We start from the raw sequence: 55,804 nt of genomic DNA on the forward strand, positions 1-55,804 counted from the left end.
GCACGGCCTTGACGGCGGCGGCGACCATGTTCTCGGCCCAGCCGAAGGCGAAGGCCAGGCAGCCGTCGTGCACCGTGGCGCCCGCGCGACTGGCGGCGAAGGCGAAGGCGACGGGATAGCTCGCATCCATGCCGGCGAAGACTTCCGCCGTGTCGGCATGGTGCAGCTTCAGCCATTCGACGAAGGAGCGGCCCATCTGCTCGGTCTGCAGCAGGAACTCGGCCGATTCGCGGGTGGCCATCACCCAGCGGTTGAGCTCGCTGATGCGCGGCAGGTCGCCGGCGCTCCAGGCCGCGATGGCCTGGGCGAAGACGGCGAGGTCGCCGCGGGCGAAGCTCAGGTGCAGCTGGTCGGAAAGCCACTCGGCCGCACGCGCTTCGGAATCGATGCCGGCCCACTCGACGGCGGCTTCGACGCCCTCGGAGTAGGAGAAGCCGCCGACCGGCAGCGCGGGAGACGCGAGCCAGATCAGCTGCAGCAGGCTTTGGGCGGACACGTCGGTAGGAGCGGTGGCGTCAGTGGGAATGGCCGTGGTGTCCGTGGTCGTGATCGTGACCGTGCGAATGGCCGTGGTCGTCCAGCAGCTCCGGCGCGAGCACCAAAGGCTTCGGGCCGCTGCCGTGGTCGTGCGAGTGGCCGTGGTCGTGTGAATGCCCGTGGTCGTGGCTGTGACCGCCGCCGTGCGAATGCTCGTGCGACCCGTACGCGCCGCCCTCGGGTTCGAAGGCTTCCTCCGCCGCCACGACGATCAGGTGCATCGAGCGCAGCATGTCGGCCAGCACGTGGTCGGGCTCGATCTTCAGGTGGTCGGGCTTCAGCTCGATCGGCACGTGCCGGTTGCCCAGGTGGTAGGCCGCACGCGTCAGGTCGAAGGGCGTGCCGTGGGCGGTGCAGTGCGTGATGCGAAGCACGGGCTGCGGCGCGGCGATCACGCGCACCAGAGAGCCGTCTTCGGCCACCAGCACGTCGCCGCCGCGCACCAGCGTGCCGCGCGGCAGGAACACGCCGATCTGTCGGCCCTGCGAGTCGGTGGCGTCGAAGCGGCTCTTCTGGCGGATGTCCCAGTCGAGTTCGATGGTGGCGGCACGCTTGAGCAGCACGGGCGCAAGGCCACGGCCCTGGGGCATGAGTTTGTTGGCGGTGAGCATGGTGCAAATGGAGCGCCCCGGAGGGCGCCCGCTGGCTGGATGAATACCTTCGAGGATACGCAGCCTGTCAAGCAGCCGCGTTCCCCAGGGCTTCAGAACAGGAAATACCGCTGCGCCATCGGCAGCAGCTTCGCCGGCTCGCAGGTCAGCAGGTTGCCGTCGGCGCGCACCGCGTAGGTCTGGGCGTCGATCTCCATCTTCGGCGCGTAGCCGTTGTGGATCAGGTCCTTCTTGCGCACGCCGCGCACATTCTTCACCGCGCTGAGCTGCTTCTTCAGGCCATAGCGCTCGCCCACGCCCGCGGCCAGGCCGGCCTGCGAGACGAAGGTGAGCGAGCTATTCGCGAGCGAGCCGCCGTAGGCGCCGAACATCTGGCGGTAGTGCACCGGCTGCGGCGTGGGGATCGATGCGTTCGGGTCGCCCATGGCGGCCAGCGCGATGCTGCCGCCCTTCAGGATGGTGAATGGCTTCACGCCGAAGAAGGCCGGCTTCCAGATCACGATGTCGGCCCACTTGCCGACTTCGAGCGAGCCCACCTCGTGCGCGATGCCGTGCGCGATGGCGGGGTTGATCGTGTACTTGGCGACGTAGCGCTTCGCGCGGAAGTTGTCGTTGCGCGCGCTGTCCTCGGGCAGCGTGCCGCGCTGCAGCTTCATCTTGTGCGCGGTCTGCCAGGTGCGGATGACCACCTCGCCGACGCGGCCCATGGCCTGGCTGTCGGAGCTGAACATGCTGATCGCGCCCAGGTCGTGCAGCACGTCTTCGGCCGCGATGGTCTCCTTGCGGATGCGCGACTCGGCGAAGGCCAGGTCTTCGGCGATGCCGGCGTCGAGGTGGTGGCACACCATGAGCATGTCGACGTGCTCGTCGAGCGTGTTCACGGTGTAGGGCATCGTCGGGTTGGTCGACGACGGCAGGAAATTCTCCTCGCCCACCACGCGCAGGATGTCGGGCGCATGGCCGCCGCCCGCGCCTTCGGTGTGGAAGGCGCAGATGCCGCGCCCGCCCACGGCGGCGATGGTGTTCTCGACAAAGCCCGATTCGTTGAGCGTGTCGCTGTGGATGGCAACCTGCGTGTCGGTGGCGTCGGCCACGTCCATGCAGTTGCTGATGGCCGCGGGCGTGGTGCCCCAGTCTTCATGCAGCTTCAGGCCGATGACGCCGGCGTCGATCTGCTCGTGCAGCGCGTGCGGCAGGCTGGCGTTGCCCTTGCCGAGGAAGCCCAGGTTCATCGGGAAGGCATCGGCCGCCTGCAGCATGCGCTCGATGTGCCAGGGTCCGGGCGTGGAGGTGGTGGCGAAGGTGCCGGTGGCGGGGCCGGTGCCGCCGCCGAGCATGGTGGTCACGCCGGAGGAGAGCGCCTCCTCGATCTGCTGCGGGCAGATGAAGTGGATGTGGCTGTCGATGCCGCCCGCGGTGACGATGTTGCCCTCGCAGCTGATGATCTCGGTACCCGGGCCGATGACGATGTCCACGCCCGGTTGCACGTCGGGGTTGCCGGCCTTGCCGATGGCGGCGATGCGGCCGTCCTTCAGGCCGATGTCGGCCTTCACGATGCCCCAGTGGTCGAGGATGAGGGCGTTGGTCAGCACCGTGTCGACCGCGCCTTGCGCCCTGGTGCGCTGCGATTGCGCCATGCCGTCGCGGATCGTCTTGCCGCCGCCGAACTTCACCTCTTCGCCGTAGCCGCCGGCGCGAAGGGTGTAGTCGGCCTCGACCTCGATGACGAGCTCGGTGTCTGCAAGACGAACGCGGTCGCCCACGGTGGGGCCGAAGATTTCTGCGTAGGCGCGTCTGCCGATGGTCGCCATCAGAGTTTTCCTTGGATGAGGCCGCGAAAGCCGTAGACGATGCGATCGCCCGAAAAGTCGACCAGCTCGACCGTGCGCTGCTGGCCCGGCTCGAAGCGCACCGCGGCGCCCGAGGCGATGTTCAGCCGCATGCCGCGCGCGGCCTCGCGGTCGAAGCCGAGCGCGCCGTTGGTCTCGGCGAAGTGATAGTGCGAGCCGACCTGGATCGGCCGGTCGGCGGTGTTCTGCACCACCAGCGTGAGGGTGCGGCGGCCGGGGTTGAGCGTGTGCTCGCCCTCGTCGGTGAAGAGTTCTCCGGGGATCATGCTGGCCGCCTCAGATGGCCTGCGCCAGCAGCGTTGCGCCCAGGCCGACGACCGCGGCGCCGGCCACGCGCGGCAGCCACGCGTTGGCATGGCGCAGCGCCCAGCCGATCGCGATGCCCGCAGCGTGCAGCAGCACCGTCGCGCAGACCATGCCGGCCAGCGTGAGGGCGGCGCCTTGCTCGCTCGCCAGCTCGTAGCCGTGCGCCACGCCGTGGAAGACGGCGAACACGCCCACCACCACCATCGCCGCCACGGCCGGCAGGTGCACGCGCGTGACCACCAGCAGGCCCAGCACCAGCAGCGAGGCCGCGATCATCGGCTCGACCGCCGGCAGCTGCACGCCCGCCAGGCCCGCCAGCGCGCCCGCGAGCAGCATTCCGGCGAAGGCCAGCGGCGCCCAGAGCAGGTCGGGCCAGGCACGGCGCGCGGCCAGCGCGCTCCACAGGCCGACCGCGACCATCGCGGCCAGGTGGTCGGCGCCGGTCAGCGGGTGCATGAAGCCGGTGACGAAGCCGTGGTGCATGCCGCCGTCGACGCCGGTGTGGGCGCTGGCGGCGAAGGGCAGCAGGAGGGCGGCGAGCAGGGCAAGGGTACGGGAGGCGTTGTGACGCATGAGGGCTCCTGTTGTTCTTCGAGTGGAATTCAGACGATGGGCTGATGGACGGTCACGAGCTTGGTGCCGTCCGGAAAAGTGGCTTCGACCTGGATGTCGGGAATCATCTCGGCGATGCCCTCCATCACGTCGGCGCGGGTCAGCACGCTGCGGCCGTCGCTCATGAGCTCGGCGACGCTCTTGCCGTCGCGCGCGCCTTCCATGACGGCGGCGGAGATCAGGGCGACCGCTTCGGGATAGTTGAGCTTGAGGCCGCGGGCCTTGCGGCGTTCGGCCAGGAGTGCCGCGGTGAAGATCAGCAGCTTGTCTTTTTCGCGCGGGGTCAGTTCCATGGGGTCGGGGTCGGGTGGCAGGAAGAGGCGGCCATTATGGGCAAGCCGGCTTCTTTGCAACAGTCGTGCCGTTGAACGTCCCAGGGGCCGCCGCGCACGGCCGCCCGAAGCGGCCGGCCCGCCCCCCCCGGTTGCGGGTTGGCGCAGCGACACGAAGCGCGCGCGGCCTGGGGGCGAGCAACAGTTCAGGCATGAAAGATGCACCGAAACGGTGTGAACCCTGAAGCCACGACCGCCACCCCCGACGACGCCCCGCAGCGCATCGTCAAGGTGCGGCGCGACTACAACAGCTGGGTGGCCAGCGAGACGCTGGAAGACTACGCCCTGCGCTACACGCCGCAGCGCTTCCGCAAGTGGTCCGAATGGCGGGTGGCCAACACGGCGTTCGGGGCGGCATCGTTCCTGATCCTGGAGGCGGTGGGCGCGACGCTGCTGGTGCAGTACGGCTTCGCCAACGCCTTCTGGGCGATCCTGGCGACGGGGCTCATCATCTTCCTGGCCGGTGTGCCGATCAGCGTGTACGCGGCGCGCTACGGCGTGGACATGGACCTGCTCACGCGCGGCGCCGGCTTCGGCTACATCGGCTCCACGCTCACCTCGCTGATCTACGCGAGCTTCACCTTCATCTTCTTCGCGCTCGAGGCGGCGGTGATGGCCTACGCGCTGGAACTGGCGCTGGGCATTCCGCCGGTCTGGGGCTACCTGGTGTGCGCGCTGGTGGTGATTCCGCTGGTCACGCACGGGGTGTCGGCCATCAGCCGGCTGCAGCTGTGGACCCAGCCGCTGTGGCTGCTGATGCTGGTGGTGCCCTTCGCCTATGTGCTCGTGCGCGATCCTGGTGCGTTTGCGGGCATAGCGCACTACAACGGCGTGCGCTCGGGCACGAAGGGCTTCGATCTGCACCTGTTTGGCGCAGCACTCACGGTCGGCATCGCGCTCATCACCCAGATGGGCGAGCAGGCCGACTACCTGCGCTTCATGCCCGCGCGCACGGCGGCCACGGCGCGCCGCTGGTGGGCCGGGGTGCTGGCCGGCGGGCCGGGCTGGGTGGTGCTGGGGGTGCTCAAGATGCTGGGCGGCGCGCTGCTGGCCTACCTCGCGATCACGCACATGGTGCCGGCCGACCGGGCGGTCGATCCGAACCAGATGTACCTGGCGGCCTACGAGTACGTGTTCCCGCACTACGGCTGGGCGGTGGCGGCCACGGCATTGTTCGTGGTGATCTCTCAGCTCAAGATCAACGTGACCAACGCCTACGCCGGCTCGCTGGCCTGGAGCAACTTCTTCTCGCGCGTCGCGCACAGCCACCCGGGGCGGGTGGTGTGGGTGGTGTTCAACGCGCTCATCGCCTTCATGCTGATGGAGATGAACGTGTTCGAGGCGCTGGGCGACGTGCTGGGCCTGTTCGCCAACATCGCCATCGCCTGGATGATGGCCGTGGTGGCCGACCTGGTCATCAACAAGCCGCTGGGCCTGTCGCCGCCGGGCATCGAGTTCAAGCGCGCGCACCTGTGGGACATCAATCCGGTGGGCGTGGGCGCGATGGCGCTGGCCTCGGGGCTGTCGATCACCGCGCACCTGGGCGTTTTCGGTCCGCTGGCGCAGGCCTTCTCGGCGCTGATCGCGCTGGGCACGGCGCTGGTGGCCTCGCCGCTGCTGGCCTGGGCCACCGGCGGCAAGTACTACCTGGCGCGCGGCGTGCCTTCTTCCGGTGCCGGCGCGGTGCGCTGGGCCAGGGTCGAGCACGAGGGCAGCTACCAGCGGCTGAAGGTGCAGCACTGCGTGATCTGCGAGCGCGAGTACGAGGGGCCCGACATGGCCCATTGCCCCGCCTACCAGGGCCCGATCTGCTCGCTGTGCTGCACGCTGGACGCGCGCTGCGGCGACCTGTGCAAGCCGCACGCGAGCCTGTCGTCCCAGTGGTCGGCGGTGCTGCGCTGGCTGCTGCCGCGGCGCAGCTGGCGCTACCTCGACACCGGGCTGGGACACTTCCTGCTGCTGATGCTGGTGATCGTGCCGCTGCTGGCGGTGGTGTTCGGCGTGCTCTACCAGCAGGAGCTGCGCGCCTTCGCCGAAGGCGCGCTGGAGCTTGCGACCGAGCCCGACGCGGCGGCCGCGCTCGCGGGCGTGCAGAAGCTTTCGCTGCGCTCGGGCTTCCTCAAGGCGTACATGGCGCTGCTGGTCATCGCGGGCATCGTCGCGTGGTGGCTGGTGCTCGCGCACCAGAGCCGCAAGGTGGCGCAGGAGGAGTCGAACCGGCAGACCCACCTGCTGGTGCGAGAGATCGAGCTGCACCGCGAGACCGACCGCGCGCTGCAGGCCGCCAAGCAGTCGGCCGACGAGGCGCGCGAGATCGCGGAGCAGGCCAAGCTCGCGGCCGAGCTCGCCAAGCAGGCCGCCGACCAGGCCAACCAGGCCAAGAGCCGCTACATCAGCGCCATCAGCCACGAGCTGCGCACGCCGCTCAACAGCATCCTGGGCTACGCGCAGCTCATGGGCGAAGACCATTCCGTGCCGCCGCACCGGCAGCAGGCGGTGGCCGTCATCAAGCGCGGCGGGGAGCACCTGCTGTCGCTCATCGAGGGCACGCTGGCCATCGCGCACATCGAGGCGGGAAAGCTCACGCTGCATGCGCGGCCGATGCGCTTTGCCGACACGCTGCGCGAGCTGGCCGACATGTTCGAGCTGCAGGCGGCCGAGAAGGGCCTGCAGTTCCGCTTCGAGGCCGCGGGGCAGCTGCCCGAGGTGGTGCGCGCCGACGAGAAGCGCGTCTGCCAGATCCTCATCAACCTGCTGGGCAACGCGATCAAGTTCACGGCGGCGGGGCAGGTCACGCTGCGGCTGGCCTACGCGCGCGAGTTCGCCTCCATCGAGATCGAGGACACGGGCCCCGGCATGCCTGCAGAGGACATCGAGCGCATCTTCGAGCCCTTCGCGCGCGGCAACGCCACGGGCATGGCCGCCGCGCCGGGGGCGGGGCTGGGCCTGACCATCGCGAAGATGCTCACCGACCTGATGGGCGGCGAGATGAAGGTGAGCAGCACGCCGGGCGTGGGTTCGCTCTTCTGCGTGCGCCTGTTCCTGCCGCGCGTGCACGACACCGTGGCCGGTGCCGGGCGCGCGCTGCCCGTCGCCCGCGCGCGGCGCGGCTACGAGGGTCCGCGCCGGCGCCTGCTGGTGGTCGACAACGAGGAGGCCGACCGCGACCTGCTCGGCCACCTGCTCGCACCGCTGGGCTTCGAGCTGCGAAGCGCCGCCAGCGGCCACGACGCGCTCGACCTCGTCGCCGCCGGCTACCGGCCCGATGCGATGTTCGTCGACCTCGCGATGCCCGGCATCGACGGCTGGGAGACCATCCGCCGTGCGCGCAAGCTGGGCCTGACCGAGGCTGCCGTGGCCATCGTCTCGGCCAACGCCTTCGACAAGGGGCTGGACAACGACGTGGGCATCGCGCCCGAGGACTTCTTCGTCAAGCCGGTGCGCCACACCGAGCTGCTCGACTGGCTCGAGCGCAGGCTCGGCCTGCGCTGGACCGAGACCGCCGCGAAGCCCGCTGCCGTGGCCGAGCCGCGTGCGATGCTGGCGCCCTCGCTGGCCCGGCTGCGCGCGCTGGAGGAGGCGGTGGGCCTGGGTTACTTCCGGGGCATCATGAACCAGCTCGACGACATCGACGCCGCGCAGCCCGAGTGCGCGGCATGGACCGAAGCGCAGCGCGTGCTGGCCCGCCAGTTCCAGTTCGAAGCCATGAGCCGCGCGCTGGCCGAGGCCGTCGAAAGCGCAGCATGACCACGAAGCCATCTGCAGCCATGGAAACCTCATCGCTCGCCAGGACCCTGCGCGAACAGCAGGGCGCCAACAGCGACCTCGTGCTCATCGTCGACGACGTGCCCGACAACCTCGCGGTGCTGCACGACGCGCTCGACGAGTCGGGCTACACCGTGCTCATCGCCACCAACGGCGAGCAGGCGCTGCAGCGCGCGGTGCAGGCCAAGCCCGACATCGTGCTGCTCGACGCGATGATGCCGGGCATCGACGGCTTCGAGGTCGCACGGCGGCTCAAGGCCGATGCTGCGACGGCGCACATCCCGATCGTGTTCATGACGGGGCTCACCGAGACCGAGCACCTGGTGGCCGCGCTGGAGGCCGGCGGCGTCGACTACGTCACCAAGCCCATCAAGCCGAAGGAGGTGCTCGCGCGCATGAACGTGCACCTGCAGGGCGCGCGCCGCGCGCGGCAGGACGCGCGGCAGGCCGGCCAGGCGCGCAATGCGCTCGACGCCTTCGGCTACGCGAGCATCACGGTGCGACTGCCCGAAGGGAAGCTGATCTGGCAGACGGCGCTCGCGCGCGACCTGCTGCAGCGCTACTGCGAGACCCGCGCGCCCGAGACGCCGCCGGCGGTGCTCGAATGGCTGCGCAGCCACACGCCCGATGCGCGCGAGCGCGGCATCGAGCCGCCGCCGCTGTCCATCGTGCAGGGCGCCGGCAGCCTCACGCTGCGGCTGCACCAGCAGACCGGCGGCGACGACGACGGCGACGAGTGGATGATCATCATGCGCGAGGTGTCCGACACCGCGGTGATCGAGGCCATGAGCCTGAGCCTGAAGCTCACCGCGCGCGAGGCCGAGGTGCTGTACTGGGTGGTCAAGGGCAAGACCAACAAGGACATCGGCGAGATTCTCGGCAGCAGCCCGGCCACGGCCAAGAAGCACCTGGAGCGGGTGTACGTGAAGCTGGGCGTGGAGACGCGCACGGCGGCGGCGGGCGTGGCCATCAAGCGCATCCGCGAGCTGCAGCCGCAGTTCGAGATCTGAAGGGTACCCATCGCGCGGCGCCGCGTCACGGCGCCTACTTTCCGCGTCCCTAGAATGGTTCGAGGCCCCGGGGACGCGAGCGATGAAGAACACCAGGCACAGCACAACAAGAACCCGACCGCCGTCGCGCGGCCGGATGCTGGCGGCTTCCTGCTTGAAGGCGGGAATGTTCGCAGGACTGCTCGCGGGGCCGGTCGCCCACGCGGCGGGCCATTTCGACGTGGACGACGCCAGCACCCTCGACCCCGGCCAGTGCCAGTACGAGACCTGGTGGGGCCGCACTGGCGTCGAGCCCGTCACGGGCTTCCACTTCGGGCCGGCCTGCCGCGTGGGGCCCTTCGAGCTGGGCCTGAACCTCGACCGCAGCTCGGTGGGCGGCGTCCATTCGGTCACCGGCGGCCCGCAGCTCAAGTGGAACTTCTACGGCCAGGCGGCCGACGCGCCCTTCAGCGCTGCGGTGTCGATGGGCGCGGTGTTCGACTTCAAGCGCGGCGGCCGCGCGGGCGGGCAGTTCGTCGTTCCCGTCACCTGGCGGCCGCTCGGCAGCCTGCAGGTCCACGCGAACGTCGGCGCCGACTGGGCGACCGGGACCGGCGTGCGCACGCCACGCGGCGGCGTCGGCGTGGAGTGGGCGTTGAACGACACGGTGTCGCTCATCGCCGAGCGCAACCGCGCATCGAACGTCTGGACCTCGCGCGTGGGCGGGCGTTTCAGCATCACGCCGCTGATCAGCGTCGATGTGAGCGCATCGCGCACCGGCCCGCAGGGCGTGCGCGGTTTCGTGATCGGGCTGAACCACGAGTTCAGCTGGAAGTGAATGTCGATTCATCCTAGCGCAGGTGGCGCTGGATGCGCTTCTCGTCCTCGGCCAGCTGCTGGCGCATGAGCGAGATGAAGTCGCGCGCGGTGGCCGAAAGAACCTTGCCCGCGGGCAACGCGAGAAGGCAGGTGAAGTACACGTCGACCGAGAACCGCCGCGCCACCAGGCCGCGCTCCACGTAGTCGAGCGCGGTGATCGGGTTGACCAGGCCCACGCCCAGGCCGCGCAGCGCCATCTCGCACACGCTGGCCGCGTAGGGCGTCTGCACCAGCACACGCAGCGCCACGCCATGGGGCGCCAGCGCGGCCTCGAGCCGCTGGTGCGAGGGGTCTTCGGGGTTCAGCGAGATGAAGGGCGCCTCGGCAAGCTGCTCGGGCTTGATCGTCTTGAAGCGCGCCAGCGCGTGGCCCTGCGGCATCACCACCACGCCGGGAAAGCGCGAGAAGGTGGAATGGTCGATGCCCTCGAGGGATAGCTCGTCGGCCATCAGCCCGAAGTCGGAGATGCCCATGGCCACGCGGTCGCGCACGTCCTTGGAGCTCAGCACCTGCAGCGACACCTGCGGCCAGGGGCTCGCGCCGCGGTGGGCCTTCAGCCGTGCCAGCGCGCGCGGCATGAAACCCAGGCCGTAGGCCGGAAAGCAGCTGAGCTCGAGCTGGCTCACGCCGAAGTCGCGCAGGCTGCGCATCCGGTGCTCGATGGCGTCCATGCCGATGAAGACCCGTTCCACCTCCACCCACAGCGCGCGGGCCTCGGGCGTCGGCACCAGCCGCCCGCCGGTGCGCTGGAACAGCAGCATGCCGGCCTGAGCCTCCAGCCGCTTGAGCGACTGGCTGATGGCGGGCTGCGTCACGTGCAGCAGGGCCGCGGCCTTGCGGGTGGAGCTGCTGCGCATGAGCGCCCGGAACGTTTCGATTTCGCCGAATCGCATCGATAAGTTTTGTTATCGGTTGAGTATCTGGGGCTGCATAATTTTATTTCCGATTGAATAAGATTTAGTCACAACTTCATCAGATGCTGACCCCCGTGACGACATCGCCCGTTCTGGACTTCAAGTTCGCCGCTCTCCCGCAGGATCCGCCCGGCCATTCCGCAGCGCTGGGCCACCCCCTCGGGCTGGTTCGCGACCGCACCCCCAAGCCCGTGCGCAATCCGAACCTGCGCGGCCTGCAGTGCCTGCGCTGCGATGCGCTCTACCCGGTCACGCTGACGCACGACGGCTGCCCGGCATGCAGGCGCGAAGGCATCCACGTGGCCCTGCGCGCCAGCTACCTGCCCGACAGCGCCGAGCTGATGCCCATGCCCTACACCTCCAGCTTCGCGCTGGGCGAAGGGCAGACGCCGCTGCAGGACATGCCCGAGCTGGCCAGCCAGTTCGGCGTGGCGCGACTGGCCATCAAGGACGAGTCGTGCAACCCCACCGGCTCGCACAAGGACCGCATGACCGCGGTGGGCGTGGCGCAGGCGCTCGACTTCGACGCCCACACGCTCGTGCTGGCCTCCTCGGGCAACGCGGCCGTCTCCGCCGCGCACTACGCCTGGGCGGCCGGGCTGGGCTGCGAGGTAGCGACCTACGAGGGCATGCCGGCCACCTACGCGCGGCAGCTCGACGCGCTGGGCGCGCGTCGCTACGTGTTCTCCGACAACGCCGGCCGCTGGGCCTTCGTGCGCGAGCGCTCGCAGCACCCCGGCTATTTCGCGCTCACCAACTACCGCCTGCCCGCACTGGGCAGCGCCCCGCTGGCGATCGAGGGCTACAAGCCGATCGCGCTGGAGTGCGTGAACGAGGGCGGCCTGCCCGACCACGTCGTGATCCCGACCGCGCGCGGCGACCTCGCCTGGGGCATCTACGCAGGCTTTCGCGACCTGCTGGCGGCCGGGCGCATCGCGCGCCTGCCGAAGCTCTGGCTGGTGGAGCCGTTCCCGCGCCTGGCGCGCGTGTTCGCGGGCGGCGCCATCAACGGCAGCTACCCGGGCCACACGGCGCAGTTCTCCACCGCGGGTGCCACCGTCACCTACCTGCAGTGGCAGGCGGCCACCGCCACCGGCGGCGGCGCCGTGGTGGTGAACGACGACGAGGCCCGCGCCGCACGGCGCGTGCTCACGGCAGCCGGCGTGAGCGCCGAGCTGTGCGCCGCAGGCGGCCTCGCCGCATTGCGCCAACTGCGGGAAAGCAACTCCATCGCTGCGGACGCGCATGTGGTGCTGATGCTGACGGCCAATGCGACCGGCGACCCGAGCTGGCCCGATCGCGCGTAAACCCTTCCAGGAACTGAACATGCCGACGATGAATCGCCGGGCCTTCGCGGCCTCCGGCTCTGCAGCCCTGCTCGCTTCTTTTCTCAGCCCTGCTTGGGCGGCCTATCCCGACAGGCCGGTGAAGCTCGTCGTGCCGTGGGCGGCCGGCGGCAGCACCGACGCGATTGCCCGCGCCATGGCGCAGCGCATGAGCCAGACCATCGGCAGCCCGGTGATCGTGGACAACCGGCCCGGCGCCGCCGGCATGATCGGCACCGACGCGGTGGCCAAGGCCGCGCCCGACGGCTACACGCTTGCCATCGTCGAGCTGCCGCACGCCATCGCGCCGGCGGTGACGGCGAAGCTGCCCTACGACCTGCTGCGCGACTTCACGCCGGTGACCATGATCGGCACCTCGCCGCTGGTGTTCTTCTCGGGCATGGACGAGGGCAGCAAGGACTTCAAGACCTTCCTGAAGACAGCGGCTGCGGCCGCGGCGAAGGGCGCGCCGCCGGCCATCGCGCACAGTGGCGCCGGCACCGTGAGCCACCTGGCGGCCGAGCTGCTGGCGAGCCGCACGAAGATCAGGTTCAACATGGTTCCGTACCGCGGCTCGGCGCCCGCGCTCACCGACGTGGCGGCCGGCACGGTGGCAGGCCACTTCGCGACCCTGGCGAGCGGCTCGAGCCTGCTGGGAGGCAACCGCATCCGCCCGCTGCTGGTGACGAGCACGCAGCGCGTGAACCTGCCGGGCCTGCAGAACGTGCCGGCCCTCGCGGAGAGCGGACTCAGGGGCCTGGAGATCGACCAGTGGTGGGCCCTGGTGGCGCCGGCCACCACGCCGCTGGACGTGATCGAGAAGCTGCGCCGCGAGGCCGTCGCCGCGCTGGAGCATCCCTCGGTGAAGGAGCGGCTGTCGGTGCTCGGCGTGCAGATGAAGGGATCGACGCCGACCGAGCTGCGCGCCTTCCTGCGCTCGGAGGCCGAGCGCTGGCAGAAGGCCGCGCAGGAGATCGGGCTGCAGCCGCAGTAGGCGGTCGGCTGCCGGGCTACTTCGCGTCGCTGTAGACGGTGGCGCGCGACACGCCCATGTGCGCCGCCGCGATCTCGGCGCCGCGGCGCACTTCCAGCATTCCCGCCTTCTTCAGCTCCTGCACCAGCTGCTTGCGGTCGGCGGGCTTCAGCGAGCGCGGCGTGGTCGCGCGTGCGGCCGCGAACTCGTCGATGCGCGCGTGGATGCGGTCGGAGTGGCTGCCGCTCCCGGCTTCCAGATGCTCGTGCACTTCCTGGTCGTCGATGCGCATGAACTGCGAGATCGCGCCCTGGAAGCTCTGGAACAGCGTCAGGTCGACGTTCAGGCACAGCGCGGCCACGTACTCCCCGCTCTCGTCCTTGATGCCGATGGAGGTGCTCTTGACCTTGCGCCCGTCGGGAAAGGTGTTGGCGTAGTTCGCGATCACCGCCGGGAACTCCGGGTCGCGGATGCGCGCGAGGCCCAGCTCGGTGACCGAATCGCCGACCTCGCGGCCGCTCAGGCCGTTCTCGATCGCGTGGATCGCGTTCTTCGGATTGCTCAGGTCGTGCACCACCACCTCGCAGAAGGGCGCGAAGGTCTGGCCCAGGCCCTCGGCGATGTTGCTGAGCATGTCGAGCATCTGCTTGTTCGGCTTCTTCTTCATACCGGGGAATGTATCGGGTACGTATCCAGCTCTGGACGAACAATCTGATTTGTACAAAAAGTACAGTATTGGATGTATTATCCAATTCTGTTCGCTTTGATGATCCAGGAGCCACGAATGACAGAACGCGCACGCTACGTCGACCCTCGCACCGGCAGGCACCATGAGCTGTCGGAGCGCCGTTGGCGTTCGGACGACGGTAACCCGATGCTGGTCACGCCGCTGCCTGGCATCGGGCGAGACGACATCGATTCGCGCACGCGTTCGCTGTGGCGCTATCGCGCGGCGCTGCCGGTGGCCATCGACCGTCCCGCGAGCATGGGTGAGGGCTGTACGCCGCTGGTGCAGAAGCGCTGGGGCGGCTTCGAGCCGTACTTCAAGCTCGAGTGGTTCAACCCGACCTGCAGCTTCAAGGACCGCGGCGCGGCGGTGATGATGTCCTTCCTTCGCCAGATCGGCGTCGACGCGGTGCTGGAGGACAGCTCGGGCAACGGTGGCGCGGCCATCGCGGCTGCGGGCGCGGCGGCCGGCATGCGGGTGAAGGTGCTTGCGCCGAGCTACACGCCCGCGCCGAAGGTGGCACAGATCCGCGCCTTCGGCGCCGAGGTGCAGCTGGTGCCCGGGCCGCGCGAGGAGTCCGAGTACGAGGCGGTGCGGCAGTCGGAGTCGATCTTCTACGCGAGCCACAACTGGCATCCGTTCTTCCTGCAGGGCACGAAGACGCTGGCGTACGAGCTCTGGGAAGACCTGGGCTTCGAGGCGCCGGACAACGTCGTGATCCCGACCGGCGCGGGCAGCAACGTGCTCGGCTGCTGGATCGGCTTCAAGGAGCTGCTGGCGGCGGGGCAGATCGCGAAGCTGCCGCGCATCTTCGTCGCCCAGCCGCTGAACTGCTCGCCGATCGACGCAAGCTTCACCGCGGGCGTCGACACCCTGGTGGAGCGCGCCGTGCAGCCGACGATCGCCGAAGGCACGGCGATCAAGCGGCCCGTGCGGCTGCCGGAAATCATGCAGGCCCTGCACGAGACCAACGGCAGGACCGTCGCGCTGACCGAGGAGCAGATCGCGGCGGCGGTGCGCCGGCTCGCAGCCTGCGGCCTCTATGCCGAGCCCACTTCCGCATCCGCCGCGGCGGCCATCGACGTGCTGGCGCAGCGCGGCGACATCGAAGGCACGGAGACGACGGTGGCGCTGCTGACGGGCACCGGGCTCAAGTCGACGCAGTTCATGACCGGGCTCTTCGCGGACGCTGCAGCCGGGTAGGGTCGCTTAAAAAAATGGCCCCCATGCCACTCGGCATGGGGGCCATCCTCTTGCTTGCCGATTCGTTGCCGGCTCGCTCCCTGATTGGCTCTATTTCCTCCGAGCCCTCATTTCCATTTCCAGCCCACGCCGGCGTTCAAACCCCATTCCTTGCCGGTGGTCGAAATGCCCGCGCCCCAGGACGTCCTTCCGTCGCCGGCCAGCGCCTTGAAGGTGAGCGCCACGGCGCTGTAGCCCTTGTAGCTGCCCACCCCGACGCCCACCGTCTTCTCGCCCGGGGCGAGCGTGGGCAGGTAGGTGCCCGACATGGCCATGGCCATTGCCGTGCCCGTGTAGGCGATGCGCGCGACGTCGGCGACCTGGCTGCGCAGTTGGTTGAGCTGGTTCACGTTGACCGCGTCGGTGGGAAGCACGCCCGGCGCCACATTGGAGATTCGCGTGCCGCCCGGTGCCTGACCGTTGCCCAGCACGAGCTGGCTGTGGTCGACCGAGCCATCGGGGTTGGTCGCGTACTGCGCGCTGCTGGCCCGCGAGGCGGCTTCGGATGCCTTGAGCTGTGCCACGTTCGCCGCATCGCTGTCCGCCGTGCCGGCAGCCACGCCGGTGATCTGGCGGAGCCGGCCGCCGGACGCGTCGCCGACCGAGACCGCCGCCTGCGTGCTGGTCGTCGCCTTCACGGCAGCCTGATGCTGCGCCGATGCATTGCGAGACACGTATCCGGCCACGCCGGCACCGGTGGCGGCCACCGAGCCGGCGCCCAGCGCCACGCCCTCGCTCTGCTGCACCACCGCGCCGAAGCCGATGGCAGTGCCCCTGGCGATCCGCGGTGCCTGGCTCAGCGAGGTTCCACCGGCATCGGCACCATCGCCCAGAGCGGTGCCGCCGCCCCCTGCGCGCGAATCCGCGCCGATGGCCTGCGAGCCCGCGGCCAGCGCGCCGGTGCCGATGGCGATCGCGTTCGCGCCCGTCGCGAGGGCGTGGGAGCCCACGGCCACCGCGCTGTTGGCTGCTGCCTTGGCACCCGTGCCGGCCGCAAGGGAGTTGGAACCGCTGGCTTCCGACTGCGGGCCGATCGCCACGGAACTGTCGCCGCTAGCCATCGAGTCGCCCGCCGTCGACCTGGTGTGGAAGTACCTGGTGCCCGTGTTGTAGATGGTGCTGACCGAGGTGCTCAGGCTGCGCAGGTTGCCGTTGGTGGTGGACAGGCCGGTGGAGAGGCTTCCGATGCCGGCCATCGTGGACGTCGACAGGCTTGCGAGGGCGCCGTTGGTCGTGTTCAGGCTGGTCGAGAGGCTGCCGATGCTGCCTGCCGTGGATGTGGACAGGCTCGCGATGGTCCCGTTGGTCGTGTCCAGGCTGGTCGACAGCGAAGCGGTGGCGGTCGAGAGCTGGCTGACGTTGACCGCGTCGGTCGGGGCGCCGCCGGCCGCGACATTGGTGACCCTGCGCTCGCTGCCGCTGCTGCCTACCGACAGCTCGCCGGCCGGCGTCGCGGCTGCGACCGCGGTTCCTGCGGTTGGCGCGTAGGTGGGTGATCCCTGCAGGCTCGCCAGCGAGTTGGAGGTGGTGCTGCCGGCGCCGATGGCGGCGGAGTTGTCGTACTTCGCGGAGGCGCCGCTGCCCAGGGCCACGGCACCTTGGCCGTTTGCAGTGGACGCCGCGCCGATCGCGGCCGAGTTCAGCCCCTGCGCCTGCGCGTCGTAGCCGAAGGCGGCGCTCCCGGTTCCCGAGGCGTTGCTCGAGAGCCCGGTCGCGGTGGCCCATTTGCCCGCGGTGCCGGAGAAGCCGATGGCGGTGGACCCGTCTCCCGTGCCCTGCGAATAGCTGCCATACACCGTCACGCCTTCGAGGTTGTTGCCGCTCGAGTTGCAGCCGGTGATGTTGGACCAGGGGCCGGTCCCGTCGACCGGCATGCTGTTCGTGCCGGTGACGGTCACGCGCCCGATGGTCGCGGTGCCCGTGCTGTTGCAATTGGCAGGGGCATAGGTCGAGGCGTTGGCTGCGAGCGGCGAGAACTGCAGCCCGCTGGCGAGAACTGCCGCGGTGACGGCTGACAGCCTGAAGCCCATGCGGCCGGCGCGTGTGTTTCTGTAGGAATTGCTCATGGCTTTTTCTTTGAATTGATCTTCCAAAAAGGAAATTCGGACTCGATGCGCGTGACGAGACGGCCTGATTCCAGTGCCGGAATCGGGCGTAATTCGGTTTGCGGGTGAAAGATGGATTTCCCGGCTTCGGGAAATCGGCCTCGCCGACGGCTGCTTGCCGGCGCCGTTCAGCGGGCGAGTGGCGAGGCGTGAGCTAGCTGCAGGGCTCGAGTGAAATCATTCCAACCTCTCTGTGTTTATTCGGCGATGAAAGTCGCGGAGAGGTGCGTTGCCAAGCTCCGTCAAGACTTCGAGGCTGCGGAATGTATCGGGTGGAAATCGGCTCGGACAATGACCATTAATGTCAATTAATGGCATTCTTCCAGGCTTGAAGTATTTCCAGATTGCGGCCTTCTTTTTTTGAGCGAGAAGAAGTCCGCAATTTCGATTTTTCTCTTCAGAAAAATCTCGCTGTCAAAACAGTCGTGCAGCGCGTTGATGACAAAAAATGTTAGGAGAGAGTCGGCGCACAGAGGCTGAAATGTTCTTGTGTCTGCAACAAAAATCACGCTTTTCAGACGCGCTGCAGACGGGGCGCGGCATTGCGCGCGCCCTTTGAACAGCTTCACCAGGGCCAGGCGATGCGCGTGCCTGTCTGGGTCTCGGCGGCGCGCGCATGAAGAAGACGCGCGACGGTCAGGTCCTGCAGCGCGAGGCCGGTCATGTCGAAGACGGTGATGTCTTGCGGCGCCCGCTCGAAGGCAGCCTTGCCGCTGAGCAGGTCGCCCAGCTCCACGCATTCGGTGTCGGGCGCCCACTGCGTCTCGCCGATCTGCCGGGCCTGCATGCGGTCGTCGACGAACAGGCGCGCGCGTTCCAGCAGGCCTTCCGGCAGCTCCCGCTTGCCGCGGGTGTCGGCGCCGACACAGTTCAGGTGCGTGCCGGGCCGTACGGCATCGAGCTCGAACAGGGCTCCTGCGCCCGGCGTGGCCGTGATCACGATGTCGCTTCCCGCCACGGCCGCGTTGCGGTCGTGCGCCGGCGCGATGCTGCAGCGGCCGGCGAAGCGGGCTTCGAAGGCGGCGTTGCGCCCGCCGTTCGCACCCACATAGAGAACCTCGCGCAGCGAGGGGATCAGCCGCAGCGCGAATTCGAGCTGGATGTGCGCCTGCACGCCGGTGCCGAAGATGCAGAGCCGCGCACTGTCGGCCCGCGCGAGACGCTGCAGGCCTAGGCCGCCGGCTGCGCCCGTGCGAACGGTCGTCACCGTGTTGCCGTCGATGACGCACAGCGGCCGGCCTGTCGCCGTGTCGATCAGCATGATCGTCGCCTGATGGGGTTCGCCGCCGCGCTGCCGATTAGCCGGCCAGAAGCCCGCCGCCTTGAATCCGAGCAGCCCCTGGGCCTGCACGTCGCCGGACTTGATGCCGAACACGCCGCCGGTGCCCAGCGCCTCGCGCACCACCGGGAACACGCGGCCCTCGCGGTCGCTGTGCAGCATGAAGGCCTCGCGCACGGCACCGAGCACGTCGTCGTGGGAGAGGAGGGCGTCGACCTGGTTCTTGTCGAGCAGCAGGAGCCGGGCGTCGGCGGGCGCGATGGAGGATATCATCTGGAAATATTATCTATCTCCAGACAAAAAATCAAAAAAACAGCGAGAGGCGATCCGGTCAGCGCCCCGTGTGCACCTTGATGCGGATCGTCGCCACGTCCCAGCCCCGGTTTCTCAGGCGGGTCACGAGCATCGGCGAGAGCTGGCGCAGCTTGGCCGCGGCGGCGCTGCCCTTGACAAGCAGGCACCAGACGTCGCCCTCGGCCGGCCCGGCCTGCACGGCCGGGCGCATGGCCGGCGGGATCAGGCCCTCCACGGCCTTCAGCCGCTCGGCAGTGTCGCGCGCACGTGCCATCAGGCTGCCCAGCGTGGGGGCGCCTTCCGCTGCTTCCTGCAGTGAAATGGCGGGGGGAAGTCGGCGATACATCGGTAATCCAGGGGTTAGAAACAAGACAGCTAAAATGCCCGGTTTGCCGGTGCTTGCGCCGGGAAAAGGCTGCTTGCTTTCATGGAAAGCGCGCCCAACTGCTTTCACCATATCTTAGGGAATCCGGTCGAAGTGCCTGCCGTACCTCATCAGGCGCCCGCCCATCTCCACCCATGGCAACCAACTTCCTGACCCAGATTTTCGGCAGTCGCAACGATCGGCTGCTCAAGCAGTATCGCAAGACGGTGGAACGCATCAATGCGCTCGAACCCGCGTTCGAGAAGCTCAGCGACGACGCACTGCGCGCCAAGACCCAGGAGTTCAAGGACCGCATCGCCAAGGGCGAGACCCTCGACGCCCTGCTGCCCGAAGCCTTCGCCACGGTGCGCGAGGGCTCCAAGCGCGTCATGAAGATGCGCCACTTCGACGTCCAGCTGCTCGGCGGCATGGCGCTGCACAACGGCAAGATCTCCGAAATGCGCACCGGCGAAGGCAAGACGCTGACCGCCACGCTGCCGGTGTACCTGAATGCGCTGTCCGGCAAGGGCGTGCACGTGGTCACGGTGAACGACTATCTCGCCAACCGCGACGCGACCTGGATGGGCCGCCTCTACAACTTCCTCGGCCTGACGGTGGGCATCAACCTGCCGCAGATGCCGCGCGAGGAAAAGCAGGCCGCCTACCGCAGCGACATCACCTACGGCACCAACAACGAGTACGGCTTCGACTACCTGCGCGACAACATGGTCTACGAGCCGGGCGACCGGGTCCAGCGCGGGCTGAACTACGCGATCGTCGACGAGGTGGACTCGATCCTGATCGACGAGGCACGCACGCCGCTGATCATCAGCGGCCAGGCCGAAGACCACACCGATCTCTACCTCGCCATCAACAAGGTGGTGCCGCTGCTCAAGAAGCAGGAAGGCGAAGCCGACCCGCGCACCGGCGAGGGCGTCACGGTGCCCGGCGACTTCACGGTCGACGAGAAGACGCACCAGGTGTTCCTGACCGAGGACGGCCACGAGAACGCCGAGCGCCTGCTGAGCGAATTCAAGCTGCTGCCCGAAGGCGCATCGCTCTACGACCCGGCCAACATCACGCTGATGCACCACCTGAACGCGGCGCTGCGCGCCCGTCACCTCTACCACCGCGACCAGCACTACGTGGTGCAGCAGGGCGAGGTGGTGATCGTCGACGAGTTCACCGGCCGCCTCATGAGCGGCCGCCGCTGGAGCGACGGCCTGCACCAGGCCGTGGAAGCCAAGGAAGGCGTGGAGATCCAGGCCGAGAACCAGACGCTGGCCTCCATCACCTTCCAGAACTACTTCCGCCTGTATTCCAAGCTCGCCGGCATGACCGGCACGGCCGACACCGAGGCCTATGAGTTCCAGGAGATCTACGGCCTCGAGACCGTCATCATCCCGCCGAACCGCACGAGCAAGCGCGAGGACCAGCTCGACCGCGTCTACAAGACCACGCGGGAGAAGTACGAGGCGGCGATCCAGGACATCCGCGAGTGCTACGAGCGCGGCCAGCCTGTGCTGGTGGGCACTTCGTCCATCGAGAACTCCGAGATCATCGACGGCCTGCTCACCCAGGCGGGCCTGCCGCACCAGGTGCTCAACGCCAAGCAGCATGCGCGCGAGGCCGACATCGTGGCGCAGGCCGGCCGCACGAAGATGATCACCATCGCGACCAACATGGCCGGCCGCGGTACCGACATCGTGCTGGGCGGCAACATCGAGAAGATGATCGAGGCCATCGAGAACGACGAAGGCCGCGACGAGGCGGCCAAGCAGGCCGACATCGCCCACATCCGCGCCGAGTGGACCAAGGACCACGAGTTCGTGAAGTCGCTCGGCGGCCTGCGCATCATCGCCACCGAACGCCACGAGTCGCGCCGCATCGACAACCAGCTGCGCGGCCGTTCGGGCCGCCAGGGCGACCCCGGCTCCTCGCGCTTCTACCTGAGCCTGGACGATCCGCTGATGCGCATCTTCGCGGGCGACCGCGTGAAAGCGATCATGGACCGTCTGAAGATGCCCGACGGCGAAGCGATCGAGGCCGGCATCGTCACGCGCAGCATCGAGAGCGCGCAGCGCAAGGTCGAGGCGCGCAACTTCGACATCCGCAAGCAGCTGCTCGAGTACGACGACGTGTCGAACGACCAGCGCAAGGTGATCTATCAGCAGCGCAACGACATCCTCGACGCGGGCGACCTCACGGCGCAGATCGCCGCGCTGCGCGAAGGCTGCTTCACCGACCTCGTGCGCCAGTACGTGCCGGCCGAGTCGGTCGAGGAGCAGTGGGACCTCGAAGGCCTGGAGAAGACGCTCTTCAACGAGTGGGGCATCGACATGCCGCTCAAGAAGGAGGTTGAGGCTTCCGAGGCCGTCTCCGACGAGGACATCGTCGAGAAGGTGCTCAAGGCCGCCAACGAGACCTTCGACGCCAAGGTCGCGCTGATCGGCCAGGAGAACTTCACCCAGTTCGAGCGCATGGTGCTGCTGCAGAGCATCGACACCCACTGGCGCGAACACCTGGCATCGCTCGACTACCTGCGCCAGGGCATCCACCTGCGCGGCTACGCGCAGAAGCAACCCAAGCAGGAATACAAGCGCGAGGCCTTCGAACTCTTCGGTCAGCTGCTCGATTCGGTCAAGAACGAAGTCACGCGCCAGCTCATGACGGTGCGCGTGCAGTCGAGCGAGCAGCTCGAGGAGGCTGCCGAAGCGCTGGAGAGCCGCGGCGAGAACGTGTCGAACATCACCTACTCGGCGCCGACCGAGACGGGCGAGGTCGAAGTCCGCGTCGACGAGGAAAGCCAGCGCCGCGCCGCCGCCACCGGGCTTGCCGCGGGTGCCGCCGCCTTCGCCCGCGTCGGCCGCAACGACCCCTGCCCCTGCGGCAGCGGCAAGAAGTACAAGCAGTGCCACGGCAAGCTCACCTGAAGTAGGGATACTCCCGCAGGCGCGCCGCACTCCGTGTGGCCGCCGGCCCCTCGCGGGGGGCGATGCCGGCGGACCGGCAAGGCCGGCTCCGCGGTATCCCGGGCGACGAAGAGTGCGTCGTGTCGGTGCCGATGAAAGATTGATACGCCAGAAGGAATAAGTGCCATGCCCGTGAACCTGTCCGCTCCCGATCCTGCCGCCCTGTTCGCGGTGCCCGGCGTCCGCATCGGCGTGGCCGAAGCCGGCGTGCGCAAGGCCAATCGCAAGGACCTGACGGTCGTGCTGATCGACGAGGGCTCGGCCGTCGGCGGCGTGTTCACGCAGAACCGCTTCTGCGCCGCGCCGGTGCAGGTCTGCCGCGACCACCTGGCCGCGAACCACGGCATCCGCGCGATGGTCATCAACACCGGCAACGCCAATGCAGGCACCGGTGAAGACGGACTGATGCGCACCCGCTCCACCTGTATCGCGCTGGCGCGCAAGCTGGAGATCTCGCCCGAGCAGATCCTGCCGTTCTCCACCGGCGTGATCATGGAGCCGCTGCCCGTCGACCGCATCGAGGCCGGCCTTCCCGCCGCCCTGGCCGATGCCAGGGAGGACAACTGGGCGCGCGCGGCCGAAGGCATCATGACCACCGACACGATTCCGAAGGCATTCAGCCAGCGGGTGCAGGTCGGCGGCGCCACCGTCACCATCACCGGCATCAGCAAGGGCGCCGGCATGATCCGCCCGAACATGGCGACCATGCTGGGCTTCCTGGCGACCGACGCGAAGATCGATCCCTCGCTGATCCAGCCGCTGGCGAAGCAGCTGGCCGATGCCTCGTTCAACCGCGTGACCATCGACGGCGACACCTCCACGAACGACTCGTTCGTGGTCATCGCGACCCAGAAGGCCGCCCACGCGGCCATCACCTCGCTCGACTCCGCCGACGGCAAGGCCCTCGTGGCCGCCATGCAGGAGGTCGCCCGCAAGCTGGCGCAGGCCATCGTGCGCGACGGCGAGGGCGCGACCAAGTTCATCACCGTGCAGGTCGAAGGCGGCAAGGACGCCGCCGAGTGCAGGCAGGTGGCCTATGCCGTGGCGCATTCGCCGCTGGTCAAGACGGCCTTCTACGCCAGCGACCCGAACCTGGGCCGCATCCTGGCGGCCGTGGGCTACGCGGGTATCGCCGATCTCGACCAGACCGGTATCGACCTGTTCCTCGACGACGTGCACGTGGCCGTCAAGGGCGGGCGCAACCCCTCGTACCGCGAGGAGGACGGCCAGCGCGTGATGAAGCAGAGCGAAATCACCGTGCGCATCGGCCTGGGCCGCGGCAAGGCCAGCGAAACCGTGTGGACCTGCGACTTCAGCCACGAATACGTGACGATCAACGCCGACTACAGATCCTGATGACCCCCACGCTCCGCACTTCGTGTCGTCGCTGCCCCCCGAGGGGGCGCTCTACGCCCTTCGGGCGGTCGGGCGGGCGCAGATGAACGAGCAGTTCCAACGGCTGATCGAACGCGCCGAGCAGCTCATCACCCGCATCGAATCGATCCTCCCGCAACCGCTGGCGGAGCCCGCCGACTGGAACGCGTCCATCGCCTGGCGCTATCGCCGCCGGAGCTCGGGCCACGGCGTGCTCGAGCCCGTGAAGCACGTGGCGGCGATGTCGCTCGATTCGCTGAAGGAAATCGACGTCCAGAAGGAAAAGATCGCGCGCAACACGCAGCAGTTCGTCGAGGGCAAGCCCGCCAACAACGTGCTGCTGACGGGCGCGCGCGGCACGGGCAAGTCGTCGCTGATCCGCGCTTGCCTGCAGACCTACGCGCCGCAGGGGCTGCGCCTGATCGAGGTGGACAAGGCCGAGCTCACCGACCTGCCCGACATCGTCGAGGTGGTCTCGCAGCGGCCCGAGAAATTCATCGTGTTCAGCGACGACCTGAGCTTCGACGAGGGCGAGCCGGGTTACAAGGCGCTGAAGTCGATCCTCGACGGCTCCATCGCGGCCTCGACGCCCAACGTGCTGATCTACGCGACCAGCAACCGGCGCCACCTGCTGCCCGAGTACATGAAGGACAACCTCTCGTACACCCACACCGAGGACGGCGAAGTCCACCCCGGCGAGGTGATCGAGGAAAAGATCTCGCTGTCGGAGCGCTTCGGCCTCTGGGTGAGCTTCTATCCCTTCAGCCAGAACGAATACCTGACGATCGTGGGCCAGTGGCTCTCGTCGTTCGGCATGGACGACGCCACCATCGCGGCGGCGCGGCCCGAGGCGCTCGTGTGGGCGCTGGAGCGCGGCTCGCGCAGCGGCCGCGTGGCCTACCAGTTCGCGCGCGACTACGCGGGGCGGAGCAAGGCGTGAGCGAACAGGCCCGCAAGCACACGGAGGTCGCGGTCGGCGTGCTGATCCGCCTGTCCGACGATGCGCTGCTGCTTTCCACCCGGCCCGAGGGCAAGGCCTACGCGGGCTTCTGGGAGTTTCCCGGCGGCAAGATCGAGGCGGCCGAGACGGTCGAGGAGGCGCTGCGGCGTGAGCTGCAGGAAGAGCTCGGCATCACCATCGACGGCGCCGAGGTCTGGAAGGTGACCGAGCACGACTATCCGCACGCGCTGGTGCGTCTGCACTGGTGCAAGGTCACGGCCTGGAGCGGCGAGTTCGAGATGCGCGAAGGCCAGCGCATGGCCTGGCAGCAGCTGCCGCTGGACGTGGCGCCGGTGCTGCCGGGCGCGTTCCCGGTGCTGCAGTGGCTGTCGGAAGAGCGCGGCCTGCCGTTCGTGGCGCCGCCGGTGGTCGCGCCTGCCGACGCGCCGGCCAGCTGATCGCTTGATGCATCCCAAGTACCGTCCGGACATCGACGGCCTGCGGGCAATCGCCGTGGGCTCGGTACTGGTCTACCACGCCTTCCCGACGGCGCTGATGGGCGGCTTCATCGGGGTCGACATCTTCTTCGTGATCTCGGGCTTCCTGATCACGACCATCATTCTCCAGAGCCTCGCGGCGGGCGACTTCAGCTACCGCGACTTCTACGCGCGGCGCATCCGGCGGATCTTCCCGGCGCTGATCGTGGTGCTGTTCGCCACGCTGTGCGCGGGCTGGTACCTGCTGCTGTCCGACGAGTTCGCCGAGCTCGGCAAGCAGACCGTGGGCGGCGCCGCCTTCGTCGCCAACTTCGTGTTCTGGGGCGAGTCGGGCTACTTCGACACGGCGGCCGAGACCAAGCCGCTGCTGCACCTCTGGTCGCTGGGCATCGAGGAGCAGTTCTACATCTTCTGGCCGCTGCTGCTGGGGCTCGCCTGGCGCAAGGGCTGGCCGATCGTACGCGTGGTGCTGGCGGTGGCGGCGGTCTCGTTCCTGGTGAACGTGACCACGGTGCATCCGCTGCCGGCAGCGTCGTTCTACTCGCCGGCTTCCCGTTTCTGGGAGCTGATGGTGGGCGGCATCCTGGCCTGCATGCGGCTGAAGCCGCCGGCGCCGAGCGCGTGGCGCAGCCACCTGCAGTCGGTGCTGGGCGTGGGGCTGATCGTCCTGGGGCTGGTAATGATCCGCAGCAACAAGTCCTTCCCGGGCTGGTGGGCGCTGCTGCCTACGCTGGGCGCGGTGAGCTGCATCGCCGCCGGGCCGAACGGCGTGCTCAACAAGTACCTGCTGTCGAACCGGGTGATGGTGTGGATCGGCCTCATCAGCTATCCGCTGTACCTGTGGCACTGGCCGCTGCTGGCCTTCGTGCGCATCGTCGAGGCCGACCCGCTGCATCCCTCGCCGGTCTACCGCGCCTGCGCGATGGTGGCCGCCGTGCTGCTGGCCTGGGCCACCTACCGGTTCGTGGAGCGGCATACCCGAAGCCGCTCGGGCACGGGCATCCTCAAGGCGCTGGGTGCGGGCATGGTGCTGATCGCCGCGCTGGGCACCGCGATCTTCTTCGGCGTGCCCGGGCCCCGCAACGACAGCGAGCGGCTGCAGATCGTCGCCAACGCCACGCTGGACGCCGACTACTACGCCGGCTTCAAGCTCGACCAGATCGGCGAGCAGCTGGTCTACAAGACCGGCGGCGGCCCGAAGCGCGTGCTCTTCGTGGGCGACAGCCACGTGCAGCAGTACGCGCCGCGCATCATGGAGCTGTCCCGCACGCTGTCGATGCCCGACAAGTCGGCCTGGTTCGTGACCCAGGGCGCCTGCCCCGCGGTGCCGGGCGTGCAGGCCGACAAGAACATCGGCTGCGCCGAGCGGCGCGACGCGATGCTGGCCTATGCCCTGACGCCCGAGGTCGACTCGGTGGTGATCGGCGGCTGCTGGAACTGCTACTTCGTCGGCCATGGCGCGCTGGAGTACTACTTCCGCGGACCCGACAACAAGGTCCATCCGTTCCAGGGCGGCGACGGCATCGAGCGCTCGCTGGCCTCGCTGGAAGCCACGCTGCGCGAGCTGGCACGGCACAAGAAGGTCTTCCTGCTGCTCGACAACCCCGGCGGCCCCGAGTTCACGCCCAAGCGCCTGATCGAAGGCAGCCGCCTCACTCACATGGAAGCCATGACTTCCGCGCCGACCGCGCCGCTGCCGGCCGACCAGAAGGCGCTCAACGACAGGCTGCGCGCCATCGCCGAGGCGAGCGGCGCGGAGCCCATCGATGCGATGGCGGTGCTGTGCAAGGACGGCAGCCATTGCCTGGTCACACTGCCCGACGGCGCGCCTGCCTACAAGGACGCCGACCACCTGCGGCCGCGCTACACGCGCGAAGAGGCGAGCTACTTCGACCGCACCGTGCGCAGCGCCCCGGCGCAGCAGCCGTCGCGCTGATCGGCCCTTCGCCAGCAGCCGACCGACCGATCGAAGAAGACCCAGCGACCATGCATCCCAAGTACCGCCCGGACATCGACGGCCTGCGAGCCATCGCGGTCGGCTCGGTGCTGGCGTACCACGCCTTCCCGAGCCTGCTGCCGGGCGGCTTCATCGGGGTCGACATCTTCTTCGTGATCTCGGGCTTCCTGATCACGACCATCCTCCTGCAGAGCCTGGCGGCGGGCGACTTCAGCTACCGCGACTTCTATGCGCGCCGCATCCGGCGGATCTTCCCGGCGCTGGTGCTTGTGCTGCTGGTGACGCTGGCCTTCGGCTGGTACGTGCTGCTGCCGGGCGAGTTCTCGCAGCTGGGCAAGCAGACGACGGGCGGCGCCGCCTTCTTCGCCAACCTCGTCTTCCTGGGCGAGGCCGGCTACTTCGACGCCACGGCCGAGACCAAGCCGCTGCTGCACCTGTGGTCGCTGGGCATCGAGGAGCAGTTCTACATCTTCTGGCCCCTGCTGCTGGGGCTGGCCTGGCGCAAGCGCTGGCCGATCCTGCGCGTGACGCTGGCGGTGGCGACGGTTTCCTTCCTCGTCAACGTGCTGACGGTGCAGCCGCACCGCGCTGCCGCCTTCTATTCGCCGCTGTCGCGCGCCTGGGAGCTGATGGCGGGCGGGCTGCTGGCGGTCATGCAGCTGCAGGCCGCCGCGGCGGCCGGCCAGGGGCAGGCGGGCGGCCGCGTGTGGAAGAAGCACCTGCAGTCGATCGTCGGCATCGCGCTGATCGTGCTCGGCCTCTTCATGACGCGCAGCACGAAGGCGTTCCCGGGCTGGTGGGCGCTGCTGCCGGTGCTCGGCGCGGCGAGCTGCATCGCGGCGGGGCCGGGCGGGGTGCTCAACAAGTACCTGCTGTCGAACCGGGTGATGGTGTGGATCGGCCTCATCAGCTATCCGCTTTACCTTTGGCATTGGCCGCTGCTGTCCTACGCGCGCATCGTGACCGGCGGCGAGCCGCCGCTGCAGTTGCGCATCGTGCTGGTGGTGGCCTCGATCGTGCTGGCCTGGGCCACGTATCGCTTCCTGGAGCGCTTCGTCAAGCTGCACCTCTCGCAGGCGATGCTGCGCGGGCTGGCGGGCGCGGGCGCGGCGCTGGCGCTGGCCGGCGTCATTGTTTTCCTGGGCACGCCGACGCCGCGCCACGACAGCCCGGCCCTGCAGGCGGTGGCCGACGCGACCCGCGAGGACAACTACTACGACGGCTTCGAGGAGGCCGCGCTGGGCGACCAGTTCGTCTACCGTGCCGGCAGCGGCAAGCGCAACGTACTGCTGATCGGCGACAGCCACGTCGAGCAGTACGCGCCCCGCGCGCTCGAGCTGGTGCGTACGCAGCCCGACAAGGCGCGCACCATCTACTTCGCGACCAAGGGCTCGTGCCCGCCGGTGCCGGGCCTGTTCAGCGGCCTGGACACCGGCTGCGACGAGCGGCGCACCGCGGTGCTCGAGCTGGCGCTCAAGCCCGAGATCGACTCGGTCGTGCTGGGTGCGTGCTGGAGCTGCTACTTCACCGGCGCCGGTCCGACGGTGAACTACTTCGTCGACGACCGCAAGGCCGTGCACCCGTTCATCGGCGGCGACGGGATCGAGCAGTCGCTCAGGTCGCTGGGCGAGGTGCTGAAGCGGCTGTCGGCGGTCAAGCCGGTCTACCTGGTGCTCGGCAACCCGGTGGGAATGGATTTCGATCCGCTGCGGCAGATCGAGGGAAGCCGCCTGGGACGCATGACAGCGGAATCCGGACAGCTCAGGGCACCGATGCCGCAGGACCAGGCGCAGTTCAATGCGCGCCTGAAGCAGGTGGCCGAGGCCAACGGCGCGCGGGTCATAGAGCCCTTCGCCAGCCTGTGCGCTGGCGGCGAATGCATCCGCAGCATGCCCGACGACGGTTCGCCGGCCTACAAGGACATCGGCCACCTGAGGCCGCGCTATGCGCGCAGCTTCGCGACGTACATCGATCCGGCGCTGCTGGACGATGGCGTGGCCGGCAAATAACCAGCCGCTGCACCGGACGGCCTCATCGGCCTGCCGGTCCGCCGTTTCTTTCTGCTTACTGGATCTTGGGATCGCCGAAAGGCTCGTCGTCCGGTGGCGCCTCGGCCGGCATGCGGAATTCCTCGCTGGCCCAGGCGCCCAGGTCGATGCCCTTGCAGCGCGCGCTGCAGAAGGGCCGGTAGGCATTGCTGGGGGCGTAGATGCTGTCGCCGCCGCAGGTCGGGCAGCGCACGATGCGCTCGCCCCTTTCGTTCACGCCGACGGTCATGCGCAGAGGGTGAGCTCGAAGGGCGCGTCTTCCGAGCTCTGTTGCAGGCGGTCGTCCTTGTCGTGGCGCATGAGGCGCACCGAGACCATGAGGCGGTTGCCGCTGATTTCAGGAATGAGCCCCAGCTTGGGGTCGATGCGCAGGCGCAGCAGCTGGAAGCTGCGGCCCTGGGGCAGGTTCTGCTGGAACTGGCCGTTGACCGCGATCACCTTGTAGGGCACGTCGGCGTCGCGCAGCAGCTTGAGCAGCAGGTAGATCGACGAGGCCAGCGGCGACAGCGTGTTCGACCAGCGCTCCAGGTCGGCGCGCCGGCTGGCGGCGGGGCGGTGCTGCCAGGCGTAGTAGGCAGGCAGGTCGAATTCGCAGGTGCCGCCCGGAATGCCGGCGCGGCTGCGGATGCTCATGAGCCACTCGTTCTCGGTCAGCGCCTGGCCGGCCTTGCCGGCGACGCTGTTGAGGGCGGCGAAGTTGCCTTCGAGCTGGCCGATGACCTGGTCGAGCACGGCCTCGGCGATCGCCGGATTGCCTCGGTAGCCGTTGAAGACGTTCTTGTGCTTGTCCAGGTCGCGCAGCACGTCGGCCTTGAGGTCGGCGCGCGCAGCGACGTCCATGATCTCGAAGATCGTGACCAGGGCGTAGTGGTGCGACAGGGGAGATTCGGCCGGCACCAGCTCGCCGAGGCGGCGGAACAGGTGCTCGAGCCGCAGGTACGTGCGGATGCGCTCGTTGAAGGGGTACTCGTAGAGGATCACGCGTATCGGTTTTTCACGTCGGGTTCGGGCTCATTGCGTCTTGGGGGCCGGTGGCGGGAACACCTCGCGCACAGCCTCCAGCATACGCTCCCCGAAAAGAATGTAACCCCGGGTCGACACATGTGTCTCGTTGGCAGGAAAAAGATCCTTCATCTTGAAGCGATTCTGTTCTGCCAGCGCGAACAGGTCCGGTCCGATATTTTGCGGGTTGAACGCAGCCCGGAACTCGTCGGCATGGTTTTGTTGCAAATACACGCTGGTCTTGTTGGGCACGACCATCCACACCACCTTGTAGGGCGCTGCGGTGCTCTCGAAGCGCTTCATGAACTTCGCGGATTCGGCCGTCAGCGCCGGATTGACGCGGTCCTCGGCGGTCATCAGCAGCTTGTCGCAGGCGCGATGGCTGAACTGCTTGCAGCCGTCGGGCACCACGCGCGCGTCGATCAGCGGGCCCCAGCGCTCGGGCGTGTTGGTCCAGCTGTCGGAGGCCAGGATCTCCTTCGTGTTCTTGTAGGTCAGCCAGCCGCTGAGCAGCTGCGCGTCCCAGTTGAGCTGGAAGCCGGGGGCTGGCCTGGACGGGTTCTCGAAGGGCGGCGGCGTCGGCTTGAACGCGTGCTTCATGGTCCTGCACGACTCGGACTTCTCGATGCGGTCGGAAAGCAGCCGCTCGATGCTCTCGACGATCACCACCTTGCCCTTGAAGCCCGACTTCTGGAGCCAGCCCGAGAAGTCGTCGCAGAGCACGCCGCCCAGGTTGTCCCAGTGCGTGGTGGTGACCTTGTAGCCCGCGCCCACCAGCTTCGACTGCCAGGCGTAGCGCACCGAGAAGCTGTCGCCGATCACCAGGATGTCGGATTCGGTGATGGGCCAGGTCTTGACGTCGGCGTCGGGAATGGGCGGCGGCGGCTCGTGCCAGCCGAACTCGCGCTCGGAAATGCGCCCGATGCGGGTCAGGTCGCCGTACGGAATGGGCGTGAGCAGGCTGACGAGCAGCAAGGCGCAGCACACCAGGTAGCCCGCGGCGAAGATGCGAAGCCAGGTCTTGGCCGATTTCGTGTCTTCCATCTCAGCCCCCCACCGCGCTCCGCCTGATCTGCGCTGCATGAATCGAGCGCGCTCCACTCGCGGGACGCCGTGGAACCGGCTTTGCCGGGCCACCGGCGTCGCCCCCGGCGAGGGGGTTGGAGAAGCGACACGAATTGCGCGAAGCCTGGGGGAGTTTCATTTCAGAACTGGAAATAGAGGAAGGGGCTGTAGCTGCCGAACTTCGACACGCACAGGCCAAACAGGTAGACGCAGCCCAGGCCGGTGACCCAGGTGGCCAGGCGCTGCAGGCGCGGGCGACCGGCCAGGCCTGCGACCGCAGGAATCCAGCGGTCGAGCGTGATCGTGGGCGGCAGCGCCAGGCAGATCACGATGGCCACGAGCAGAGTCTGGAAGAACTCGGGCTTGCGGAACGGCACGCGGAATTCGCTGAAGGCCGACACAGGGGCACCGTGCATGCCCAGCATGCCCTTGTAGATCTCGATGGCGGCCGACATGCTGTCGGCGCGGAACACCACCCAGGCGATCATCACGCAGACGAAGGTGATGAACCATCCGATCACGCGGCCGTACCAGGTGGTCTCGGTCCTGCCGCGCCGCACCTTGGCGTTCCAGAAGTGGTTGACCATCAGGTAGAAGCCGTGCAGCGCGCCCCAGATCACGAAGGTCCAGGCGGCGCCGTGCCACAGGCCGCCCAGCAGCATGGTCAGGAACAGGTTGATGTAGCGCCGCGCCGGGCCCTTGCGGTTGCCGCCCAGCGGCACGTAGAGGTAGTCGCGCAGGAAGGTCGACAGCGAGATGTGCCAGCGCCGCCAGAACTCGATCATGTTGGTCGACTTGTAGGGCGAGCGGAAGTTGAGCGGCAGCTGCACCCCGACGCACAGCGACAGGCCCACGGCCATGTCGGAGTAGCCCGAGAAGTCGAAGTAGATCTGCATCGTGTACGCCAGCACCCCGAACCACGCCGTGTACAGGGAAGGCATCACGCCTTCGTGCACGCCCTTGAACATCATGTCGGCGTACTGGCCCATCGGGTCGGCGATCAGCATCTTCTTGCCCAGGCCGAAGACGAAGATGCCCAGGCCCAGCGCGATGTTGTTGGCGTTGATCCGGTAGGTGGCCGGGTTGTTGAACTGCGGCATCATCTGCGCGTGATGCAGCACGGGGCCCGCGATCAGGTGCGGGAAGTAGGTCACGAACAGCACGTAGTGGATGAAGCTGCGCTCGTGCACCTTGCCCTGCCAGCAGTCGACCAGGAAGGCGATCTGGGTGAAGGTATAGAACGAGATGCCGATCGGCAGGACGATGTGCACCAGGTCGATCTGCGGCAGGCCCGCAGCGGCCAACCCGGCATCGATGTTCTCGAGGAAGAAGTTGGCGTACTTGAAGACCGCCAGCACCCCGAGGTTGACCACCAGCGCGACGATCAGCAGCGTCTTGCGGTACTTGTCCTCGCGGCTGGGCGAGGGGGTGAGCCGCAGCCCGAACCAGTAGTTGACGCAGATCGACCCCAGCAGCAGCGGAAGCGCCTTGACGCTCCACCAGCCATAGAAGAAGAGGGAGGCCAGTGCCAGGAACCCCGCCGCCGACCGGGGGCTGCGCGCACCGATCAGGAAGAAGCCGATCAGGACCAGCGGGAAGAAAACGAAGATGAAGGGGTACGAATTGAAAAGCATCGTGAGGGGCGCTTGGGCATGCGCCGTTTGACGTGATCGTCCTTTTGCCGTCGCGGCGTCAACCCCAAATTATCGCGTGCCCGACTTAGCCCACCTTTCCCAGAAACCCCGGACCTCCTGAGCGAGTTCCTCCAGGGTCAGGGACTCGTTGTAGATCACGGCATCCGCCGCCGCCCGGCGCGCCCGTCGGGTGGCCTGCTGCGCGATCACCGCCTTGACCGCCTCCGGCGCCCAGCCGGAGCGTGCAACGACGCGTTTCAACTGTGTTTCCTCGGTGGCGTCGACCACCAGCACCCGGTCGACGATGGCGCGCCAGCGCCCAGACTCGACCAGCAGGGGAACGTCGAACACGACGACCGCATCCTCGCCGGCGGCCGCGGCCTGCCGCTGGGTTTCGGCTCCGATCAGCGGATGGAGGATGGATTCGAGCCGGGCCTTGGCGCCTGCGTCCGCGAACACGATCTGGCGCATGGCGGCACGGTCCAGGCCGCCGGCCGCGTCGATGACGCCAGGGCCGAAGGCGGCCTCCAGCGCGGGCATCGCGATGCCGCCCGGCAGTGCGATGGACCGCGCGATGGCGTCCGTGTCCACGAGAACCGCTCCCTGGGCCACCAGAAGGCCGGCGACGGTGCTCTTGCCGCTGCCGATACCGCCCGTCAGGCCGATGCGCCGCACCACCATGCGGATGTCAGCGGATCAGTGCGCCCAGGGGGAAGGCGAACGGAATCCACTGCCTCACGACTTCGGGGCCAGCCGCCAGGCAGACGAGGCCCGCGCCGGCCAGGAAGGGGCCGAAGGCGATCGGGATGTCCTTGTGCGCCAGCTTGCCGGCGACGCGCAATGCGATGCCGATCACCGCGCCCACCAGCGAAGAGACGAGGATGATCGCGATGAGGTAGTCGGCGCCGAGCCATGCACCCAGCGCAGCCAGCAGCTTGAAGTCTCCATAGCCCATGCCTTCCTTGCCCGTGACCAGGCGAAAGGCATGGTACACAAGCCACAGGCTCAGGTAGCCGAACACGGCACCCCAGACGGCGGAACCCAGGGAGACGCCGGTCCAGCCCATGGCCGCGCCGATCAGCCCAAGCCACAGCAAGGGGTAGTTGAGCGAATCGGGCAGGAACTGCGTGTCGAAATCGATCAGGAACTGGCAGATCAGGAGGGCCCCGAACGCAGCCCACAGCGCCCCGGCGGGCGTGATGCCGAAACGCCAGGCGCACAGGGCGAACAGGGCGCCGGAGATCAGCTCGACCAGCGGATAGCGCAGGCTGATCGGAGTCTTGCACGAAGAGCAGCGCCCGCGCAGCACGGCGTAGCTCAGCACGGGGATGTTCTCGTACCAGCGGATCAGGTGGCCGCAGGCACCGCAGCGCGAAGCAGGGCGCATCAGGTCGAAGGGAGGCTGCTTCTCTACGAGCTCGGCGGCCTTGTCGGCCGCGGCCTCCAACCCCGCGGGTGCCGCGACCTTCGGCCCGAAGGCGAGCGTCCACAGCGACGGCGCCTCCTTGGAGGACATCAGATTGGCGACTGCGTCGGCGAGCCATTCCCGATACATCATCACCGGCACGCGGTAGATGACGACGTTCAGGAAGCTTCCGATCAACAACCCCAGGACACCGGCGAAAGCGGTGTCGAACTCCCGCGAAACCAGCATCAAACGACCTGGCCGAGCTTGAAGATGGGCAGGTACATGGACACCACGATGCCGCCGATGATCGTGCCGAGGAAGACGATGATGATCGGCTCCATCAGGCTGGAGAGACCGGCGACCATGTCGTCCACCTCGGATTCATAGAAGTCGGCGGCCTTGCCGAGCATGTGGTCGATGGAGCCGGATTCCTCGCCGATGGCGGTCATCTGGATCACCATGGACGGGAACAGGTTGGCGTTGGTCATGGCTGCCGTGAGGCTGGTGCCGGTGGACACCTCCTGCTGGATCTTCGCCGTGGCGTCGCCGTAGACGGTGTTGCCCGAAGCGCCGCCCACGGAGTCGAGCGCTTCGACCAGCGGGACGCCGGCGGCGAACATGGTGGCGAGGGTGCGGGTCCAGCGGGCGACGCAGGATTTTTCGATGAGGACGCCGAAGACAGGGATCCTCAGCAGCAGGCGGTCCATCGTTCTTTGGACGCGCTCGTTGCGTTTCCAGGCCTGCATGAAGAAGTAGAGCCCCCCACCGATGCCGCCGAAAATAAGCCACCAATAGGAAACGAAGAACTCGCTGATACCGATCACGATCAGTGTTGGCGCAGGCAGGTCGGCGCCAAAAGACGTGAACACCTCCTTGAACGCGGGGATCACGAAGATCATGATGATGGCGATCACGATGAATGCCACCACGATCACCGAGATCGGATACATCAGCGCCGACTTGATCTTCGACTTGATCGCCTCGGTCTTCTCCATGTAGGTGGCCAGCCGGTCCAGCAGTTCTTCCAGAATACCGGCCGCTTCGCCAGCCTCCACCAGGTTGCAATACAGGTTGTCGAAGTACTTCGGGAACTTGCGGAATGCGGAGGACAGCGAGCTACCAGTTTCCACGTCGCTGCGAATGTCATTGAGCAGCTTGGCTACGCTTGGATTCGCATTACCGCGTCCCACGATATCGAAGGACTGCATCAGCGGCACGCCCGCCTTCATCATCGTGGCCAGCTGGCGCGTGAAGATCGCGATGTCCTTCGGCTTGATCGCCTTGCCCGAGCGCATGCGGCGCTTCTTGATCTTGGAGGCGAGCACGCCCTGGCGGCGCAGCGCGGCCTGCACCTGGTTCTCGCCAGCCGCACGAAGTTCGCCGCGTACCAGCTTGCCGTTGCGGTCCTTGCCTTCCCACTCGAAGACATATTCCTTGTGGGTGGGCTGGGTGCGGGAGGATGCAACTGTAGCCATTCGATCTCCGGTGTTCGGTATGTTCGTTATTCGTTGGTGCAGGCCACCACTTCTTCCAGCGAAGTGAGACCTTGCATGACCTTGCGCAGGCCCGACTGCCGCAGGGAGCGCACGCCCTCGGCCTCGGACTGCAGGGCGATGTCGAGCGCGCTGCCGTCGCGCAGGATGATTTCCTGGATGGCTTCCGAGATCGGCATCACCTGGTAGATGCCGACGCGGCCCTTGTAGCCGCTGTTGCAGGCGGAGCAGCCGACGGGGCGGTAGGGCTTCCAGGATCCGTCCAGCTCCTCTTCCTTGAAGCCGGCGTCCAGCAGCGTTTCACGCGGAATGTCGGCCGGGAGCTTGCAGACCGTGCACAGGCGGCGCGCGAGGCGCTGGGCGGTGATCAGGATCACGCTCGACGCGATGTTGAACGGTGCGATGCCCATGTTGCGCATCCGCGTGAGCGTGGTGGGCGCGTCGTTGGTGTGCAGCGTGGATAGCACGAGGTGGCCGGTCTGCGCAGCCTTGATCGAGATGTCGGCGGTTTCCAGGTCGCGGATTTCGCCGACCATGATGATGTCGGGATCCTGGCGCAGGAAGGCGCGCAGCGCGGCCGCGAAGGTCAGGCCCGCGCGCTCGTTGACGTTCACCTGGTTGACGCCGGGCAGGTTGATTTCGGACGGGTCTTCGGCCGTCGCGATGTTCACGCCCGGCTGGTTCAGCAGGTTCAGGCAGGTATAGAGCGACACCGTCTTGCCCGAGCCCGTGGGGCCGGTGACGAGCACCATGCCATAGGGACGGCCGATCGCATGCAACAGTCGCGCCTTCTCGTCCGCGTCGTAGCCCAGGGCGTCGATGCCCAGCCGTGCGCTGCTCGGGTCGAGAATACGCACGACGATCTTCTCGCCGAAGAGCGTGGGCAGCGTGCTCACGCGGAAATCGATCACGCGGTCGGGCCCGATCTTGAGCTTCATGCGGCCGTCCTGCGGCACGCGCTTCTCGGAGATGTCGAGCCGGGAGATGACCTTGATGCGCGAGGCCAGCTTGTCCTTGATGACGGTCGGCGGGCTGGCCACCTCGCGCAGTTCGCCGTCGATGCGGAAACGCACGCGGTAGTTGTGTTCGTACGGTTCGAAGTGGATGTCCGATGCCCGCATGCTGACGGCGTCCAGCAGCATCTTGTGCAGGAAACGCACGACCGGTGCGTCTTCGACTTCGGCGATGGCCTGGTCGTTGCTCTCGTTCGCAGTCTCGGCGGAAACCTCGTCGAACTCGAACTCGCTGCCGACGATGCTGTTGATGGTCTCCGCCGCGCTGACCGCGGCGGCCTCGATCATCCGCGACAGCTTGTCGTACTCGGCGATGACCCAGTCGACGCCCATCTGCGAGGCGAACTTGATCTTCTCGGCCGCCTGTTGGTCTGAAGGATCGGCCGTCGCGACGATCAGGCGATTGTTGCGCTTGCTGAGGACGACGATGCGATACGCCTGGCACAGCTTCGGGTCGACCAGGTCCTTCGGCAGGCGCTGCGGATCGATGGCGTCCAGATCGAGCAGCGGGGCGCCGAAGGCGGAGGAAAGCGTATGGGCGAGGTCGGCTGCCGATACGGCGCCGGAGCCGGTCAGCTCGGCGATGAAGCTTGTGCGAGCAGTAAGAGACTTCTGATAGATGTCCTCGGCAGCCTTGGCGGGAAGCTTGCCGGCCGAAACCAGGGCGCGCGCAAGCCCTGGCAGGGCTATTTGCGAAGGTTCTTTAACAGGAAGTTCGGCTGCAGCCATTCAGCGAGTGAAAAAGATGTGAAAAATTGCTTCACGATCATCGCTGAACAGTCCTGTGCTGTAAATCGCTACACAGCAACAGGCTGGCCATTTGTCGATTAATGCCAGCCAAAGGCTGGTCGGGGTGAGAGGATTCGAACCTCCGGCCTCTACGTCCCGAACGTAGCGCTCTACCAGGCTAAGCTACACCCCGATGGTTGCAAGAAAGAAGAAGTCGTCCTAGATGCCAACTCAGGAGAGGTGTTCAGGCACGTCGCTCAAGCAACTGAGCCGCTAATTGTAGCAAACCTGAAGCGTGCAAATTCGACGGAAAGTTTTTTAATGCATGAATCGCACGCTGCGCCTCTGCTGCAGCGGCGGCGCGCGATGCATCCAGTGCGCCGGTTTCCTGGACGATCTCGATGACCTTGCCCAACTGGGTGGTGTCCCCGGCCTCGATGGCGGCGCGCACGAGTTCGCTCTGGGCGGAGGTGCCTCGCTGCATTGCGAAGATGAGCGGCAGCGTCGTCTTGCCTTCACGCAGGTCGTCGCCGACGTTCTTGCCGGTTTCGCTGGCATCGCCCGTGTAGTCGAGGACGTCGTCGATCACCTGAAAGGCGGTGCCCAGTGCCTGCCCGTAAGTGGCGCAGGCTTCTTCCAGTTCGGGCGATGCGTCGGCCAGCACGGCTGCAAGGCGGGTGCTGGCCTCGAAGAGCTTCGCGGTCTTCGAGCGGATCACGCGCAGGTAGGCCGCTTCGTCCAGCGAGGCGTCGTGCATGTTCATCAGCTGAAGCACCTCGCCCTCGGCGATGATGTTCGTGGCCTCGGCCAGGATCTGCATCACGCGCATGTTGTTTGCGTCCAACATCATCTGGAACGCGCGCGAATAGAGGAAGTCGCCGACCAGCACGCTGGCCGGGTTGCCGAACGACTCGTTGGCCGTCGCCCGGCCGCGCCGCAGGGTGGATTCGTCTACGACGTCGTCGTGCAGCAGCGTGGCGGTGTGGATGAACTCCACCACGGCCGCCAGGTTGAAGCGCTGCTCGCCGGCATATCCCAGTGCCCCCGACATCAGAAGCAGCAGTGCCGGCCGCAGGCGTTTGCCGCCTGCGGAGATGATGTATCTGGAAACCTGGCTGACCAGTGGCACGCCCGTGTCGAGGCGACGAGCGATCACGCGGTCGACTTCGACCATGTCGCCGGCAATCAGGTCCAGCACGGTGGCGGTGGGGGAGGTGTCGGCGGCGGGAACTGGCAAAGCGAAGGCGCGGGGCGCTGCTGAGTGTTGGTGGTGGGCGGCCCAGGCGGGGCAAGGCCGGAAGGCGCAAATTATAGGGAGCCGAAGAGGCTTGCCAGCGGGGCCTGCGCCCGGGAGTGGCTAGCAGGCGCGAACCGCGCTATAATCTTGGGCTCTGCGGAATTCGCCGCGGAGACTCATTTCTAAGAGGTTTACATGTACGCGGTCATAAAAACCGGTGGCAAGCAGTATCGCGTTGCTTCCGGCGAGAAAATCAAAGTAGAACAGATTGCTGCGGACGTAGGCCAGGAAATCGTGATCGACCAGGTTCTGGCCGTCGGCAACGGCGCTGAAATCAAGGTTGGCACGCCCCTGGTGTCCGGTGCAACGGTGACGGTCACGGTGCTGTCGCACGGCAAGCACGACAAGGTTCGCATCTTCAAGATGCGCCGTCGCAAGCACTATCAGAAACGTCAAGGCCATCGCCAGCAGTTCACCGAGCTGCAAATCGGCGCGATCGCCGCTTAACACGGCACAGGAGCAGATTCCATGGCACAGAAAAAAGGCGGCGGCTCAACGCGAAACGGGCGCGATTCCAAGCCCAAGATGCTCGGCGTGAAGGCTTTCGGCGGCGAACTGATCAGCGCAGGCTCGATCATCGTGCGTCAGCGTGGCACTCAGTTCCACCCCGGCGTGAACGTCGGCGTGGGCAAGGACCACACGCTGTTCGCCCTGGTCGACGGCCACGTGTCGTTTGCTACCAAGGGTGCGCTGAACAAGCACACGGTCAACGTGACTCCCGCGGCTTAAGCCCCGAGTCAGACCGACCATCCCGAGGCCCCGCATTGCCGGGGCTTCTTCATTTGTAAACTAGGTTTCCCATGAAGTTCGTCGACGAAGCCTTCATCGACGTCGCCGCTGGCGACGGCGGGAACGGCTGCGTGTCGTTCCGTCATGAGAAGTACAAGGAATTCGGCGGCCCCAACGGTGGCGACGGTGGCCGTGGCGGTCACGTGTTCGCGGTGGCCGATTCCAACCTCAACACCCTGGTCGATTTTCGCTATTCGCGCCGCCACGAGGCCAAGCGCGGCGAGCATGGCATGGGCTCCGACATGTTCGGAGCCGCCGGCGACGACATCACGCTGAAGATGCCGGTCGGAACGATCATTTCCGACGCGGAAACCGGCGAAGTGCTGTTCGAGCTGCTGAAGGAGGGCGAGGTCATCACCATCGCCAAGGGCGGCGACGGCGGCTTCGGCAACATGCGCTTCAAGAGCGCGATCAACCGCGCCCCGCGCCAGAAGACTCCGGGCTGGCCCGGCGAGAAGCGCAGCCTCAAGCTCGAACTCAAGGTGCTTGCCGATGTGGGTCTGCTCGGCATGCCGAATGCCGGCAAGTCGACGCTGATCAGCGCCATTTCGAACGCCCGTCCGCGCATCGCGGACTACCCCTTCACCACGCTGCACCCGAACCTGGGTGTCGTGCGCGTCGGCCCCGAGCAGAGCTTCGTCGTGGCGGACCTGCCCGGCCTGATCGAGGGCGCATCCGAAGGCGCCGGCCTCGGCCATCTGTTCCTGCGGCACCTGCAGCGCACGCGCCTGCTGCTGCACGTCGTCGACATGGCGCCCTTCGACGACAGCGTCGATCCGGTGGCGCAGGCCAAGGCCATCGTGGGCGAACTGAAGAAATACGACGCCGATCTCTACGAGAAGCCCCGCTGGCTCGTGCTGAACAAGCTCGACATGGTGCCCGCCGACGAGCGCGCGGCGCGCATTAAGGACTTCGTGAAGCGCCTGCGCTTCAAGGGCCCGGTGTTCGAGATCTCGGCGCTCACGCGCGAGGGCTGCGAGCATCTGGTGCAGGCCATCTACCAGCAGGTCAAGGCAGAGCAGGTGGCGGAGCACCAGACGGTCGAGGTCGACCCGCGTTTCGCGCCCCTGCCTCCCGAAGGCTCCTGAGCGGCATCCGCCGCAGCATCGACGGCCGGTCCTGCCGGCCGCAACACAGCCAACCCAGCAGCATCCAAAGACCTCCACTCCCTCCCAAGATGACCTCGAACTCCGGATCCACTGCCTTGCGGGATGCCCGCCGTATCGTCGTCAAGGTGGGCTCCAGCCTCGTGACCAACGAGGGGCGCGGTCTCGACGAGGCCGCCATCGGCGAGTGGTGCCGGCAGCTGGCCGCGCTGGTGCGCGATGGGCGCGAGGTGGTGATGGTGTCGAGCGGCGCCATTGCCGAAGGCATGAAGCGCCTCGGCTGGCGCACCCGGCCGCATGAAATCAACGAGCTCCAGGCCGCGGCCGCGGTCGGCCAGATGGGCCTGGCCCAGATGTACGAGACCAAGCTGCGCGAGAACGAGATCGGCAGCGCCCAGGTGCTGTTGACGCACGCCGACCTGGCGGATCGCGAACGCTATCTCAACGCCCGCTCGACATTGGTCACGCTGCTCAAGCTGGGCGTGGTGCCGGTCATCAACGAGAACGACACGGTCGTCAACGACGAGATCAAGTTCGGGGACAACGACACGCTCGGCGCCCTCGTGGCCAACCTGGTCGAAGCCGATGCGCTGGTCATCCTGACCGACCAGAAGGGCCTGTACACGGCCGATCCGCGCAAGGACCCGGACGCGAAGTTCGTGCACGAGGCCGCCGCCGGCGACCCGGCGCTCGAGGCGATGGCCGGGGGCGCGGGCTCCAGCATCGGCAAGGGCGGCATGATCACCAAGATCCTCGCGGCCAAGCGCGCGGCAGGCTCGGGCGCCTCCACGGTCATCGCCTGGGGCCGCGAAGCCGACGCACTGCTGCGACTGGCGAAGGGCGAATCCATCGGTACGCTGCTGGTGGCGCAGACCGCCAAGCACCAGGCCCGCAAGCGCTGGATGGCCGACCATCTGCAGCTGCGCGGCTCCGTCGTGGTCGATGCGGGCGCAGCCGCCAAAGTGCGCGCCGAGGGCAAGAGCCTGCTGCCGATCGGCATGACCGGCGTCTCGGGCGAGTTCTCGCGCGGCGACGTGATCGCGGTGCGCGACGCCGACGGCGTCGAGCTGGCCCGGGGTCTTGCCAACTACTCGAGCGTGGAAGCGCGGCTGCTGTGCCGCAAGCCTTCGTCCGAATTCGAGCGCCTTCTGGGCTATGTGGCGGAGCCGGAGATGGTCCACCGCGACAACATGGTGCTGATGCCGGGCTGAGAGGCCCCAGAAACGAAAACGGGGCCCATGGGCCCCGTTTCTTCATCTTTCGGCGCGGACGCCTACTGCACTTCGCGCACCGGATTGCGGAGGTTCTGGACCATGTCGCCCACCGACGCACGCGGCGCGTTGCCGCGGCACAGGGCCTGGTTGGCCAGCTTGCGGGTGTAGCTGGAGTTCATGTCGCTCAGGCGCTTCCACTCCGGCTTCGCCACGTCCTGCCAGGTCCCGCTGTTGTAGCGGGCGTAGCTCTTCATCTCGGCCGTGGAGCAGCGGATGCCTTCGTAGAAGGCATTGGTCGCGCCGCCGCTGCGGTTCTGGGCCACTACCACGTAGCGGACGATGCCGTCGCCGGTGATGGCGATCGTCTGCGGATCGATGCCGAACTTCAGGCTCATGTAGGGCGGCATTTCGATCGGCAGCAGGCGGCTTTCGCTGAAGGCCGGCGGGGGCGGGGTGGCCGTTTCTTCCCACTCCTTGTCCGTCTCGTATCGCTTGGGCGGGGGCGGCAGGCCTGCCTGTGCCCAGTCGGGGTTGTCGGTGTCGTGCGGACCCGAGGCGCACCCGGCGAGGATGCCGAAGCAGGCCAGCAGGAGAACGCGCTCAGCGCTGCGTCGGAAGGGGCGGGGGTGCCTTGTTGTCTTGGACAGGAGGTTCATTGCTCGCGGAAGGAATGTCGGGATGCGGATCGAAGCTGCCGCCGGGCGGCAGATCGAGTCCGGGCGGCGCCCCGGCGTCCGGCGAGTGGCGCTCGAATTCTCGGGCGCGCACGTTGCTGCGCAGGAAGCGGTTGCGGAAGTCCTGCCTCGGCAGGTAGCGAGCGAGCTCGGTGAGCGCCATCTCGTAGACGCCGCGCTTGAACTCGACGACCACGTCGAGCGGCACCCAGTAGTCGTGCCAGCGCCAGGCGTCGAATTCGGGATGGTCGGTTGCACGCAGGTTGAGATCCCAGTCGTGGCCGACGAGTTGCAGCAGGTACCAGATTTGTTTCTGGCCTTTGTAGTGGCCCCGTGCGTCACGGCGAATGAACCGATCCGGCACCTCGTAGCGCAACCAGTCGCGGGTACGGGCCACGATGCGCACGTGCTCCGGGTGGAGCCCCACTTCCTCGTGCAGTTCCCGGTACATGGCCTGCTCGGGACTTTCGCCGCGGTCGATGCCGCCTTGCGGAAACTGCCAGGAGTGAGTACGTATGCGTTTGCCCCAGAAAACCTGGTTTCTCTGGTTGAGCAGGATGATGCCGACGTTGGGCCTGAAGCCGTCCCGGTCGAGCATAATCAAACCCCAATTTTTGAACTGAGTCGATTATGCATGCCGGGTTGCCCTCGGCAAGCTGCCGATGCCAGGCTCTCAGGGTCTCTCCGGGGAGCAGTTCCCCACTTCCGAACCTCGAATCCAGCGAACCCTCACCGCAATCCCGATGAAAGCTTCCCGTTTTTTCGTCTCCACCCTCAAGGAAGCGCCCGCTGACGCCGAAGTGGCGAGCCACCGTCTCATGATGCGGGCCGGCATGATCAAGAAGCTCGGCACGGGCATCTACACCTACATGCCCATGGGGCTGCGCGTGATCCGCAAGGTGGAAGCCATCGTCCGCGAGGAGATGAACCGCGCCGGCGCCGTCGAGATGACCATGCCCGTGGTGCAGCCCGCCGAGCTCTGGCAGGAGACCGGCCGGTTCGACAAGATGGGCCCCGAGCTGCTGCGCATCAAGGACCGCCACGACCGCGACTACGTGGTCCAGCCGACCAGCGAGGAAGTGGTGACCGACATCGCCCGCCAGGAGATCCGCAGCTACAAGCAGCTGCCGAAGAACTTCTACCAGATCCAGACCAAGTTCCGCGATGAACGACGTCCGCGCTTCGGCCTCATGCGCGGGCGCGAGTTCATCATGAAGGACGCCTACAGCTTCGACCGCGACCTCGACGCCGCCAAGGCGAGCTACCAGGTCATGGCGCAGGCCTATCGCAACATCTTCGACCGCTTCGGCCTGCGCTATCGCGCCGTGGCGGCCGACAGCGGCGCCATCGGCGGTGACCTGAGCGAGGAGTTCCAGGTGATCGCCGCCACCGGCGAGGACGCCATCGTCTACTGCCCCGACAGCGACTACGCCGCCAACATGGAGAAGGCCGAGGCGCTGGCCCCGGCCGGTCCGCGCCCCGCCGCCGCCAAGGCGCTCGAGAAGACGCCGACCCCGGGCAAGAGCACCTGCGCCGACGTGGCCGAGCTGCTCGGCGTGCCGCTTTCCACCACCATCAAGTCGCTGGTGCTTGCCACCGACGTCGTCGACGAGGCCGGCGACATCAAGGGTTCGCAGGTCTGGCTGCTGCTGCTGCGCGGCGACCACGACATGAACGAGATCAAGGTCGGCAAGCTGCCCGGCCTCAACCAGGGCTTCCGCTTCGCGACGCTGGCCGAGATCGAGGACCACTTCGGCTGCAAGCCCGGCTACCTGGGTCCGCTGAACCTGAAGAAGCCCGTGAAGCTGGTGGCCGACCGCGAAGCCGCCGTGATGGCCGACTGGATCACCGGCGCCAACGAAGTCGACTTCCACATGACGGGCGTCAACTGGGGCCGCGACCTGCCCGAGCCCGATCTGGTGGCCGACATCCGCAACGTCGTGGCCGGCGACCCGTCGCCCGACGGCAAGGGCGTGCTGGCCATCGAGCGCGGCATCGAGGTGGGCCACGTGTTCGTGCTGGGCACCAAGTACAGCAAGGACATGAACGCCACCTACCTCGACGAAGCCGGCAAGCCGCAGCTTCTGGAGATGGGCTGCTACGGCATCGGCATCACCCGCCTGCCGGCGGCCGCCATCGAACAGAACCACGACGAGCGCGGCATCATCTGGCCGGACGCGATCGCGCCCTTCACCGTGGTGGTCTGCCCGATCGGCATGGACCGCAGTGCCGAGGTCAAGGCGGCTGCCGAGGCGCTCTATGAAGAGTTGCTGGCCAAGGGCGTCGACGTTCTGCTCGACGACCGCGGCGAGCGCCCCGGCGCTATGTTCGCCGACTGGGAGCTGATCGGTGTGCCGCACCGCGTCGTCATCTCCGACCGCGGCCTCAAGGAAGGCCAGCTCGAATACCAGCATCGCCGCGACACCGCGGCCACGAAGGTGCCGGCTGCCGGCATCGCCGAGTTCATCGTCGGCAAGCTCGCCCAATGAGCCTGGAGGGCGGCCTCTCGCGACGCCAGTGCCTGGGCGGCGCCGTGACCGCAGGCGCCCTCACGATGCTGTCGCTGCCGCGGGCCGCCATGGCCGGCGCGCAGATCGAGGAGCCGCTGATCGACTCGGTGCGCACCGCGCTGAGTTCGGCCATCCACAACAAGGCGCCGCCGGTGCCGGAATTCGCGAACACCGAGGCCCGGCTGGCCTACCTGCGCTGGCTCGGGGAGATGAGCGGGCGCCTGTCGAGGAAGGTGGCCGATGCGCCCACGCGCATCGAGTTCCTGCAGACGGTCTGGTACGAGGCCAAGCGGTCGGGGCTCGAGGTGAGCCTGGTGCTGGGGCTGATTCAGGTCGAGAGCAACTTCCGCAAGTTCGCGGTGTCGAGTGCCGGCGCGCGCGGCTACATGCAGGTGATGCCGTTCTGGACACGCGTGATCGGCGATGGCGACCCGGCCAAGCTCTTCCACATGCAGACCAACCTGCGCTTCGGCTGCGTCATTCTTCGCCACTACCTGGACCGGGAGAGCGGCGACCTGTTCATGACGCTGGGGCGCTACAACGGCAGCCGCGGCAAGTCGCCGTATCCGAACGCGGTTTTCTCCAACCAGCGGCTGTGGGCGTTCAACGAGAAGGAACGCGAGAAGGAACGGCTGCAACAGCAGCAACAACAACAGCAGCAGCGCGACCGCTCGCCGGCCTGAGGCGTCGCCGCCTCCGCGCTCTCCTGCTCAGTTCGCCGGCGCCTTCGCGATGCCGGAACCCTTGGTGACCATCACCTGGTCGATGCGGTAGCTGTCGACGTCCATCACCTCGAAGGTGTAGCCGCCCCAGCTCACGTTGTCGGTCCGCTTGGGCACGCGGCGCAGCATCACCATCAGGAAGCCGGCCAGCGTCTCGTATTCCTCGGCGTGCGGCATCTCGTCGATGTGCAGCGCGCGCTGCACATCCTGGATGGGCGTGACGCCGTCGATGAGCCATGAGTTCTCGTCGCGCTGGACGATCTGCTCCTCGTCGGGCGTGGACACCAGGTCGCCCATCACCGTGCTCATCACGTCGTTGAGCGTGATCACGCCCACCACCAGGCTGTATTCGTTCACGATGATCGCGAAGTCCTCGTGCGCCTGCTGGAACTGCTCCAGCACCTCGGTGAGCGAGAGCCGGTCGGGAATGACCAGCGCCTTGTGCAGCGGCAGCCCCTGGTCGAAGGCCAGCGGCTGGCCGCTGAGCACGCGCTGGAACATGTCCTTGGCGTCGACGTAGCCCAGAACGTGGTCGATGTCGCCGTCGCACACCGGGTATGCCGAGAAGGGCTCGGCGATGATGCGCGCGCGCAGCACCGATTCGGGGTCGTCGTGCAGGAACCAGGTGATGTTGTCGCGCACGGTCATCACGCTGCTGACCAGCCGCGTGTCGAGCTCGAACACATTGGCGATCACCTGCTGCTCGCGCGCCGCGAGCACGCCCGCCTGCGCGCCGGCCTCGGTCATCGCGAGGATGTCGGCCGATGTGATCTTGTCGTCGCGCGCCAGTGGCATGCCCAGCAGCTTGAACAGCAGGTCGGTGCAGCGCGTGAAGAACCACACCAGCGGCTTGAAGGTGGTGATCAGGAGCAGCATCGGCCCCACCATGCGCACCGCCAGCCGTTCGGGGTTGCTCATGCCCAGCCGCTTGGGGAACAGGTCGGCGAACACCAGGAACACCGCGATGATGATCACGAACGAGCACAGGAAGGCCGCGCTGGCCGATGCCTCGGGACTGAGCCACCGCTCGAAGACGACAGCGAAGTACGGGCTCAGCGAGCCTTCGCCGACCACGCCGCCGAGGATCGCCACCGCGTTCAGCCCGATCTGCACCACGGTGAAGTAGTGGCCCGGCTGCTCCTGCACGCGAAGCACCTTCTCCGCCCGGGGATCGCCCTCGTCGGCCATCTGGCGCAGGCGCAGCCGGCGCGAGGCGGCCAGCGTGATTTCGGCGAGGGAGAAGAAGGCGCTCAGCGCGATCAGCAACGCGATGATGAGCAGGCTTTGGGTGAGGGTCATGGTGGAAGGTCGAAGATCGCCATGGTGCCATGACTGGAGAGCATTCCAGCGAGGCCGCGGAACCGGCTCTGCCGGGCGGCCGATGTGCCACTGGAAGCGGGAGGTGGGGCGGCGCGAAGTGCGCGCAGCCTGCAGGCAGGACTATGTTCCGCCGTGCGGGTGCGTCGGGTCGATCCAGAGCACCGATTCGGGCCTTTCAACGGGCTCGATGTCGAGGTTGACCGCCACCGCCTCGCCGTCGCTGCGGCACAGCACGCATTCGAGCGTCTCGGTCGCGCTGGCGTTGATCTCCTGGTGCGGCACGTAGGGCGGCACGTAGATGAAGTCGCCCGGTCCGGCCTCTGCCGTGAATTCGAGCTTCTCGCCCCATCGCATGCGCGCTCGGCCCCGCACCACGTAGATCACCGATTCGAGGTGCCCGTGATGATGGGCGCCGGTCTTCGCGTCGGCGTGGATGGTCACGGTGCCGGCCCAGAGCTTGCGGGCGCCCACGCGGGCGAAGTTGATGGCGGCGGCCCGGTTCATGCCGGGCGTCTGGGCGGTGTTCGTGTCGAGCTGGCCGGCCGGGATCACGCGCACGCCGTCGTGCTTCCAGGCCGGGGCGGCACTGTCGTTGCCGCTGTCTTCATGGGAATGGTCGTGATCCGCGTGATCGTGGCTCATGACCGTTCCCTCGGGCTTCAGGCGCTGGCGCCGTTCACCACCTGCTGCAGCTCTCCCGACTCGTACATCTCCATCATGATGTCCGAGCCGCCGATGAACTCGCCCTTCACGTACAGCTGCGGGATCGTGGGCCAGTTGCTGTATTCCTTGATGCCCTGGCGGATGCTGTCGTCCTCGAGCACGTTGACGGTCTTGAGCGTCTTCGTGTCGACGCCGACCGCCTTCAGGATCTGGATCGCGCGGCCCGAGAAGCCGCACATCGGAAAGCTGGCGTTGCCCTTCATGAAGAGCACGAGGTCGTTGGTCTTGACGAGGTCGTCGATGCGTTGCTGGGCGTCGGACATGGGGACTCCTGAAAAATGGGCTGAGGGGATTATTTCACCGTGCGCCAGATTCCGCCGGAGCAGCGCTGGATGCCGGCAAGGTCGTCGCGGCTTTGGACTTCGGCGAAGCCGCGCGCGGCGAGCAGGCCGCGCACGGCCGCGGCCTGGTCGTGGCCGTGTTCCAGCAGCAGCCAGCCGCCCTCGGCGAGGTGGCCGGGGGCGTCCTGCACGATGCGGCGGATGTCGTCGAGGCCGTCCGCGCCCGAAACCAGGGCGCAAGAGGGCTCGTGGCGCAGGGCGGGCAGGTGCGGGTCGCCGGCGGCGATGTACGGCGGATTGCTGGCGATGACCGTGTAGCCCGTGCCGGCGCCGTCCAGCCAGTCGGCCTGGGCGAAGCGCACGGGCAGGCAGAGCCGGCCGGCGTTGGCCCGGGCGACGGCCAGCGCGTCGGCGCTGGCATCGACCGCATCGACCTGCGCGTCGGGCCGGGCGTGCTGCAGTGCGAGGGCGATCGCGCCGCTGCCGGTGCCGAGGTCGAGCACGCGCGGCGCAGCCTGGCCCTCGAGGCACTGCAGCGCCCATTCGACCAGCGTTTCCGTGTCGGGACGCGGCACCAGCACGCGGGCGTCGACCTGCAGGGCGAGTCCATGAAATTCTTTTTCACCCAGCAGGTACGCGACAGGCTCTCCGGCCCGGCGGCGCGAGAGCTGCGCGGCCAGCGCGGACCACGCGGCATCGGGCATCGCGTCGGTGTCGTGCGCCAGCAGCCAGGCGCGGTCGTGTGGCGCGCGGCCCAGGGCGTGCAGCAGCAGCAGCTGGGCATCGAGCCGATCCACGCCGAGGGCGATGGATGCGGCCAGCGCCTGCGCCACGGTGGCCGGCTTCGGGTCTTCCACTGCGCTCATGCCGGCAGGCTCGATTCCAGCTCGGCCAACTGCTCGGCTTCGCGTGCGGCGCGAAGGGCGTCCAGCACGTCGCCGAGGTCGCCTTCCATGATGGCGGTCAGCTTGTAGAGCGTGAGGTTGATGCGGTGGTCGGTGAGCCGGCCCTGCGGGAAGTTGTAGGTGCGGATTCGGTCGGAACGGTCGCCGCTGCCGATCAGGCCCTTGCGCATGGCGGCGTCCTTGGCGGCGCGCTCGCTGCGTTCCTTCTCCTGGATGCGCGCCGACAGCACCTGCAGCGCCTTCGCCTTGTTGCGGTGCTGGCTGCGGTCGTCCTGGCACTCGGCCACGATGCCGGTCGGGATGTGCGTGATGCGCACGGCCGAATCGGTCTTGTTGATGTGCTGGCCGCCGGCGCCGCTCGCGCGGTAGGTGTCGATGCGCAGGTCGGCCGGGTTGATCTGCACCGCGACGGTCTCGTCGGGCTCGGCCAGCACGGCGACCGTGCAGGCGCTGGTGTGGATGCGGCCCTGCGTCTCGGTGGCCGGCACGCGCTGCACGCGGTGGCCGCCCGATTCGAAGCGCAGCCGTCCGAACACGTCGTCGCCCACGATGCGCACCACCACTTCCTTGTAGCCGCCGAGCTCGCTCTCGCTCTCGCTCACGATCTCGCAGCGCCAGCCGGCGCGGTCGCAGTAGCGCGTGTACATGCGCAGCAGGTCGCCCGCGAACAGGGCCGACTCGTCGCCGCCCGTGCCCGCGCGGATTTCGAGGAAGGCGTTGCGCGCGTCGTCCGGGTCCTTGGGCAGCAGCAGGCGCTGGAGTTCTTCCTCGAGCTGCACCAGCTCGGCCTCGGCACCGGCGATCTCCTCCTTCGCCATCTCGGCCATGTCGGGGTCGTCGAGCATCTCCCTGGCAGCGGCGATGTCGGACTCGCGCTGCCTGTAGCGCTCGTAGCGGCCCGCGACCTGCGTGACCTCGGCGTGCTCGCGCGAGATGGTGCGGTATTGGGCCATGTCGCTCATGATGTCTTCGCGCGAGAGCAGGAAGTCGAGCTCGCCCAGGCGTTGGGCATAGCGTTCGAGTTGGTGGCGGAGGAAAGGCTTCACGTGGATGGGGTACTGGAAAACTGGGAGCGGGAACCGAACGCAGGGGGCGCGAAGGTTTCGCAGAAAACGCAGAAGGGAGAGAAGTTCTTTTCTCGAAGGTTTCTTTTGCGTTCTTCGCGAAACCTTCGCGCCCTCTGCGTCCGGACGTCCGCATTCAGCGGGCCGGAACGCAAGCCAGCGTCGCTAACGCTCTTTGCGCAGGAACAGGCGCGAGATCGTCTGCGCCGTCTGCTCGCGCGAGGCGGCATCGCCCGCATGCAGCTCGGCCATCGCGCCGTGCATCATCTTCTGGGTGAGGCCGCGCGACATCGCTTCGAGCACCGCCTCGATCGGCTCGCCCTTGGCCAGCAGCTTGCGCGCACGCGCCATCTCGGCGGCACGCCACTCGTCGGCCTGCGCGTTGAGCTGCTGGATCAGCGGCACCGTGCCGCGCTGGCCCAGCCAGTGCATGAAGTTCTGCACGCCGGCGTCGATGATCACCTCGGCCTGCGCCACCGCGGCCTGGCGGTTGGCCTGGCCCTGCTGCACCACCTGGGCGAGGTCGTCGACGGTGTAGAGATAGATGTCTTCCAGCGCCTTCACCTCGGGCTCGATATCGCGCGGCACGGCCAGGTCGACCATGAACATCGGGCGGTGCTTGCGGGCCTTGAGTGCGCGTTCGACGGCGCCCAGGCCGATGATCGGCAGCGTGCTGGCGGTGCAGCTCACGACGATGTCGAACTCGGCCAGCCGCGAGGGCAGGTCGGCCAGGCGCATCGCCTCGCCGCCGAAGCGCGAGGCCAGCTTCTCGCCGCGCTCCAGCGTGCGGTTGGCGATGGCGATCGACTTGGGCTCCTTGGCCGCGAAGTGCGTGGCCGCGAGGTCGATCATCTCGCCCGCGCCGACGAACAGCACGCGGGTCTTGCGCAGGTCTTCGAAGAGCTGGCCGGCCAGCCGCACCGCGGCGGCGGCCATGCTGATGGAGTGGGCGCCGATCTCGGTGGCGGTGCGCACTTCCTTGGCCACCGCGAAGGAGCGCTGGAACAGCTGGTTCAGCGTGCTGCCGAGGGCGCCGGCCGTCTCGGCGGCGCGCACGGCGTCCTTCATCTGGCCGAGGATCTGGGCTTCGCCCAGCACCATCGAGTCGAGCCCGCTGGCCACGCGGAAGGCATGGCGCGCGGCTTCGCCGTCGTGCAGGGTGTAGGCGTGCGAGCGCAGCAGGGCGGGGGCCACGCCGCCGCTCTGGGCCAGCCAGCCGAAGGTGTGGTCGAGCGCGGCGTGTTCCGAGGCGCAGTAGATCTCGGTGCGGTTGCAGGTGGAGATGATTGCGGCCTCGACCTGGGGATGGCGGCCGGAGGCGAAGGAACTGCGGAGGCTCTGCAGCGTGGGGGCGATCTGGTCGAGCGCGAACGCGAAACGACCGCGCAGATCGAGCGGCGCGGTCGTGTGGTTCAACCCGAGGGCCCAGACTGACATGCCCATGATTATAAAATCAGCAGCCTTGCGGGGCTTGACGAGGGACAAATGGCTTTCCCTATGACAGCCATAACCCCAGCCGAATGTTCCTGCCCCCGCGCCACCCCTCCCGATGGACCTGCCGGCCCTTCTCGACCACCTTCTCAACTTCGTCGCTCCTGCCGCCTTCATGGCGCTGGTGCTGGCCTTTGTCGGGCGTTTCCTCGGCGGCCGGCGCGACGGCGCCCCGCGCTGGTGGGTGCAGTGGGCGCTGACCTTCGCGGCCGGCGTGGCGGTGCTGGCGGCCGGGCTGGCCGTGTTCGGGCGCGACGGGGCGATGGCGACCTATGCCGCGCTCGTCGTGGTCTGCGGCACGGTCCAGTGGCTGGCGATGCGCGGCTGGCGCCGTTGAAGGGGCCGCCGCCCGCTCAGCCGAGCCGGCGGATCATGTAGACCGACTCGCCCGGGTAGGTGGCCAGCCGGGCCTGCTGCTGCGGGCCGTCGGGCAGCGCGGCCGCATAGCCCTGGCGCTCCCAGAACCCCACCGAGGATTGCACCGACACCAGCGTCGACTGCCGCCAGCCGGCCTGCAGCGCATGAGCCCAGGCATGGCGCACCAGCAGCGGCCCCAGCCGGAGGCCCGAGGCGCCCGGGTGCACCGCAAGGTCGTGCAGATAGAGCGAATCGGGCTGCTGTGCCACCTCGAACTCGCCGTGCAGCGGCGTCAGCTTGCCGACGACCGACGGATAGCCCGCCAGGTAGGCCCGCACGCCGCCTTCGTGTTCCACCACCCACCCGGTATGGGGCGCGGCAGCGAGCCGCCTCGCAATGAGCGCGCCGTCTTCCACGAAGCCCGCGCCGTAGCAGGCGAGCTGGATCGCCAGCACCGCGTCGAGGTCGGCGGCGCGCATGCCGCGCACGAAAGGCGTCGCCATCAGGCCAGCAGCAGCTTGTCGTCGTCGAGCTTCTCGCCACGGGTCTGCTCGAACATGCGCAGCAGGTCGGGCACATCGAGCCCCGAGCGCTGCGGCCCGGCCACGTCGAGGATCACCTGGCCCTCGTGCAGCATCACCGTGCGCGAGCCGTAGTCCAGCGCTTGGCGCATGCTGTGCGTGACCATCATCGCGGTGAGCTGGCCGGCCTCCACGATCTTCGCGGTCAGCTCCAGCACGAAAGCGGCGGTCTTGGGGTCGAGCGCGGCCGTGTGCTCGTCGAGCAGCAGGATGCGCGAGGGCCTGAGCGATGCCATCAGCAGGCTCACCGCCTGCCGCTGCCCGCCCGAGAGCAGGCCGATGCGGTCGGCCAGGCGGTTCTCCAGCCCCAGCTTCAGGATCGACAGCTTCTCGCGGAACATCTCGCGCAGGTTGCGGTTGAGCGCGAAGCCGAAGGCCCGGCGCTCGCCGCGCTTCCAGGCCAGCGCCATGTTCTCCTCGATGGTCAGCGCCTCGCAGGTGCCGGCCATCGGGTCCTGGAACACGCGCGCCACCATGCCCGAGCGCTGCCAGGCGTTCATGCGCGTCACGTCCTTGCCGTCGATCTCGATGCGGCCCTTGTCGACGATCAGGTCGCCGCTCACTGCATTGAGTAAGGTCGACTTGCCCGCGCCGTTCGAGCCGATCACGGTGACGAACTGGCCGGTGGGAATCTCCAGGCTCAGGCCGCGCAGCACGCGATTCTCGATCGGCGTGCCCGGGTTGAAGGTCATCTCGAGTTGTTGGGTGCGCAGCATCAGTTCTTCCCCTTGAACAGGCCACCCAGCCTGCGCTTGTAGGCGGGCACCAGCAGCGCGAAGGCCACCAGCACGGCGGTCACCAGGTTCAGGTCCTGCGCCTGCAGTCCCATGAAGTCGGTGTTCAACGCCATCGCAATGAAGAAGCGGTAGAGCAGTGCACCCAGCACGCAGGCCAGCGTGGTGATGACCATGCTGCGCGCCGGAATCAGCGTCTCGCCGATGATCACCGCGGCCAGGCCGATCACGATCGTGCCCACGCCCATCGAGATGTCGGCCGTGCCCTGGCTCTGCGCGAACAGCGCGCCGGCTAGTGCCACCAGCGCGTTCGACAGCGCCAGGCCGGCCATGGTGTGGAAGTCGGTGGAAATGCCCTGCGCCCGCGCCATGCGCGCGTTGCCGCCGGTGGCGCGCATCGCGAGGCCGGCCTCGGAAGCGAAGAACATGTCGACCACGATCTTCGCGACGACCACGATCAGGAGCAGCAGAAGCGGCTTGGCCCACTGCTCGGGCATGCCGCCGAAGCTGGCCATGCTGAACACCGTGGGTTCGGTGATGAGCGCCACGTTGGGCTTGCCCATCACGCGCAGGTTGATGGAGTACAGCGCGATCATCACCAGGATGCTCGCGAGCAGCTGCATGATCTTCAGCTTGACGTTGAGCCAGGCCGTGACCCAGCCCGAGGCGGCGCCGGCCACGCAGGCCACTGCGGTGGCGGCGACCGGATTCCAGCCCGCCACGATCAGCGTCGCGGCCACGGCAGCGCCCAGCGGGAAGCTGCCGTCCACCGTGAGGTCGGGGAAGTTGATGATGCGAAACGACAGGAAGACGCCCAGCGCGACCAGCCCGAATATCAGGCCGATCTCGATGGCGCCCAGCGAAGCGATGAGCGACATGGGAAAGAGGAAGACGGGTTCGGCTTCTTACTTCGTGCTCACGACCTTGGCGGTCTTCAGCAGCTCGTCGGACAGCGTCACGCCCTGCAGCCTGGCCGCGCCCGGGTTCACCACCAGCTCGAAGTTGGCGCTGGTCTGCGACGCGATGGCGCCGGGCTTCTCGCCCTTGAGGATGCGCACCACGACCTTGCCGGTCTGGCGGCCGATGTCGGTGTAGTTCAGGCCCAGCGCGGCCACGGCGCCACGCTCGACGGTGGCGGTGTCGGCAGCCACCACCGGCAGCTTGGCCTGCTGCGCCACCTTCACGATGCCCTCGAAGGCCGAGACCACGTTGTTGTCGGTGGGCGTGTAGATCACGTCGGCCTTGCCGACCAGGCTCTGCGCGGCGGTCGGAACGTCCACCGTGCGGGCCGCGGCGGCTTCCACCACCGTCATGCCGGCTGCCGAGGCCGCCTTCTTGAGCGAGTCGACGATGGCCACCGAGTTGGCTTCACCGGGGCTGTAGATCACGCCGATGCGCTTGGCGGCGGGCACCACCTGCTTGATGAGGGCGATGTGCTTTTCCAGCGGCGAGAGGTCGGACACGCCCGTCACGTTCGTGCCCGTGGGCTCCCAGCTCTTCACCAGCTTGGCCGCGACCGGGTCGGTGACCGCCGAATACACCACCGGAATGCTCTTGGTGGCCGCCACCATGGCCTGCGCCGACGGCGTGGCGATGGCGACGATCGCGTCGGGCTGGTCGCCCACGTACTTGCGGGCGATCTGTGCTGCGGTGCCCACGTTGCCCTGCGCGCTCTGGTAGGTGAACTTGAGGTTCTTGCCTTCCTCGTAGCCCGAAGCCTTCAGCTCGGCCTTCACGCCGTCGCGCACCGCGTCCAGCGCGGGGTGCTCGACGATGGCGGTCACGGCCACCGACTTGGTGTCGGCCGCGAACGAAGGCGCTGCGGCCAGCATGCCGAGGGCCAGGGCCACTGCGCTGAAGGGGGTGCGAAGCAAAGCGTTTTTCACGGGAAAGGGTCTCCGGGTGGGGATTGGGATGCGTCTGAAGCCGCAGGCAGGTGCCGGCGGCAGGGGGTTCAGCGGCTGGACATCGCGTCGTGCGATCCGGGCGCCAGGGAGTCTAGATCGTACTTTGCACAATTAAGGTGCATGAAAGCCTCGGGCTTACCCCGCTTTGCGCCATAAAATTGCATCGACTTGGTGCATTGGGAGAAGAAATTGCATGACATCACCCTCGACCGGATCGACCGGAGAATTCTCGAGCACCTTCAGGCCCATGGCCGTGCCACCAACCTGGAGCTGGCGGAAGCGGCCAATCTCTCGCCTGCCCAGTGCCTGCGGCGCCACAGGCGGCTGGAGGAACTGGGGCTGATCCACGGCTATGCGGCGCGGCTGAATGCCCGCCACATCGGCCTGGGCGTGACCGCCTTCATCCACGTGACCATGGCCCGCGGCCATGTCGACGAGCTGCCCAAGTTCCAGGACCTGATCGCCGACATGAAGCAGATCCTGGAGTGCTACTCGGTGACCGGCGACTTCGACTACGTGCTCAAGGTCGTCGCCCAGGACCTGGAGTCGCTCTCGCAGTTCCTGATGCACACGCTGATGCACATGCCGGCCGTCTCGGCGGTGCGCTCCAGCGTGTGTCTCAACGAGGTCAAGTTCACGACCGCGCTGCCGCTGGAGTGAACGCCTTCACCCCGCCACGCCGGGCGCCGGCGGCGGCGCCGTCATCACCATCGTCGGCACCGCCAGCGGAAGCGACGCCTTCTTCAATTCGTCGAGGATGGTGAACAGCAGGTCGCTTCGCACGCCTCCCGCCAGCCGCGGGCTCGCCACGTAGGCGATCGCCTGGAAGATCAAGAGCCCGTTCTCGATGCCCTCCAGCGTGAGCGAGGGCGCCGGCGTCTCCAGCACGCCCT

General features: G+C 67.7%; 54 protein-coding genes and 1 tRNA gene (2 of these 55 cut by a window edge). 20 read left to right on the top strand and 35 right to left on the bottom strand.

The window, feature by feature from the left end:
* The 6 genes from G369_RS0123590 to G369_RS0123615 form a co-directional block, all read right to left on the bottom strand.
* Positions 1-496, bottom strand: partial view of an urease accessory protein UreF gene (locus G369_RS0123590; RefSeq protein ID WP_019656512.1) — the 5' portion only. The gene continues 173 nt to the left of window position 1, outside the view; 496 of the gene's 669 nt are visible here — the first part of the coding sequence; its start codon is at positions 494-496; its stop codon lies off the left edge, out of view.
* A gap of 19 nt (positions 497-515) precedes the next feature.
* Positions 516-1,148, bottom strand: a complete 633-nt coding sequence (gene ureE, locus G369_RS0123595; protein ID WP_019656513.1) for an urease accessory protein UreE — start codon at positions 1,146-1,148, stop codon at positions 516-518.
* Positions 1,149-1,240: 92 nt separating this feature from the next.
* Positions 1,241-2,959: an urease subunit alpha gene (ureC, locus tag G369_RS0123600; protein WP_019656514.1), complete on the bottom strand. Its 1,719-nt coding sequence runs from the start codon at positions 2,957-2,959 to the stop codon at positions 1,241-1,243.
* On the bottom strand, positions 2,959-3,264 hold the full coding sequence (locus tag G369_RS0123605; protein WP_019656515.1) for an urease subunit beta: 306 nt from the start codon (positions 3,262-3,264) through the stop codon (positions 2,959-2,961). Before G369_RS0123605 ends, ureC begins: the two co-directional genes overlap by 1 nt.
* A gap of 10 nt (positions 3,265-3,274) precedes the next feature.
* Positions 3,275-3,877: a HupE/UreJ family protein gene (locus G369_RS0123610; RefSeq protein ID WP_019656516.1), complete on the bottom strand. Its 603-nt coding sequence runs from the start codon at positions 3,875-3,877 to the stop codon at positions 3,275-3,277.
* 29 nt (positions 3,878-3,906) lie between these two features.
* Entirely contained in the window at positions 3,907-4,209 is a 303-nt protein-coding gene (locus tag G369_RS0123615) for an urease subunit gamma (protein WP_019656517.1), read from the bottom strand.
* A 198-nt stretch (positions 4,210-4,407) separates the two neighbouring features.
* On the opposite strand from G369_RS0123615, the gene G369_RS0123620 reads away from it, so the two are divergent.
* The 3 genes from G369_RS0123620 to G369_RS0123630 all read left to right on the top strand — a co-directional run bounded on the left by G369_RS0123620 (position 4,408) and on the right by G369_RS0123630 (position 9,840).
* Positions 4,408-7,995 (top strand): hybrid sensor histidine kinase/response regulator, encoded by a 3,588-nt coding sequence (locus G369_RS0123620; protein ID WP_026346572.1) that lies wholly within the window; start codon positions 4,408-4,410, stop codon positions 7,993-7,995.
* Positions 7,996-8,015: 20 nt separating this feature from the next.
* Complete coding sequence (locus G369_RS0123625) at positions 8,016-9,023, top strand: response regulator transcription factor (protein ID WP_026346573.1); 1,008 nt, start codon at positions 8,016-8,018, stop codon at positions 9,021-9,023.
* 166 nt (positions 9,024-9,189) lie between these two features.
* A complete protein-coding gene (locus G369_RS0123630) occupies positions 9,190-9,840 on the top strand; it encodes a PA4824 family protein (RefSeq protein WP_019656520.1) in 651 nt (216 codons plus the stop codon).
* A 13-nt stretch (positions 9,841-9,853) separates the two neighbouring features.
* Here G369_RS0123630 and G369_RS0123635 read toward each other — a convergent pair whose 3' ends face one another.
* On the bottom strand, positions 9,854-10,774 hold the full coding sequence (locus tag G369_RS0123635) for a LysR substrate-binding domain-containing protein (RefSeq protein ID WP_019656521.1): 921 nt from the start codon (positions 10,772-10,774) through the stop codon (positions 9,854-9,856).
* Between the two features lie 83 nt (positions 10,775-10,857).
* On the opposite strand from G369_RS0123635, the gene G369_RS0123640 reads away from it, so the two are divergent.
* The gene (locus tag G369_RS0123640; protein ID WP_019656522.1) at positions 10,858-12,102 is read left to right on the top strand and encodes a threonine synthase; all 1,245 of its coding nucleotides are present in this window, start codon (positions 10,858-10,860) and stop codon (positions 12,100-12,102) included.
* Between the two features lie 19 nt (positions 12,103-12,121).
* Positions 12,122-13,114, top strand: a complete 993-nt coding sequence (locus tag G369_RS0123645; protein WP_019656523.1) for a Bug family tripartite tricarboxylate transporter substrate binding protein — start codon at positions 12,122-12,124, stop codon at positions 13,112-13,114.
* 16 nt (positions 13,115-13,130) lie between these two features.
* Here G369_RS0123645 and G369_RS0123650 read toward each other — a convergent pair whose 3' ends face one another.
* The gene (locus G369_RS0123650) at positions 13,131-13,760 is read right to left on the bottom strand and encodes a helix-turn-helix transcriptional regulator (RefSeq protein ID WP_026346575.1); all 630 of its coding nucleotides are present in this window, start codon (positions 13,758-13,760) and stop codon (positions 13,131-13,133) included.
* 117 nt (positions 13,761-13,877) lie between these two features.
* Here G369_RS0123650 and G369_RS0123655 point away from each other — a divergent pair, with 117 nt between their 5' ends.
* Entirely contained in the window at positions 13,878-15,023 is a 1,146-nt protein-coding gene (locus G369_RS0123655) for a threonine synthase (protein WP_019656524.1), read from the top strand.
* Positions 15,024-15,130: 107 nt separating this feature from the next.
* Here the strand turns inward: G369_RS0123655 and G369_RS0123660 are convergent, their stop codons facing one another.
* The 4 genes from G369_RS0123660 to G369_RS0123670 form a co-directional block, all read right to left on the bottom strand.
* The gene (locus tag G369_RS0123660) at positions 15,131-17,128 is read right to left on the bottom strand and encodes a YadA family autotransporter adhesin (RefSeq protein WP_019656525.1); all 1,998 of its coding nucleotides are present in this window, start codon (positions 17,126-17,128) and stop codon (positions 15,131-15,133) included.
* Positions 17,129-17,475: 347 nt separating this feature from the next.
* The gene (locus tag G369_RS38715; protein WP_157773773.1) at positions 17,476-17,736 is read right to left on the bottom strand and encodes a hypothetical protein; all 261 of its coding nucleotides are present in this window, start codon (positions 17,734-17,736) and stop codon (positions 17,476-17,478) included.
* Positions 17,733-18,719, bottom strand: a complete 987-nt coding sequence (locus tag G369_RS0123665) for an ornithine cyclodeaminase family protein (protein WP_019656526.1) — start codon at positions 18,717-18,719, stop codon at positions 17,733-17,735. Before G369_RS0123665 ends, G369_RS38715 begins: the two co-directional genes overlap by 4 nt.
* 58 nt (positions 18,720-18,777) lie before the next feature.
* Positions 18,778-19,086 carry a hypothetical protein gene (locus G369_RS0123670; protein WP_019656527.1) on the bottom strand — a complete coding sequence of 103 codons (309 nt, stop codon included), beginning with the start codon at positions 19,084-19,086 and terminating at the stop codon, positions 18,778-18,780.
* Between the two features lie 173 nt (positions 19,087-19,259).
* Here G369_RS0123670 and secA point away from each other — a divergent pair, with 173 nt between their 5' ends.
* The 6 genes from secA (at position 19,260) to G369_RS0123700 (ending at position 28,853) form a co-directional block, all read left to right on the top strand.
* A complete protein-coding gene (gene secA, locus G369_RS0123675) occupies positions 19,260-22,037 on the top strand; it encodes a preprotein translocase subunit SecA (RefSeq protein ID WP_019656528.1) in 2,778 nt (925 codons plus the stop codon).
* Positions 22,038-22,202: 165 nt separating this feature from the next.
* A complete protein-coding gene (gene argJ / locus G369_RS0123680) occupies positions 22,203-23,432 on the top strand; it encodes a bifunctional glutamate N-acetyltransferase/amino-acid acetyltransferase ArgJ (RefSeq protein WP_019656529.1) in 1,230 nt (409 codons plus the stop codon).
* Between the two features lie 82 nt (positions 23,433-23,514).
* Entirely contained in the window at positions 23,515-24,390 is an 876-nt protein-coding gene (locus tag G369_RS0123685) for an ATP-binding protein (protein ID WP_019656530.1), read from the top strand.
* Entirely contained in the window at positions 24,387-24,848 is a 462-nt protein-coding gene (locus tag G369_RS36220; protein WP_019656531.1) for an NUDIX domain-containing protein, read from the top strand. Before G369_RS0123685 ends, G369_RS36220 begins: the two co-directional genes overlap by 4 nt.
* Positions 24,849-24,855: 7 nt before the next feature.
* Entirely contained in the window at positions 24,856-26,823 is a 1,968-nt protein-coding gene (locus G369_RS0123695) for an acyltransferase family protein (RefSeq protein ID WP_019656532.1), read from the top strand.
* Between the two features lie 50 nt (positions 26,824-26,873).
* Positions 26,874-28,853, top strand: coding sequence for an acyltransferase family protein (locus G369_RS0123700; protein ID WP_019656533.1), 1,980 nt, complete (start codon positions 26,874-26,876; stop codon positions 28,851-28,853).
* Between the two features lie 55 nt (positions 28,854-28,908).
* Here G369_RS0123700 and G369_RS0123705 read toward each other — a convergent pair whose 3' ends face one another.
* From G369_RS0123705 to G369_RS0123750, 10 genes are all read right to left on the bottom strand, one after another.
* Positions 28,909-29,121 (bottom strand): DNA gyrase inhibitor YacG, encoded by a 213-nt coding sequence (locus G369_RS0123705; RefSeq protein WP_019656534.1) that lies wholly within the window; start codon positions 29,119-29,121, stop codon positions 28,909-28,911.
* A complete protein-coding gene (gene zapD, locus G369_RS0123710; protein WP_019656535.1) occupies positions 29,118-29,873 on the bottom strand; it encodes a cell division protein ZapD in 756 nt (251 codons plus the stop codon). Before zapD ends, G369_RS0123705 begins: the two co-directional genes overlap by 4 nt.
* A 30-nt stretch (positions 29,874-29,903) precedes the next feature.
* Positions 29,904-30,938 (bottom strand): hypothetical protein, encoded by a 1,035-nt coding sequence (locus tag G369_RS0123715; RefSeq protein WP_019656536.1) that lies wholly within the window; start codon positions 30,936-30,938, stop codon positions 29,904-29,906.
* A 161-nt stretch (positions 30,939-31,099) separates the two neighbouring features.
* Positions 31,100-32,593 (bottom strand): MBOAT family O-acyltransferase, encoded by a 1,494-nt coding sequence (locus tag G369_RS0123720; protein WP_019656537.1) that lies wholly within the window; start codon positions 32,591-32,593, stop codon positions 31,100-31,102.
* A gap of 69 nt (positions 32,594-32,662) precedes the next feature.
* Positions 32,663-33,274 (bottom strand): dephospho-CoA kinase, encoded by a 612-nt coding sequence (gene coaE, locus G369_RS0123725; protein ID WP_019656538.1) that lies wholly within the window; start codon positions 33,272-33,274, stop codon positions 32,663-32,665.
* 7 nt (positions 33,275-33,281) lie between these two features.
* The gene (locus G369_RS0123730; protein WP_019656539.1) at positions 33,282-34,247 is read right to left on the bottom strand and encodes a prepilin peptidase; all 966 of its coding nucleotides are present in this window, start codon (positions 34,245-34,247) and stop codon (positions 33,282-33,284) included.
* The gene (locus G369_RS0123735; protein ID WP_019656540.1) at positions 34,247-35,476 is read right to left on the bottom strand and encodes a type II secretion system F family protein; all 1,230 of its coding nucleotides are present in this window, start codon (positions 35,474-35,476) and stop codon (positions 34,247-34,249) included. The genes G369_RS0123730 and G369_RS0123735 overlap by 1 nt, the downstream gene beginning before the upstream one ends.
* A gap of 26 nt (positions 35,477-35,502) precedes the next feature.
* On the bottom strand, positions 35,503-37,236 hold the full coding sequence (gene pilB / locus G369_RS0123740) for a type IV-A pilus assembly ATPase PilB (protein ID WP_019656541.1): 1,734 nt from the start codon (positions 37,234-37,236) through the stop codon (positions 35,503-35,505).
* A gap of 116 nt (positions 37,237-37,352) precedes the next feature.
* A tRNA-Pro gene (locus G369_RS0123745) sits at positions 37,353-37,429 on the bottom strand.
* 51 nt (positions 37,430-37,480) lie between these two features.
* Positions 37,481-38,473 carry a polyprenyl synthetase family protein gene (locus G369_RS0123750; RefSeq protein ID WP_019656542.1) on the bottom strand — a complete coding sequence of 331 codons (993 nt, stop codon included), beginning with the start codon at positions 38,471-38,473 and terminating at the stop codon, positions 37,481-37,483.
* Between the two features lie 195 nt (positions 38,474-38,668).
* Between G369_RS0123750 and rplU the strand changes: the two genes are divergently transcribed.
* From rplU to proB, 4 genes are all read left to right on the top strand, one after another.
* Positions 38,669-38,980: a 50S ribosomal protein L21 gene (gene rplU, locus G369_RS0123755; protein ID WP_019656543.1), complete on the top strand. Its 312-nt coding sequence runs from the start codon at positions 38,669-38,671 to the stop codon at positions 38,978-38,980.
* Between the two features lie 21 nt (positions 38,981-39,001).
* Positions 39,002-39,262 carry a 50S ribosomal protein L27 gene (gene rpmA, locus G369_RS0123760; protein WP_019656544.1) on the top strand — a complete coding sequence of 87 codons (261 nt, stop codon included), beginning with the start codon at positions 39,002-39,004 and terminating at the stop codon, positions 39,260-39,262.
* Between the two features lie 71 nt (positions 39,263-39,333).
* A complete protein-coding gene (gene cgtA, locus G369_RS0123765) occupies positions 39,334-40,410 on the top strand; it encodes an Obg family GTPase CgtA (RefSeq protein WP_019656545.1) in 1,077 nt (358 codons plus the stop codon).
* 89 nt (positions 40,411-40,499) lie between these two features.
* A complete protein-coding gene (gene proB, locus G369_RS0123770; RefSeq protein WP_019656546.1) occupies positions 40,500-41,639 on the top strand; it encodes a glutamate 5-kinase in 1,140 nt (379 codons plus the stop codon).
* A gap of 62 nt (positions 41,640-41,701) precedes the next feature.
* Here proB and G369_RS0123775 read toward each other — a convergent pair whose 3' ends face one another.
* Together G369_RS0123775 and G369_RS0123780 are read right to left on the bottom strand one after the other, a co-directional pair.
* Positions 41,702-42,298 carry a CNP1-like family protein gene (locus G369_RS0123775; protein ID WP_019656547.1) on the bottom strand — a complete coding sequence of 199 codons (597 nt, stop codon included), beginning with the start codon at positions 42,296-42,298 and terminating at the stop codon, positions 41,702-41,704.
* On the bottom strand, positions 42,243-42,914 hold the full coding sequence (locus G369_RS0123780; RefSeq protein WP_019656548.1) for an RNA pyrophosphohydrolase: 672 nt from the start codon (positions 42,912-42,914) through the stop codon (positions 42,243-42,245). Before G369_RS0123780 ends, G369_RS0123775 begins: the two co-directional genes overlap by 56 nt.
* Before the next feature lie 145 nt (positions 42,915-43,059).
* On the opposite strand from G369_RS0123780, the gene G369_RS0123785 reads away from it, so the two are divergent.
* Complete coding sequence (locus G369_RS0123785; protein WP_019656549.1) at positions 43,060-44,805, top strand: proline--tRNA ligase; 1,746 nt, start codon at positions 43,060-43,062, stop codon at positions 44,803-44,805.
* The gene (locus G369_RS36225; RefSeq protein WP_019656550.1) at positions 44,802-45,509 is read left to right on the top strand and encodes a lytic transglycosylase domain-containing protein; all 708 of its coding nucleotides are present in this window, start codon (positions 44,802-44,804) and stop codon (positions 45,507-45,509) included. Before G369_RS0123785 ends, G369_RS36225 begins: the two co-directional genes overlap by 4 nt.
* Before the next feature lie 27 nt (positions 45,510-45,536).
* Here G369_RS36225 and paeA read toward each other — a convergent pair whose 3' ends face one another.
* The 6 genes from paeA to hemA all read right to left on the bottom strand — a co-directional run bounded on the left by paeA (position 45,537) and on the right by hemA (position 51,278).
* The gene (paeA, locus tag G369_RS0123795) at positions 45,537-46,847 is read right to left on the bottom strand and encodes a polyamine export protein PaeA (RefSeq protein ID WP_019656551.1); all 1,311 of its coding nucleotides are present in this window, start codon (positions 46,845-46,847) and stop codon (positions 45,537-45,539) included.
* A 141-nt stretch (positions 46,848-46,988) separates the two neighbouring features.
* Positions 46,989-47,510 (bottom strand): cupin domain-containing protein, encoded by a 522-nt coding sequence (locus G369_RS0123800; protein WP_019656552.1) that lies wholly within the window; start codon positions 47,508-47,510, stop codon positions 46,989-46,991.
* 17 nt (positions 47,511-47,527) lie between these two features.
* The gene (gene grxD / locus G369_RS0123805; RefSeq protein WP_019656553.1) at positions 47,528-47,854 is read right to left on the bottom strand and encodes a Grx4 family monothiol glutaredoxin; all 327 of its coding nucleotides are present in this window, start codon (positions 47,852-47,854) and stop codon (positions 47,528-47,530) included.
* A 29-nt stretch (positions 47,855-47,883) separates the two neighbouring features.
* Entirely contained in the window at positions 47,884-48,738 is an 855-nt protein-coding gene (gene prmC, locus G369_RS0123810; protein WP_019656554.1) for a peptide chain release factor N(5)-glutamine methyltransferase, read from the bottom strand.
* The gene (gene prfA, locus G369_RS0123815) at positions 48,735-49,823 is read right to left on the bottom strand and encodes a peptide chain release factor 1 (RefSeq protein ID WP_019656555.1); all 1,089 of its coding nucleotides are present in this window, start codon (positions 49,821-49,823) and stop codon (positions 48,735-48,737) included. Before prfA ends, prmC begins: the two co-directional genes overlap by 4 nt.
* A gap of 183 nt (positions 49,824-50,006) precedes the next feature.
* Entirely contained in the window at positions 50,007-51,278 is a 1,272-nt protein-coding gene (gene hemA, locus G369_RS0123820) for a glutamyl-tRNA reductase (protein ID WP_026346577.1), read from the bottom strand.
* A 112-nt stretch (positions 51,279-51,390) separates the two neighbouring features.
* Between hemA and G369_RS0123825 the strand changes: the two genes are divergently transcribed.
* Positions 51,391-51,669 (top strand): hypothetical protein, encoded by a 279-nt coding sequence (locus G369_RS0123825; protein ID WP_019656557.1) that lies wholly within the window; start codon positions 51,391-51,393, stop codon positions 51,667-51,669.
* Positions 51,670-51,685: 16 nt separating this feature from the next.
* On the opposite strand, the gene G369_RS0123830 is transcribed toward G369_RS0123825, so the two are convergent.
* Genes G369_RS0123830 through G369_RS0123845 form a run of 4 tightly spaced genes read right to left on the bottom strand, consistent with a single transcriptional unit; the run spans position 51,686 to position 54,836 of the window.
* Positions 51,686-52,192 carry a GNAT family N-acetyltransferase gene (locus G369_RS0123830; RefSeq protein WP_019656558.1) on the bottom strand — a complete coding sequence of 169 codons (507 nt, stop codon included), beginning with the start codon at positions 52,190-52,192 and terminating at the stop codon, positions 51,686-51,688.
* A complete protein-coding gene (locus G369_RS0123835; RefSeq protein WP_019656559.1) occupies positions 52,192-52,986 on the bottom strand; it encodes an ABC transporter ATP-binding protein in 795 nt (264 codons plus the stop codon). The genes G369_RS0123830 and G369_RS0123835 overlap by 1 nt, the downstream gene beginning before the upstream one ends.
* Entirely contained in the window at positions 52,986-53,882 is an 897-nt protein-coding gene (locus G369_RS0123840; RefSeq protein WP_019656560.1) for an ABC transporter permease, read from the bottom strand. The genes G369_RS0123835 and G369_RS0123840 overlap by 1 nt, the downstream gene beginning before the upstream one ends.
* Before the next feature lie 27 nt (positions 53,883-53,909).
* Entirely contained in the window at positions 53,910-54,836 is a 927-nt protein-coding gene (locus tag G369_RS0123845) for an ABC transporter substrate-binding protein (RefSeq protein ID WP_051127633.1), read from the bottom strand.
* Between the two features lie 264 nt (positions 54,837-55,100).
* Here G369_RS0123845 and G369_RS0123850 point away from each other — a divergent pair, with 264 nt between their 5' ends.
* Positions 55,101-55,571, top strand: a complete 471-nt coding sequence (locus G369_RS0123850) for an Lrp/AsnC family transcriptional regulator (protein WP_019656562.1) — start codon at positions 55,101-55,103, stop codon at positions 55,569-55,571.
* Between the two features lie 6 nt (positions 55,572-55,577).
* Here G369_RS0123850 and G369_RS36230 read toward each other — a convergent pair whose 3' ends face one another.
* On the bottom strand, positions 55,578-55,804 hold the end of the coding sequence (locus tag G369_RS36230; protein WP_019656563.1) for a DUF3772 domain-containing protein. Its footprint extends 2,167 nt past the window's final position; the window shows 227 of its 2,394 coding nt (coding positions 2,168-2,394); its start codon lies beyond the right edge, outside the window; the stop codon is at positions 55,578-55,580.

Source organism: Variovorax atrisoli 110B, from assembly GCF_000382045.1.
GTDB classification, from domain to species: domain Bacteria; phylum Pseudomonadota; class Gammaproteobacteria; order Burkholderiales; family Burkholderiaceae_C; genus Variovorax; species Variovorax atrisoli.

Coding starts and splice junctions, on each gene's coding strand:
- G369_RS0123635 (WP_019656521.1), bottom strand. CDS start 10,774: ATGCGATTCGGCGAAATCGAAACGTTCCGGGCGCTCATGCGCAGCAGC.
- G369_RS0123830 (WP_019656558.1), bottom strand. CDS start 52,192: ATGGCGACGCCTTTCGTGCGCGGCATGCGCGCCGCCGACCTCGACGCG.
- G369_RS0123735 (WP_019656540.1), bottom strand. CDS start 35,476: ATGGCTACAGTTGCATCCTCCCGCACCCAGCCCACCCACAAGGAATAT.
- hemA (WP_026346577.1), bottom strand. CDS start 51,278: ATGTCAGTCTGGGCCCTCGGGTTGAACCACACGACCGCGCCGCTCGAT.
- G369_RS0123650 (WP_026346575.1), bottom strand. CDS start 13,760: ATGAAGAAGAAGCCGAACAAGCAGATGCTCGACATGCTCAGCAACATC.
- G369_RS0123645 (WP_019656523.1), top strand. CDS start 12,122: ATGCCGACGATGAATCGCCGGGCCTTCGCGGCCTCCGGCTCTGCAGCC.
- G369_RS0123835 (WP_019656559.1), bottom strand. CDS start 52,986: ATGCTGCGCACCCAACAACTCGAGATGACCTTCAACCCGGGCACGCCG.
- G369_RS0123605 (WP_019656515.1), bottom strand. CDS start 3,264: ATGATCCCCGGAGAACTCTTCACCGACGAGGGCGAGCACACGCTCAAC.
- G369_RS0123660 (WP_019656525.1), bottom strand. CDS start 17,128: ATGAGCAATTCCTACAGAAACACACGCGCCGGCCGCATGGGCTTCAGG.
- G369_RS0123655 (WP_019656524.1), top strand. CDS start 13,878: ATGACAGAACGCGCACGCTACGTCGACCCTCGCACCGGCAGGCACCAT.
- ureC (WP_019656514.1), bottom strand. CDS start 2,959: ATGGCGACCATCGGCAGACGCGCCTACGCAGAAATCTTCGGCCCCACC.
- G369_RS0123840 (WP_019656560.1), bottom strand. CDS start 53,882: ATGTCGCTCATCGCTTCGCTGGGCGCCATCGAGATCGGCCTGATATTC.
- G369_RS0123845 (WP_051127633.1), bottom strand. CDS start 54,836: ATGCTGGCCGCAGCGCCTTCGTTCGCGGCCGACACCAAGTCGGTGGCC.
- G369_RS0123780 (WP_019656548.1), bottom strand. CDS start 42,914: ATGCTCGACCGGGACGGCTTCAGGCCCAACGTCGGCATCATCCTGCTC.
- cgtA (WP_019656545.1), top strand. CDS start 39,334: ATGAAGTTCGTCGACGAAGCCTTCATCGACGTCGCCGCTGGCGACGGC.
- G369_RS0123695 (WP_019656532.1), top strand. CDS start 24,856: ATGCATCCCAAGTACCGTCCGGACATCGACGGCCTGCGGGCAATCGCC.
- ureE (WP_019656513.1), bottom strand. CDS start 1,148: ATGCTCACCGCCAACAAACTCATGCCCCAGGGCCGTGGCCTTGCGCCC.
- rplU (WP_019656543.1), top strand. CDS start 38,669: ATGTACGCGGTCATAAAAACCGGTGGCAAGCAGTATCGCGTTGCTTCC.
- G369_RS0123720 (WP_019656537.1), bottom strand. CDS start 32,593: ATGCTTTTCAATTCGTACCCCTTCATCTTCGTTTTCTTCCCGCTGGTC.
- rpmA (WP_019656544.1), top strand. CDS start 39,002: ATGGCACAGAAAAAAGGCGGCGGCTCAACGCGAAACGGGCGCGATTCC.
- G369_RS0123730 (WP_019656539.1), bottom strand. CDS start 34,247: ATGCTGGTTTCGCGGGAGTTCGACACCGCTTTCGCCGGTGTCCTGGGG.
- G369_RS0123620 (WP_026346572.1), top strand. CDS start 4,408: ATGCACCGAAACGGTGTGAACCCTGAAGCCACGACCGCCACCCCCGAC.
- G369_RS0123615 (WP_019656517.1), bottom strand. CDS start 4,209: ATGGAACTGACCCCGCGCGAAAAAGACAAGCTGCTGATCTTCACCGCG.
- G369_RS0123775 (WP_019656547.1), bottom strand. CDS start 42,298: ATGAACCTCCTGTCCAAGACAACAAGGCACCCCCGCCCCTTCCGACGC.
- proB (WP_019656546.1), top strand. CDS start 40,500: ATGACCTCGAACTCCGGATCCACTGCCTTGCGGGATGCCCGCCGTATC.
- secA (WP_019656528.1), top strand. CDS start 19,260: ATGGCAACCAACTTCCTGACCCAGATTTTCGGCAGTCGCAACGATCGG.
- coaE (WP_019656538.1), bottom strand. CDS start 33,274: ATGGTGGTGCGGCGCATCGGCCTGACGGGCGGTATCGGCAGCGGCAAG.
- G369_RS0123705 (WP_019656534.1), bottom strand. CDS start 29,121: ATGACCGTCGGCGTGAACGAAAGGGGCGAGCGCATCGTGCGCTGCCCG.
- G369_RS0123715 (WP_019656536.1), bottom strand. CDS start 30,938: ATGGAAGACACGAAATCGGCCAAGACCTGGCTTCGCATCTTCGCCGCG.
- G369_RS0123610 (WP_019656516.1), bottom strand. CDS start 3,877: ATGCGTCACAACGCCTCCCGTACCCTTGCCCTGCTCGCCGCCCTCCTG.
- grxD (WP_019656553.1), bottom strand. CDS start 47,854: ATGTCCGACGCCCAGCAACGCATCGACGACCTCGTCAAGACCAACGAC.
- G369_RS0123825 (WP_019656557.1), top strand. CDS start 51,391: ATGGACCTGCCGGCCCTTCTCGACCACCTTCTCAACTTCGTCGCTCCT.
- pilB (WP_019656541.1), bottom strand. CDS start 37,236: ATGGCTGCAGCCGAACTTCCTGTTAAAGAACCTTCGCAAATAGCCCTG.
- G369_RS36225 (WP_019656550.1), top strand. CDS start 44,802: ATGAGCCTGGAGGGCGGCCTCTCGCGACGCCAGTGCCTGGGCGGCGCC.
- argJ (WP_019656529.1), top strand. CDS start 22,203: ATGCCCGTGAACCTGTCCGCTCCCGATCCTGCCGCCCTGTTCGCGGTG.
- G369_RS0123625 (WP_026346573.1), top strand. CDS start 8,016: ATGGAAACCTCATCGCTCGCCAGGACCCTGCGCGAACAGCAGGGCGCC.
- G369_RS0123800 (WP_019656552.1), bottom strand. CDS start 47,510: ATGAGCCACGATCACGCGGATCACGACCATTCCCATGAAGACAGCGGC.
- paeA (WP_019656551.1), bottom strand. CDS start 46,847: ATGACCCTCACCCAAAGCCTGCTCATCATCGCGTTGCTGATCGCGCTG.
- prmC (WP_019656554.1), bottom strand. CDS start 48,738: ATGAGCGCAGTGGAAGACCCGAAGCCGGCCACCGTGGCGCAGGCGCTG.
- G369_RS0123640 (WP_019656522.1), top strand. CDS start 10,858: ATGCTGACCCCCGTGACGACATCGCCCGTTCTGGACTTCAAGTTCGCC.
- G369_RS0123785 (WP_019656549.1), top strand. CDS start 43,060: ATGAAAGCTTCCCGTTTTTTCGTCTCCACCCTCAAGGAAGCGCCCGCT.
- G369_RS0123670 (WP_019656527.1), bottom strand. CDS start 19,086: ATGTATCGCCGACTTCCCCCCGCCATTTCACTGCAGGAAGCAGCGGAA.
- G369_RS0123630 (WP_019656520.1), top strand. CDS start 9,190: ATGTTCGCAGGACTGCTCGCGGGGCCGGTCGCCCACGCGGCGGGCCAT.
- G369_RS0123685 (WP_019656530.1), top strand. CDS start 23,515: ATGAACGAGCAGTTCCAACGGCTGATCGAACGCGCCGAGCAGCTCATC.
- G369_RS0123700 (WP_019656533.1), top strand. CDS start 26,874: ATGCATCCCAAGTACCGCCCGGACATCGACGGCCTGCGAGCCATCGCG.
- G369_RS0123665 (WP_019656526.1), bottom strand. CDS start 18,719: ATGATATCCTCCATCGCGCCCGCCGACGCCCGGCTCCTGCTGCTCGAC.